Here is a 57,671-nt window from a genome sequence, read left to right as displayed (position 1 = left end):
CTCTAAGGCTAGCTTTAACACCATCTTCAACTTCTTTTAATAATAATGTTACTTCAACACCTTTAATTTGAAGCCCATAAGAAATTATATCTGATGTATCTCCTATATCAATTCCTAAATCTGCTGTAAAGTTTTTATCTATTTCTAATAATGCAACCTTTCCATTTAAAATAAGTTGCATATTACTCAATGCTTTTCCAATTAATTTGATTCTGCTAAAATCTTTATTATCAAAAAGACTTTGGTAAATAAAAGTATTATCTACACCTATTTTCTTTAATGTTGCAGATATCTTATGTGTTCTTTCTGTTACGTTAGAATGTCTATAAGCACCTGTATCTGTTACTATTGAAGTATACATACAAGTTCCTATATCTTTTATAACGCTATTTTCTTTTTCAAAACTTATTCCCATTAAATTTAATAACTCAAATACTATTTCTGCTGTTGCAGCTGCATTTGCGTCTATATAATTAATATCACCATATTTATCATTTGACAGATGATGATCTATATTTACTATTGTGCCAGTGAATTCTTTTAAATTTGCACTTACTCTCTCTAAATTTCCACAATCAAGCACTACTACAATATCAGTTTCATCTACAGGTTCTGTAATTTCCCCAGTAATTTCACCTGCTCCTTTTAAAAACTTTAAATTTTCTGATAAAGTATCCTTTGATATTATGTAACAATCCTTGTTTAAACTTTTTAAAGCGTTAAAAAGTGCAAGAACACTACCTACTGCATCACCATCAGGTGATACATGGTAGGTAATGCCTATTTTTTTGCTTTCTAATATAAATCTTGCAATTTGACTTAATGTCATATTACTTATCTTTTACCTTTTGAATTAATTCTTCAATATGCATTCCATAATTGATTGAATCATCAAGTTCAAATATTATTTGAGGATTATATCTTAAATTAATTCTTTGACCTATTTCTTTTCTAATATATCCACTAGCATTTTTTAGAGCAATAAATGTATTGTTCTTTTCTTCATCATCTTTTCCAAATATACTTACAAATACCTTTGCATATCTTAAATCTTTAGTTACTTTTACATCAGTAACTGATACCATTGCAGTAAGTCTTGGATCTTTTATTTCATTTCTTATTATAGTACTAATTTCTCTTTTTACTTCTTCGTTTATTCTTCCGCCTCTATAGTTAGCCATTTAAAACACCTCTTAAAGCTCTTTTCTTTTAATAGCTTCCATTGTAAATGATTCTATAATATCGCCTTCTTTAAGATCATTGAACTTTTCAACGCTTAAACCACACTCATATCCTTTAGCTACTTCTTTAGCATCATCCTTGAATCTCTTTAATGAAGCTAATGTTGATTCGAATATTACGATACCATCTCTAATTACTCTAACTTCAGAATTTCTTACAATTTTACCATCTATAACATAACAACCTGCTATAGTTCCTACATTTGAAATCTTATATGTCATTCTTACTTCAGCTTTACCATTTATAACTTCTTTATATTCAGGTTCAAGCATACCTATCATAGCAGATTTAACATCTTCAATTGCATCATATATTATTCTATATGTTTTTATTTCGATATTTTCTTTTTCTGATTGAACTGTTGCATTTGAATCTGGTCTTACATTGAATCCAATAACTAAAGCGTTTGAAGCTGCAGCAAGTGTAACATCTGTTTCTGTTATTGCCCCAACAGCACCATGTATTACTCTAACCTTTACATCATCAGTAGATAATTTTTCTAAAGATTGTCTTATAGCTTCTACAGAACCTTGAACATCAGCTTTAACAACTATAGCTAGTTCTTTAACTTTTCCTTCTTGGATTTGACTGTATAAATCTTCTAAAGATACTCTATTAGAAGCTTGGTGACTATCAGCCTTAATTTTTTGTTTTCTAACTTCAGCCATATTTCTTGCAGTCTTTTCATCTTTACAAACTATAAATCTATCTCCGGCAGCTGGAACTTCAGAAAGTCCTAATATTTCAACTGGAATAGATGGTCCAGCACTCTTTATTTTCTTTCCTCTGTCATCGAACATAGCTCTTATTCTACCGTAAGTAGAACCAACTAAGATAGAATCACCTACATTTAAAGTACCATTTTGAATAAGTAGTGATGCAACTGCCCCTCTACCCTTATCTAATTTAGCTTCAATTACAGTACCCTTAGCTTTTCTATTTGGATCAGCTTGTAATTCTTGCATTTCAGCTGTTAATAGTACCATTTCTAATAAGCTTTCTAAGTTTTCACCAGTCTTAGCTGAAACTGGAACACAAATAGTATCTCCACCCCAGTCTTCTGAAACTAATCCATGTTCAGTTAATTCTTGTTTAACTCTATCAACATTTGCTCCTGGTCTATCAATTTTGTTTATTGCAACAATCATAGGAACCTCTGCCGCTTTACAGTGGTTAATTGCTTCCTTTGTTTGTGGCATTATACCATCATCTGCAGCAACAACTAATATAACTATATCAGTAACTTGTGCTCCTCTAGCTCTCATTGCAGTGAAAGCTTCATGTCCTGGAGTATCTAAGAATGTAATCTTTTCTCCATTTAAAGAAACTGTATAAGCACCTATATGTTGAGTTATTCCACCAGCTTCACTAGCAGTAACCTTTGCATGTCTTATAGCATCTAAAAGTGATGTCTTACCATGGTCAACATGCCCCATAATTGTTACTATTGGAGGTCTCTTAACTAAGTTTTCTTCAACAATATCAGTTTCTTCTTCAAAAGCCTCTAATTCTGTTTCTTCTTGTTTCTTTTCAACTAGAACTTCATACTTTTCACAAAGTTTTTCAGCTGTAGCAAAGTCTATTTCTTGGTTAACACCAGCCATTACACCTAAGAATATTAAATTCTTAATAACATCATTTGTTGGCTTACCTAGCTTTTCACATAATTCCTTAACTGTTATTGTTTCACCAATCTCAATTACTCCACATGCAGCTTCAGCATTTTTTTCAGCTTCTTCTTGCTCTATCTCTTTTTTAGTCTTTTTCTTTTTTCTTACGCCTTTATTAAGTGATTCAGCAAGTTCTTCTTCATATTCATCAACTAAACTTTTCTTACCTTCACTATTGCTAGTATCACCTAATAGTTCTTTTATTAATGTTGCATCTTCATCTTCTATTACACTCATATGATTTTTGACTTCAACACCAAATTCTTCCATTAATAAATTTATTAAATCCTTTGAGCTAACGTTAAGCTCCTTTGCCAATTCATATACTCTAATCTTTGACAATAAAATCACCCCCGGTTAATTTCTTACTTCTTCATTTTGGTACAAGGATATTAACTTTTCAGCCATATTTTTATCTACTACAGCTAAAACTTTTAGTTCCTCTCTTCCAATTGGGTTACCTAGTTGTTCTTTCGAAAAGCCTTCTATAAGAGGAATTCCCTTTTCAGCACAATGATTCCTAAACTTCTTTTTAGTACTATTAGAAGCATCATCACTTAGTATTACAAGATAAAAACTACGTCTGTTACGTTGTTCATCACATTTGCTATACCCTTCTATTAAATTCCCTGATCTTTTAGCAAGACCTAAAAAATTAAAAAACTTATTCATTAACTATCTCTTCCCTTAATCTGTTGTATATTTCTTCATCTATTGCAACATCAAGGTTTCTACTTAATCTTTTTGCTTTAAATGCTTTTTCTAAACACTCAATATTTTTGCAAATATAAGCGCCTCTTCCTGCTTTTTTTCCTGTTAAATCAACAGAAACTTCACCTTCTTGGCTTTTTACAACTCTAATAAGCTCTTTCTTAGGCTTCATTTCCATACAACCTGTGCACATTCTTAAAGGTATTTTCTTTACTTTCATAAAAAAATCCCCCTTATTCCTCTATAGCTTCAGCTTGTGATTTACTCTTTATATCAATTTTCCAATTAGTTAGCTTAGCAGCTAATCTTACATTTTGACCTTCTTTACCTATTGCAAGTGATAATTGATTATCATCAACAACAACCTTAGCTGATTTTGAATCTTCATCAACTGTTACACTTAGTACCTTAGCAGGGCTTAAAGAACTTGCTATAAATTCTTCTGGGTTTTTACTCCATTTAATTATATCAATCTTTTCACCTTTAAGTTCGTTTACTATGTTTTGAACTCTTGCACCCTTAGGTCCAACACAAGCTCCCATAGGATCAACATTTTCATCATGAGATACTACTGCAATCTTACTTCTTGATCCTGCTTCTCTTGAGATGCTCTTTATTTCAACAACACCTTCATATATTTCTGGAACCTCTAATTCAAATAATCTTTTCACTAATCCTGGATGTGTTCTAGATACTATTATTTGAGCACCCTTAGAAGTATTTTTAACTTCTACTACATATAATTTAATTTTTTCATTAAATTTATACTTTTCTCTTGGAATTTGCTCATTTGGTCCAATTGCTGTTTCAAGTTTTCCAATATTAACAAAAACATTTCCTTTATCTTCTCTTAAAACTGTTCCAGTTATAATATCATATTCCTTTTCTTTATATTCATTATATATGATACTTCTTTCAGCTTCTCTTATTCTTTGAGTTACTACTCCCTTTGCAAGTTGTGCTGCAACTCTTCCAAAATTCTTTGGAGTAACTTCAAAATCTACTACATCATCTAAATCATAAGTAGGCTTTATTTCTTGAGCTTCTTCTAATCCTATTTCTGTAACATTATCAAAAACTTCTTCAACAACAACCTTTTGAGAATAAACGTGTATTTCTCCACTTTCTCTATCAATTGTTACTTTTACATTTTGTGCTGAAGATGTCGGACCAGCATAATTTTTCTTATATGCTGCAACTAACGCATCCTCAATTGTTGTAAATAATAAATCTTCACTAATACCTTTATCTTTTACTATTTCTTTAAGAGCACCTATAAACTCTTGGTTCATCTTAAATACCCTCCTTACTATATTTCCCCTTCAATATTTGCACTTTTAATTTTTTCTTTTGGTATACTTATTAAAGTGTCTGATTCAACTATTATATTTTCTTCATTAACTTCCTTTAAAATTCCTTTTATACTTTTCTTTCCATCAATAGCTTTTGCAAGCTTAACCATCACTTCTCTACCTACAAATCTCTTATAATGAGCTTCAGTAAATAGTGTTCTATTTAAACCTGGTGATGAAACTTCTAAGAAGTAAGCTTCTGCTATAGGATCTTTTTCATCCATAAGATCACTTACTCTTCTTGAAAGAGCTTCACAATCATTTAAAGTGATGCCGCCTTCTTTTTCTATATATATTCTTAAATAATACTCTCCATTTTCCTTAACATATTCAATATGATATATTTCATAGTTAAGTTCATCTGCTATTGGTTTAACCATTTCATAAATTTGAGTCACTAAGGCATCATTCTTCATAATTATCCTCCTTTGCAATATTCAATTTTTTTGGTAATTTAAAAAATAGATATGTAAAAACGCAACTAAAAAGTAGTTGCGTTCAAATAGAAAGAGCGGGAACAAGCCCCACTCTTCATTTTCTAGCTATTAGTAAATTACTTCTTAATACATCTTAGCATACTTTACTAATAAATACAAGGGGCTATAGCAACATTTAAGTTCCCCATTTAAAACTTGCCCTAATTTGTATTTTTTTATTCAATATAACTAAAAGGAATTATATTATTTATATAACTTTATAAGCTTATCAAAAGATTTTAAAGATTTTTCAATCTTATCATAAGATACACAATAAGATAATCTAAAATATCCTGGACATCCAAAGGTTTTTCCTGGTACTGCTAATATATTAAACCTTTTAGCATCTTCACAAAATTTAACATCATCTTCTATTGGTGATTTTGGAAAAAGATAAAACGCTCCATCTGGTTTCAAGCATTTAAACCCTATAGAAACTAAGTGATTGTACAGCAAATCTCTATTTTTCTTATAAATATTAACGTCAACTTCTAATTTCAAGCTTTCCTTTATAACTCTTTGGAAAAGTGAAGGTGCATTAACGAATCCTAAAATCCTATTTGCTATATTTAAAGCTGCTGTCATATCTTCAAAAGCATTCATTTTAGGATTAACTACAATATATCCTATTCTTTCACCTGGCAGTGATAATGATTTACTATAAGAATATCCTATAAATGAATTATTATAGTAATTTAATATACAAGGTACTTTAATATTATCATAAACAATTTCTCTATATGGTTCATCTGAAATTAAATAGATATCTTTATTAAATTCTAGTTCTTTTTCTCTTAATATATTAGATAATTCCTTTATTGTCTCTTCACTATATATAACTCCACTTGGATTATTCGGAGAATTAATAATTACAGCTTTAGTCTTATTTGATATTTTATTTTTTAATTCTTCTAAATTTAATTGAAAACTATTTGTATCTGCTGATACAACAGTTACTACTCCATCAAAGTTTTTAACATAATTAATATACTCTCCAAAGAAAGGAGCAAAAACAATAACCTCATCTTCTGGGTCTAAGATACTTTTTAAAATTATGTTTAACCCTCCAGCAGCACCACAAGTCATAACTATATTTTCATATTTTAATTTAAGATTATATTCTAATCCTAAATGATTAGCTATGGCTTCTCTAACATCTTCATATCCTGAATTATTCATATATCCATGAATAAAATTTGGCTTTTCTTCATTAATAATTTTATTTATTATCTTTTTAATCTCTTCAGGTGGTTCCACATTAGGATTGCCTATACTAAAATCAAAGACATTTTCTTCTCCATATATACTTGATAATCGCTTTCCTTCTTCAAACATTTCTCTAATAGTAGAACTATTTAAAACCATATCTCTCATCTTACTTGAAATCATTTTTTAGCCCCCTCATCTTAATAATTAATTACATTTATTTTTTATTACCCCAATAGCTACACCTAATATACTTACTTCTTTTCCTTCTAAATATATTTCACTATATTTAGGATTGGCTGGAACTAGCATAGGCTCTTTATTATTTAATTTTAAAGTTTTTAAAGTTGCTTCTCCATCTAAACTTGCAGCAACAATATCATTATTTAGTGCAGTATTTTGTTTCTTAATAACAACTAAATCACCATCATTTATATTCTTTTCAATCATACTATCACCTTTAACATGTAATATGAAAGTGTCTTTTCCTCGTTCTAACCAACTCTTAGGTAAATTAAACTTTTCTTCCACTCCATCATTAATTTCGATAGGATTACCTGCTGCTATATCACTATATACATCTACTTCCACTAATTCCTCTTCATTAAATACAGTATTATCCTCTAAGTAAATTTCTTTTCTAGAAGAGGAACTATCCATATTAAATTCAACAATATTTCTATATTTTAAATTAACATATTGAAATTTTTCCATATAGTTTTTTTCTTTAATTTTCTCTTCTTTAAATTCCTTTTTAAAAGAAAAGCTTCTTCCCTTAAAATCAGCTCCAAGAGTTTTTAATCTTCTCCCCTTTACTAACCAACACATTTTATCATTATAAAATTCATTATTTAAAATAAAAACAAATGATGAATATGCATTGTTAGAATATATACTTTTTACAAATTCAATTTCACCCTTAGTTAATACTTCTATCTCATCTAAAATTATGTGAGTGTACTTTTCTTTATAGTTTTGTCCACATTTTATTGCAAATGATACTTCATCATATGAATCATAATATCCATTATCTCTTAATATAGATGTATATAATTCCATAAGTGTATATATAGAATTTCTACTGTATGAATTTCTTATTAATCTATATTTTCTTCCTTTTCTTTCAACTTCATTATATTCTTCTCTTGTAAAATTACATGCTTTTATCCACATAATTTCATCATATAAATCCTCTATTTTAATTTTATTAATAACTTTAGATTTTTTTCCAAAACATAATACTTTATTATAAAACTCTTCTGTTTTTATGAACTTATATGCTTCATCAAAAGAAATAGCTTTTAAATTCAGCTTATTTTCCTCTATGTATCTTTTAGAAAAGTCCTTTATTAATACATTTATCAAATTAAACTTAACTCTTGATTTTTCCTCAGTAAATAGCGAATAAAATTCACTTACTTTACTTTTTTCTTTATATAAACTTTTACTTTTTTCTAACTTTTCATCATTTGAAGATAAATATAAAATCTTATCTTCATTATATATACAATAATTATTTTCTAAATTTATAACTCTATGCAAAGCTGCAACTGTCTTTCCTGTTAATGATTTTCCTTTCATCAATGAAAAGCCCATATTCTTGTTATTTATAAATCTATTTTGATTTTTTGTTAATTTCATAATTACACCTACCGTTATACCTTCTCATAAGTGAGGTTTTAAATTTCAATTTATTTAATGGAACTTACTCATTTCTTATTTATATAAATGAGTTTCATTGTATTATAAAGAAAAACCCCAAAGAAAAACATAACTTTGGAGTTATAAAATAATTTTATTCATTTATTGATAAAAAGTCAATTAATTCTATTTATTTATTACTTAAATATTCATCTATTGCAGCAGCTGCCTTTTTTCCTGCTCCCAGTGCTAAAATAACAGTTGCAGCACCTGTAACTGCATCTCCCCCTGCATAAACACCTTCTTTTGTTGTAAGACCTGTTTCTTCATCAGCAACTATACATTTCCACTTATTAATTTCTAACCCTTTAGTAGTTGATGAAATTAATGGATTTGGTGATGTTCCAAGAGACATTATTACAGTGTCTACATCCATAATAAATTCTGAGTTTTCTTTAACTACTGGTCTTCTTCTTCCGGAAGCATCTGGTTCTCCAAGTTCCATTTTAACACACTTCATTCCTGTCACCCATCCATTTTCATCTGTTAAAATTTCTGTAGGATTAGTTAATACATCAAATATTACGCCTTCTTCTTTTGCATGATGAACCTCTTCAAGTCTTGCTGGCAATTCTGATTCACTTCTTCTATATACAATATGAGTTTCTGCCCCAAGTCTTAATGCTGTTCTAGCTGCATCCATGGCAACATTTCCTCCACCAACTACAGCTACCTTCTTTCCAACTTTAACTGGTGTATGATATTCCTCTTTAAATGCTTTCATTAAATTTACTCTTGTCAAAAATTCATTAGCTGAAAATACTCCATTAGAATTCTCACCAGGAATTCCCATAAATTTTGGCAATCCTGCACCTGATCCTATAAATACAGCATCAAAACCTTCATCTTCAATTAATGAATCTATTGTAACTGTTCTTCCAACAACTACGTTAGTTTCAATTTTAACACCTAGTTTCTTAATATTTTCTATTTCAGACTTTACTACCTCTTCCTTTGGTAATCTAAACTCAGGTATACCATAAACTAATACTCCACCAGCTTCATGTAAAGCCTCAAATATAGTAACATCGTAGCCCTTCTTAGCTAAATCCCCTGCGCAAGTAAGTCCTGCTGGTCCTGAGCCTATTACAGCTACTTTTTTACCTTTTGATTCTTCTTTATCACAAAGATCAATATTATTCTTTCTTGCCCAGTCAGCTGTGAATTTTTCTAGTTTACCGATAGCAACTGCTTCACCTTTTATTCCTAATACACACTTTCCTTCACATTGAGATTCTTGTGGACATACTCTTCCACAAACAGCTGGTAATGCACTATATTTTGCAATCTCTTTTGCAGCTCCTTCAAAATCGCCCTCTTTAACATGAGATATAAATCCAGGAATATCTATTGATACCGGACATCCACTTACACATTTTGGATTTTTACATCCTAAACATCTACTTGCCTCATTTAAAGCTCCTTCTTCATCATATCCTAAACAAACTTCGTCAAAATTTTTAGCTCTTACACTAGGTTCTTGTTCCCTTACAGGTGTTCTTTTCATTCTATCTACAACTTTATTCATTACTTATGTCCTCCGCATCCGCAACCTTCTCTATGATGTGTGTCGCCTTCTTCTAATTTAAGCATAGCTCTTCCCTCTTCACTTTTATAAAGAGATTGTCTTCTCATACTTTCATCAAAATTTACAAGATGTCCATCAAATTCTGGGCCATCAACGCACGCAAATTTAACTTCATCTCCAACTGTTACTCTACAAGCACCGCACATACCTGTACCATCAACCATAATAGGATTTAAACTTACTGTAGTTTTTATTCCAAGATCCTTAGTAAGTATTGACATAAATTTCATCATTATCATTGGTCCTATAACAACTGCATGATCATACTTCTTTCCTTGATTATTTACTAAGTCCAATAAACAATCTGTAACTCTACCATTAAATCCATAAGAACCATCATCAGTAGATATATATAAATTTTTAGCTACTTTTTTCATCTCTTCTTCTAATATTATTAATTCCTTATTTCTTGCTCCAATAATAACATCAACATCAATATTATTATTATAGAACCACTTTACTTGCGGATAAACTGGTGCTGCACCTACTCCTCCAGCTACAAATAAAATTTTCTTATTTTTAAGTTCATTTAAATCTTCATGAATAAATTCACTTGGTTGCCCTAACGGACCAACAAAATCTTGTATATATTCACCAACTTCGAACTTAGCTAACTCTTTTGTTGCATATCCAACTGTTTGAAAAACTATTGTAACAGTCCCCTCTTCTCTATCATAATCTGCAATAGTTAAAGGAATTCTCTCCCCCTTATCATCATTCTTTATAATAATGAATTGTCCAGGTTGAGCAGATTTAGCAACTCTCGGAGCTTCAATATCCATTAAATATATGTTCTCTGTTAATAATCTTTTACCTGTTATCTTATACACTTTAATACCCCCATAATTTTCTTACGTTATAATTTTATAAACAAACTTTTAATTTAGAATATTCTTTATAAGTTTAGGAATGCACTTTTAAATTTCTTTTCTTAAAAATGCATTCTTAAATTAATAAACTACTTATTAGAAATCTACTCTATTTCCATAGAATGTACATGAAAGAAGCTTTTCCATAGTCTCATCATCAATTGTTCTTGGATTAGAACCAGTACATGCATCTAATACAGCATTATGAGCTATATGTTTAACATTAGCTAAGAAATCTTCTTCAGTTACTCCATACTCTTTCATTGATAATGGTATATTTAAAGCTTCATTAAATTCATTTACTTTTCTTATTAATGAATCTGTTAACTCTGAATCTGTATTTCCTTCTAACTTTAACACTCTTGCTATATCAGCGTATCTATTCTCACATTCTAACCTATTATATTGAATTACATAAGGTAAGAATATTGCATTAGCACATCCATGCGGAATATGGAATACAGCTCCAACTTTATGAGCCATTGAATGTACTATACCTAATAAAGCATTGCTAAATGCCATACCTGCTAAACATTGTGCTTCATGCATTAAATTTCTAGCTTGTACATTTCCTTTAAAAGACCTAACTAAATATTCATTAACCATTTCAATAGCCTTTAAAGCTAATGGATCAGAAAAATTTGATCTTAATGAAGCTGTATATGCTTCTATTGCATGTGTTAAGGCATCCATTCCAGTATGAGCAACAAGCTTAGCTGGCATTGTTTGTGCTAATTCAGGATCAACTATTGCAATGTCTGGAGTTATATTAAAATCAGCTAAAGGATACTTAATCTTAGCTTTATAATCAGTAATTACAGAAAAGGCAGTTACCTCTGTAGCTGTTCCTGAAGTAGATGGTATCGCAACAAATTTGGCTTTTTGTCTTAATTCAGGTAAACCAAAAGGTACAACAGCTTGTTCAAAAGTAAAATCAGGATATTCATAAAAAATCCACATTGCTTTTGCTGCATCTATTGGTGAACCACCTCCCATAGCTACTATCCAATCAGGTTCAAACTCTCTCATTACAGCTGCTCCACTCATAACAGTTTCAACTGATGGGTCCGGTTCTACCCCTTCTATTAATTTAACTTCTATTCCAGCTTCTTTTAAATAACTTTCTACTTTATCTAAAAAACCATATCTTTTCATTGAGCCTCCGCCAACTACTACTACTGCTCTTTTTCCTTTTAAAGTTTTTAATACTTCTAAAGAACCCTCACCATGATAAATATCTCTTGGTAATGTAAATCTTGCCATATTTTCTTCCTCCTCAAATATTTTATCAATACATCTTTATATACCCTTTAAATATATTACTAATAAGTAATATATTTAAATTATATCATATTTTTTCCAACTTAACATGTGTTTTTATATATAAAAAGATACCTAAAGACAACTTTCACAAAAAGCCAACCTTTAGGTATCTTTTTTTACATTTTATTTATTTTCTTCTTTATATTTTTTAGAATTCTCATCAAGAGCTTTTATTATTTCATCAACCTTTTGCCAATTTGCAAGGGATGCTCCAGCCGCTAGCATATGGCCTCCTCCTCCAAAAGTAGATGCAATATCATTAACTCTAGGTCCATTAGATCTAAATTCACAGAAAATTGAACCGTCTTCTTTTTCCACAAAGAAATTCCAATTGTTTATTCCTTCAGTATCTTGAAGTGCATTTACCATTCTTGCAGCGTTTATTGGTTGTAAACCATATTTTTTAGCTATTTCATTTTTTACTTTTAAATATGCCACTCCATTTTCAGTAGTTTCATAGTTGCTATAAATATATCCTAAGAATTTTAGTTCTGTTTCTTCTCTTCTATACATATTTGCATAAATTTCTTTTGTTTCTAAATCAAATGTAATTTTAGATAACTTTTCAAATAAATTAGTTGGGTTATCTATATATAGAAATCTTCCAGTATCCCCTATTATCCCTGTAAATAAAGCACGTCTTCCCTTTTTATCTATTTTCAACTTATCTTCATGAGCTAAATATAAATCTAAAATCATTTCACTACATGAAGAATAATTTGTATCTACCCATGTTAAATCTTCAAATGGAGCATCAAAAGGCTTATGATGGTCAATTTTTATTATATAGCCACAATCATTAAATGTTTGATTATCAACTCTTTCTTTATTGGCAACATCTACAATAATAGCTAAAGAATCTTTATTTAATTTTATTTCTTTATCCATAGTATTTATATACTCTAATTTTTTTGAATGTTCACCTAATAAAACCACCCTCTTATTTGGATATGTATTTTCTATTATACTTTTTAAAGCAGTTTGTGAACTATAAGAATCTGGATCTGGGAAAACATGACGATATATTGCTATAGTATCATACTCTTCAATTTTATTTATTATACTTCTAATTAATTCTTCCTTCATTTTTAATACCTCCTAAAAACAAACTTTTATATTTAAATATTTAATAAAAAAATCCCCCACTTAGCTATGCTAAGCAGGGCATAATAAAACTATACATTTTTTATGTATTATTGGCGGCTTATTGAAGTTTCAACTTGTGAATTCATTTCTTTTAACATAGCGTCAACATCATCTGAAGTTCCAGTAACATAAGATGCATATTTTTCTTCTGCAACTGTTCTTGCTGATTGAGCATTGTTTATTGCAGGAGTAAAGTAAGCAAAGCTTAATGATTCCTTAGCTACTTCGTAAATCTTTCCATATAAAGAATTACTATCTGCTAATACTTCTTGAACTAAAGTAGAATCTTGAGCTGACTTTCTAACTGGTAAATATCCAGTAGCTGTTGCAAACTTAGCTGTATTTTCAGTGTTTGTTGCAAATTTAATGAATTCATATGCAGCATATTGAGCTTCTGCAGAAACATCTGTAGTTACAAATAAAGAAGCACCTTGTTGAATAACTGCTTTATTTTTTCCTTCAAAATGAGGAACTTCTGCTACAACAACTTCAAAAGCATCATTAGTGTTTATATGAGCGAATCCAGCTGAAGAACCTTGATAAGCTAAAAGCTTTTGATTTGAGAAAGGTCCTGATAAGAATTTATCTTCACCAGGTACTCTAAATGCGCCACTTTGAGTTTCTTTTCTAAAGAACTGCATAAACTCTTTAGACCAATCATTAACAACGTTAATCTTTCCATCTAATTGAACAAAATCTTTTCCATCTTCTTTTAAAGTAGAAATAAATGCATTTGAACTTGAATCAAATCCGAATCCAGGTATTCCTAATTCTGATTGACATTTTTCTGATATTTCTGCTAATTTTTCAAATGTTAAATCTTTTAAATCATCAACAGTATATCCTAATTGCTCTAATAAGTTTTTATTTACATATAAAACTTCTGTAGATTTAGTTAATGGAAGACCATATATTTTATTTTCTCCCCATTGTGATAATTCATTAATAAAATCTGGAACGAAATCATTTTTAATGTCATCTTCCATTCCTACTGTTTCATCAGTAACATATGGTGTTAAATCTGCTACCTTATTATCATTAATAAGTCCTGTAGCCGCATCAGGATAAACATTAACTATAGCTGGTAAAGTATTTGATTGAGATGCAGCTATAACTTTTTTGTTTAAATCAGTAATGCTACCTTGAGCTGAAGCTTTAACTGTTATTCCTTGATTATTGGAATTATTAAAGTCATCAACTATACCTTGTAACACTTCTGCTTGTTTTCCAGTCATATAATGCCACATTTCAATAGTTATTGGTTGTTGTAATTCTGTAACGACATTTTCGTTTGATGAATCACTTTTTGAACAGCCTGTTAATGCTGTAACTGCAACTACTGCAGTCATTAAAGATGCTAATAATCTTCTTTTCATTTTTTTCACCTCTAAAACCTAATTTATATATTTAAGAAAAGATGATTAAAAGATAAAGTATTAAAATTTTATATATACATAATTAAAGCATTTATAATAACTTTCATATAAATAATTAAAGCATTAATATTTCAACTTTTAATTCAAACTTTTCACATATATCTAACTTTTATACTACCCTTTTATTCCTCCAATAGATATACCATTCATAATCTTCTTGTGTAAGAACATATAAACTACAACTATTGGCATTGTAATTATTGTAGATGCTGCCATTAATAACTCATATCTGTTTCCTACATCTGATTGGAATGCAGTTAATCCATTTGCAAGCAATCTCATATTATCACTATTTGTAACAAGCAATGGCCATAAGAATGCATTCCATGAATTTATTCCTACTAAGATACAAATTGTAATAATTGATGGCTTAGCCATAGGTACAACTATTTTCCATAAGAACTTCCAATCACTTGCACCGTCTATTTTTGCAGCATAATATAATTGTTTTGGAATCTTTAAGAAAAACTCTCTAAGCATATAAATATACAATACATTTGCCATATAAGGTACAAATAATGCTGAATAACTATCAATTAAATTTAGTGCTGAAATTGTTTTAAAATTAGTTACTATTAATACTTCCCCTGGTATCATCATTGATGCTAAGAAAATAGCAAATATTAAATCCCTGCCCTTAAATTCAAGATGAGAAAAAGCAAATGCTGATAATATTGAAATTACAACTGTACTAACAATACTTAAAGCAGTAACTATTAATGTATTTATAAAATATCTTCCAAAAGGAGCCATTGCTAATGCAGTACTAAAGTTACTCCACATAAATTTTTCTGGAACCATTGTTGGTGGTGTTTGAATAACTTCAAAACTTGACTTTAAAGAAGACGCTATCATCCAATAAAATGGAAAAAGCGTTACAATAGCAAAGACAACTAATAAGAAGTATTTAATGAATGCTTTAAAATTATTTTTATTTTTCATATTTACACCTCTTAGTAATGAATCTTATTACGAGCAACTGTTTTTTGTACTAAAGTAACAGTTAATATTATAATTAATAGAACTACTGAAGCAGCAAATGCTAATGGGAAATCTTGATCCCCATAGAATCTATCAATTATATATCTAACAACAGTTGAAACTGCACCATCTAATGTACGTCCTCCAAATAGAACATAAACTTCTGTGTAAACTTTAAAAGAAGCTATTAAACTAATAACATATGTATAAGCAATCATAGGAGAAACTAATTTTACAGTTATCTTTCTAAATATAGTTCCACTTGTTGCTTGGTCGATTTTCGCAGCTTGGTAATATTGTGGATTTATTGATGCAATACCTGTAGTTAATATTAAGGTATTAAAAGCTAAACTCTTCCATACTGCAAATATTATTAATGCTATCATTGCATATTTAGGATCATTAAGCCAATTTATTGGGTTTATCCCTATCTTCTCTAATAGGAAATTAATAATTCCATATTCAGAGTTGAATAGCCAAGACCATACTATACCTATAGCAACTAATGAAGTTACATAAGGTAAAAAGTAAATACTTTGGAATATTCCTCTTACTTTTTCATTTTTTATATTAGCTAAAGCATTAGCTATTAATAAAGATATAAATACTGATAAAGCTGGAACTATAGCAGCATAAATTACAGTATTAATTAAAGATTGTATAAATCTTTTATCTTGGAATAAATATTTATATGATCCAAATCCAAAAACAAATCCGCTAGCTTTAGTTTCATCGAAACTAAAAATTATTGTATTAAGTATAGGATAAAATACAAAGACAGCAAGTATTATAAGTGCAGGTAGTAAATATATATATCCTTTAAATTTATTTTTCTTCTTTAGCATTTTGTTATGAACTCCTCACTTTCAGAATCAAATACATAACTCTTACCTGTCTTTGGTTTAATTATTAATTCAGCACCTTCGTCAATAAAGAACTCTTTGTCAACTAACATTTTATATATAGAACCATTATGGTCTAATGTTAACAGTCTTTCTCTACCTAATATTTCTACTGTAACAACTTTAGTTTTTAATCCCTTGTCTGCTACTTCAAAATCTTCTGCTCTTACTCCTAAAATAACTTTTGACTTATCTTTAGGTAAATTTTCTATTGTTAATGAATCAACACTAGAAACTCCTGCTTTACACTCTAAATCGATAAAGTTCATTTCTGGACTTCCTATAAAAGATGCAACAAATTTATTTACCGGATTCATATATATATCACTTGGTGATGAAACTTGTTGAATTGCACCATCCTTCATCAGTACAATTTCATCTGAAATAGACATAGCCTCTTCTTGGTCATGAGTTACGAATATAGCTGTAACCCCTGTTTCCTTTTGAATTCTTCTAATTTCTTGTCTTGTTTCAACTCTTAACTTTGTATCTAAGTTTGATAAAGGTTCATCAAGAAGTAAAATATCAGGTTTCTTTGCTAATGCTCTTGCAATAGCTACTCTTTGTTGTTGTCCTCCTGATAATTGAGATGGCTTTTTATCTAATTGACTTTCAATTTTTACAATTTTAGCAACCTCTATAGCTCTCTTTTCAGCTTCAGCTTTATCCCACTTTAAGTTTTTTAAAGGAAATAATATATTTTCCTTTACAGTCATATGTGGATATAATGCATAGTTTTGGAATACTAACCCTATTCCTAATTCTTCTGGCTCTAATCCAGTTACATCTCTATCTCCAAAATAAATCTTCCCACTATGTGGTTTATGAATTCCTGAGATAGTAAATAATGTTGTTGATTTTCCAGATCCTGAAGGCCCTAATAATGAAACTAACTTTCCTTTTGGAATTTGTAATGTAACTTCATTAAGCGCCTTAAAGTCTCCAAATTTTACAACTAGTTTGTCTAGTCTTATTCCCATTGATATTCACCTCATGTTTTTTAACAAGTCTACTATTAAATACGAAAACCTCTAGATTTTCACGCTATTACAGAATACGACAATTTATTTGTATTGTCAACAATTTTCCTTCTTCTCCTTTTTACACTTTAAATTTTTTATTAAAAAAATTATTTTTATTCATTTTTGAGAATTTTAATTTCATTTATACATATGTTTTTTTATTTTTTAACACTATAAACTTTTTCTGTAAGTTTTTATCAAAGTAAAATTCACCATTTAAATCTATTCCTAGGATTAATTTTTATATTCACTTTTAGACTGTCTACTATAAAAATTTCTATACTATTTATACTTTCCTAAATTGTTTTTTTTTATGTTTATCATTTTATATCTGTTGTTATTTTTATGCTTTTCTTCATAGATGATCATATAAATATTCTACTGCCTATCTCTTAATCTCTTTTTTATATCTCTATAATAATATATATATAAGTTTCTAATCTCATAAATATTTTCTAATATAGCATCACAAGTAATAAAGGTTATAATAGCTAGTTTGTCCCAATTATCCATATAAAAATTCCTTTCTACTTCATTAACATTATATTATATGAAATTATCAATAATATTGTTATTAATCTTATGTTAACTATTAAATTTTATTTATAAATTTCTTGCATAATCTAACATTCTTAAATATTATATTTATGTAAAGATATATAAGGAGGCATATATGTTACCATTATTAATTATTTTTTCATATCTTATGGGCTCAATTCCTAGTGGATATATTTTAGTAAAAAAGAAACTTAATAAAGATGTAAGAGAATATGGAAGTGGAAATATTGGTGCTACTAACGTCAAAAGAGTTGCTGGTGAAAAACTTTCAAAACTAACAGCAATTTGTGATATGTTAAAAGCAATTATTCCAGTATTACTAACACGTATTTTGATCTGGAATGATATACTAAAAACTAATGCAAGTTTGAGTTTATCCTTAGTAGCTATTGCTGCCATATTAGGACATAATTACACTATATTTTTAAAATTTAAAGGCGGTAAGGGTGTTGCTACCTCTGCAGCTGCTTTTATGATAGTTGTTCCTATACCATTTTTAATTACAGCTCTAGTTTTCTTTGGATTAAAATTAGTAACAAAGATTGTTTCAGTACGTTCTTTAGCAGCAGGCACTACATTATTTCTATCAACACTTTTATTAGGATATAATAAATACTATGTATATGCAACGCTTTTTGCTTGTCTTTTAGTATTTTGGAGACACAAAAGTAATATCGCCAGATTAATTAAAGGTGAAGAAAAATAATCTTTAACTAAACACTGATAAAATATAATTCAGTGTTTTTTTATTTAGGAGGTTTTATGAAATTTATATTCGCTTATATATTATTTATCAATTCACTTCTTTTTATTCTTATGTGGTTAGATAAACGTAAAGCAAAATTAAATCATTGGAGAATAAGTGAAAAAACTCTTTTTTTATTTGCTATAATAGGTGGAAGTATGGGTGGAATAATTGGAATGTATACTTTTAGACATAAAACAAAGCACTTAAAATTCAAGTTAGGATTTCCAGTTATTTTTTTATTGCAATTAATATCTATAATTATTATTTTTAAATTATAATTTTTTATTATCGACTAATATATATACTTTAATAAAAATACTGCATCAAAATATTTATTAATATTAAATATTTTTTTATTGTGCTTTCAAAAAAATAAAAGACGTTGCATTTTTTATTGCAACGCCCCATAATCACTTTTAGCTACTTAGTAACTATATGATTACATTAATATTATATACTACTATTTACTTTTTATTCATTACTTATTAATGTAAAATAAATTGTACAACCTTTTAATTTATATTATAATTATTCTAAAAATAAATTATATTAATATTTTTTGCTTTGGGGGTAATTACATGAACTTTTTAAAAGGTAGCTATGGATTTGATTTATTATCAATAATATTAGTTCTAATATCTTGTATATTTAATATTTTTGATTATACTAGAATTTTAGGTACACTTATTTTAATTTATGCTGTATATAGAGCATTTTCCAAAAAAATATATAAAAGGAAAAGTGAATATAATGTTTTCTATACATATACAAATAAGTTTTTAAAGAAATTTGGTAAATCTATTCCTTATGATTTACCTATATATGATTTAAATAATTTATCTTATATATTTGAAAACATTAAATTTAAATATACTCAGCATCGTAAATATAAAATTACTAAATGCCCTAACTGTAAACAAAAACTTAGACTTCCAAGAGGTAAAGGCAACATAGTTGTTACATGTAAAAAATGTTCAACTAAATTTGACTTTAGAACATAATAATTAATAACTATAAATAATTATTTTATTATGTGGAATATTATTAATATTCATAATATTGCTATTTTATTGGAGGTAATAACATATGAAAAAAAACTTATTTATTATTCCATTAATATTTGTTACTTTATCTTGTAGTTCTTTAAACTTATATACAGAGAATATTAAGAATATTAATAAAATCAATATTACATCAACACCAAAAAGAATACCAATTAAATGGTGGCAAAACTAAAATAAAAAGGGTCTTTATGACCCTTTTTATTTTATATGTTAATTAATAGGTTTTTGCCCTTTTGCTATTAAATTTAAAAATATTATTGTACACTTTTCTCTTTCAGAACTATCACTACAAATTCTCATAATTTTAGCTAACCTTGGATTAGTTCTGCTAATCATTCTAATTATCTCTGGTGGTAATTTATTATCTCCAAGAATATTTTTTATCCCAACTAAGTCACTGTGGACAGTTACTGCTTCAAAATCTAATTTTTCGAATCCTGTATATTTTAATATTTTAATAAGTTTACGTCCAATTTCTCTATTCCAACCAACCCTTTTTTCTATTTGACTAATAAATCCTCTACCACTTTTAAATAGCATATCTGGATCACTTACTCCGTACATTCCTCTATCAGAATCTATTATTGCAACTATCCCTCCTGGTTTTAATAATCTATATATCTCACGAGTTGCTTCAATAGGGCTTTCTAGGTGTTGAAATACGAATCTACAAACTATAAAATCATAACTATTTTCTTTAAGTCCACTATTTTTTATAGAACCAAACTTAAACTTTAGTCTATTTCCCTCATATTCACTTAAACGCTCTTTAGATATATTAAATAATCTCCTATCAACTTCTAAGGCAGTTACTGAGCTATGTGGTAAATTTTCTAATAATAATTGAGTATATACTCCTGTACCTGAACCGACATCTAATATTCTCATTCCATCTTTAAGGCCTAACCATTTCAATGTTCTAAATTCCTTTTCCCATCCTAATTTAGCCTGAATTTCAAGTCTATTTACTTCATTATTAAATCCAACAATATCATAAATTGAATTATAGCTCACCTTAATCTCCTTTAATACTTACTTAGATATATTTTATGTTACTTTTATAATAATTGTTCGTATGTTTATTTTATTTATAATATAAATTTAAGTAAAAGTGGAAATGTTATTAAAGAAAATAAAGTTGTAATAAAGATAATAACAGCGGAGTATTCCTTCTCCTTATCATACTTTTCTGCTAAGATTGATGTCATTGCAGCTGCTGGCATTGCTGTAATAATTATTAGTGTTTTAATTACTATAGAATTATCATTTATTATTTTTGAAATAATAATCAAAATAACTGGTAATACTATTAATTTTAAAATACTACTATAGTATATGGTATAGTCCTTTAAATAATTAAATATATTACTACTTCCTAATATAACTCCTATTATTATCATTGATAATGGTGAAGTTATCTCTCCTACTAAATCCAAAGTTGAATATAACGCTTCTGGAATACTAATATTAAAAACCATTATTATTAATCCAATTATAACTGCTATAATAGATGGATTAAAAAAAACCTTTTTAAAATCTTTTTTTTCTATATTTCCATTGAACAATATAATTCCATAAGTCCATAATGCTATTGTAAAAAACATATTAAAAATAGATGCATATATAACGCCTTCTGAACCAAAAATACTATAAATTATTGGGAATCCTATAAAGCCACAATTTGAAAAAACATTTGCAAATTGCATTATAACTTTCTTATCTGATTTAATTGGTAACAATACAATATAAGAAACTAATATTGTAATTATTAATACTGAAGGACTATAAATAAAAGATTTTATAATATTATTTTTTAAATTTTCATCCATATCAAATATAAATGATGAAATAACTAAGCAAGGCAAAGTAATTTCTAACAATATATTAGTTAATCCTTTATTTATGTCTGACGTTATTATTTTTCTTTTGCTTCCATATACCCCTATAATCATTATTAGAAATAAAGATATTACCTTATTTGTTATTACTCTTAACTCCATAATTACCCTCCCTATTTTTTCCATTTACTTAATTATACACCATATTAAAAAAAGAACTAACTACTAATAGTTAGTCCTTTTAAAAGTCTACTTTAAAATAATGATAATTGGTTTGTTTCTGACATACCTTCTAAACAACCATGATTACTTAAAGTCTCAATTACAGTTTTTGATACTTTTGATCTCAGTCTTAAATCTTCCTTTGAAATAAATTCTCCATCTTTTCTCGCTTCTGCAATTGATTTAGCTGCATTTACTCCCACTCCCTGTAATGAACTTAAAGGTGGTCTTAATGCATTATCTACTATTAAGAATTTAGTTGCATCTGATTTATATAAATCTACTTTAAGCATTTTAAATCCTCTTTTATACATTTCAAAAGAAAGTTCTAAAACAGTAATTAACCCTTTATCTTTTACGGTAGCTTGATTACCAAGAGCATATAACTCTTGAAGTTTTGCATGAACTGCAGTTTCTCCTCTACAAATTAAATCTGCATCAAAGTCATCAGCACCTCTTACTGTAAAGTAAGTTGCATAATATGCAAGTGGATAATATACCTTGTAATAGGCAACTCTAACAGCCATCATAACATAAGCAACGGCATGCCCCTTAGGGAACATATACTTGATTCTCTTACAACTTTCTATATACCAATCTTCAACATTATTTTCTTTCATTGTCTTCTCAAAATCTTCTGTTAAGCCCTTACCTTTTCTTACACTTTCCATTATTGTAAATGCTGTTTTGGGTTCAACACCCTTATACATAAGGTAAACCATAATATCGTCTCTTGTTGCAATACAATCTCTTAAGGTAGTATATCCTTCCTTAATAAAATATTGAGCATTATTAAGCCAAACGTCAGTACCATGAGAAAGTCCTGATATTCTAACTAAGTCTGAAAAAGTTTGTGGTTGTGTATCTACAAGCATTTGACGAACGAATTTCGTTCCAAACTCTGGCAAACCATAAGAACCAACTTCACATTCTAGTTCTTCCTTTGTAACACCTAAAGCTTCTGGCGATGTAAATAAAGACAGTACCTTTTTATCATTAAGAGGTATAGTTTTTGGATCTAAACCTGTTATATCTTGAAGCATTCTAAGTACTGTGGGATCGTCGTGACCAAGTATATCAAGCTTTAATAGTCTTCCTGAAATAGAATGGTAATCAAAATGTGTAGTTGTTACATCTGATGTTGAATCATCTGCTGGTCTTTGGATTGGTGTAAAATTATAAACATCTGTATAATTAGGTACAACCATAATTCCACCTGGATGCTGCCCAGTTGTTCTTTTAATACCTGTACATCCAATAGTTAATCTTTCAATCTCTGCTTGTGATGTAATTATCCCTTTTTGATCTAAATATTTCTTAACAAATCCATAAGCCGTTTTTTCTGCAACCGTACCTATTGTTCCTGCTTTAAATACGTAACCTTTTCCGAATAAAACTTCTGTATATTTATGAATATCACCTTGGTTATCTCCAGAGAAGTTTAAATCTATATCCGGTTCCTTATCTCCCTCAAATCCTAAGAAAGTTTCGAAAGGGATATCATGGCCATCTTTTATATAAGGCACACCACAATCTGGACAATCCTTATCTTCTAAATCGGCTCCTGAACTTACTGAACCATCTAAGAAGAAATGTGATTTTTTACATTTAGGACATACATAATGTGGAGGCAATCCATTAACCTCTGTTATATCTGACATGGTTGCAACGAAAGATGAACCAACTGATCCTCTTGAACCTACTAAATATCCATCTGAATAAGATTTTGCAACTAGCTTTTGTGCAATTAGATAAAGTACAGCATACCCATTATTTATAATAGAATTTAACTCTTTATCTAATCTCTTTTGTACTACCTCAGGAAGTGGATCTCCATATATAGAATGAACCTTATTCATTGTCATATTTCTAATATCATCATCTGCACCCTCAATTTTAGGTGGGTAAGTTTCATCAGGAATAGGTTTTAAATTTTCTTCTACAGAATCTGCTATTGCTTGTGGGTTTTTAATAACTACTTCTTTAGCAATATCATTTCCTAAATAAGCAAACTCCTTTAACATCTCTTCTGTAGTTCTTAAATAAAGCGGTGGTTGATTATCTGCATCGCCAAATCCTTGTCCAGCCATAATTATTCTTCTAAATGCCTCATCATGTGGATCTAGAAAATGAACATCACAAGTTGCTACAGTAGGTTTATTAATTTCCTTTGCTAAGTCATAAATTTTTCTATTAATATCCTTAAGTTCATCTTCATCCTTTACTGAACCTTTTTCAATCATATATGCATTATTAGCAATAGGTTGAATTTCTACATAATCATAAAAACTCATTATCTCTTTTATTTCTTCATCACTTTTACCACCAACTACAGACCTATAAATTTCTCCTGCTTCACAAGCTCCTCCAATTATAAGCCCTTCTCTCATTTCCATAAGTCTAGATTTTTTAGTTCTTGGCCTTCTAAAGAAATTATCTATATGTGCTTCTGATACAAGCTTATATAAATTTCTAATTCCAGCTTGTGTTTTTGCTAAAATTATTATGTGATAAGTTGGTAATTTTTTAATATCAACTTTTTCTAAAAATACTTTATTTAATTCTTTTAAAGTTTCTACTTCTAATTCTTCTTTAATTTTTTTAAAACATTCAACTAAAATATCAGCTGTTGCTTTAGCATCATCTACAGCCCTATGATGGCTTTCTAACTTAACACCTAAGTGTTTTGCAACAATATTTAATTTCACAGATTTCAATTCAGGATACAGGAATCTACACACTGGAACTGTATCTACTATAGTTGGTTCAAATGCTAATCCTAAATCATTACAATTTTTAGATATAAAACTACAGTCAAAACTTGCATTATGAGCAACTACAACTGAATCTCCTATAAATTCTAAAAATCTAGGTAATACATCTTCTATAGATTGTGCATCTTTCACCATATCATCATTAATTCCTGTAAGCTCAGTTATCTTATATGGTATCGGCCTTCTTGGATTTACAAATTCACTAAAGTTATCTACAATAACTCCATTTTGAATTTTAACTGCTCCTATTTCAATTATCTTATCATTTTTAGATGAAAATCCTGTTGTTTCTAAGTCAAATACAACATAAGTATCATCTAAGTTTTGCCCTTTTTCATTTAAAGCTAATGGCACGCCATCATCTACTAAATATCCCTCTACTCCATAAATAACTTTTATTTTATTCTTTTTAGCTGCAATTTGCGCATCTGGGAATGCTTGAACTCCACCATGATCTGTAATAGCTATAGCTGGATGACCCCACTTTGCTGCTCTCTCTACAATTTTCGAAACTGGTGTAACACCATCCATTGCACTCATTGTAGTATGGCAGTGAAGCTCAACTCTTTTTTCTTCAGCTCCATCCATCTTTTCCATCTTTTTCATCTTTAAGATATCTCTACCCATAATAACTACTTCTCTTTGATAAGTATCATATACGGCTTCACCTCTAACCTTACAGTAAAGACCCTTTTTAACATTATCAAGAACCTCATCTTTTTCCTGAGGTTTTAAGAAGCATTTAACTGTTATAGAGCTAGTATAATCAGTAATATAGAATGTTAAAATTATCTTGCCTGTTTTAGTTTCCATAGTATCAACTTTAAATACATCTCCTAAAACCGCAACATATCCTGATCTTTCATTTATTTCATTTATTGGAGTAGCTTCAATTGAAATATTTCTACCATAAATAGCATTTTCAGCCTTTGGTTCTCTCTTATAACTATTTTCTCTCTTTTCATATTGTTTCTTTTCAACTGGCTTTTTCTCTACTGGCTTACTTACAGCACTTGGAGCTTTGCTCATTTCTTGAACTCTAGCCTGCATAGCTTTATTTAATAGTTCTTTTTCTTCCTTTTCCCTTGCTGCATAATCTATTACTACTTCCATGGCTGGATCATACTTTATTTCAAATCTACAAGATATACCGAACATAGCTTTAACTGTATCTTCTAAATTCTTTTCGCCACCTTTACCTCTTAGATGTTCTGTTAATTTATCATATCCATTAAATATAGATACTTTATTTTCATTAACTTCTTTTCTACAATTCAATAAAAGACTTTTGCATAATGGTGTCTTTTTAATTGTTTCAGAAATACATTCAATCCAATGATTTTGTATTACCTCTTCTAATGTAATATCTGAAGCGTCTCTATAAAAAACTATTTCTACAGTAATTCTTATCATTAAAGTTTTACAAATAATTTTTTTAATTAGCTCCTCTTCTTCATGAGCCAATTTTTCTTTTCCTCTTAAAACAACCTTTAAAATCATACTTTTTCTTAAAAGTTGGAACTTTATAATTTTAAGTTCTTTATCTTCTAAACTTTCATATTTATTTATCTCAAGGGTTAGCTTCTTTATAATATCGTCACTCAATTTTGTACCCCCATCCATTAAAATTTTCAACTACACCATTATAGCATAAATTTATTTTTCTGAAACACTATTAATAGATTGTAAATCATTGAAAAAAATAAATATATTAATTTAAAATTTATAAGCTAATAATAACACTATTAGCTTATAAATAAAGGTTTTACTTTAAATATTAATAAGTTTCTTTAAGTAAAACTAAGACTTTTTATTAGTCTATCTTCCCCTATTATTGTATTTTCAAAAATATTTCTTGCATTATCTTCATATAATTTTGGTTCCAACATAGCTGGAGTAAAATGAGTTAACAATAGTTCTTTACAATTACTATAACTAGCAAGCCTTGCAGCTTCAGCAAATGTCATATGCTTATTTTTAATAGCCTTTTCTATATCATCATTATTTCCATATGTACCTTCACAAATAAATAAATCACTTTCCTTTATAAAATTAATCATTTGATCTTGTGGCCTACTATCTGTAATTAAACTTAATTTTATTCCTTTTCGTTCATCTCCAAGGACCATTTCTTTTTTATATTCTTTACCTTCATATATTATGATATCTTCACTTCCCTTTTGTAACTTATTCCACAAAACTTTAGGAACATTATTCTCTTCAGCCTTTTCTAATGAAAACTTTCTATCACGCTTAAAATAAAAGCTAAATCCTAAACATGGAGATGAGTGATCTACCTCTAAAGTACTTAATCTTATTTGTCCACTTTCATTTACCACTTCCAGTCTTTCTTTACTTACATTTAAATTTACTTCTTTTGGATTCTCAATTATATCAACCTCATATGGTAAATATTGTGCAATAACTCTTAAGCCATTTATTACTTCTGTAATTCCTTCCGGCCCTATTATTGTTAAGGGCTCTATTCTACCACTATTACCTATAGTAGATAAAAGTCCTGGAAGTCCAACAATATGATCTCCGTGACAATGAGTTATACAAATAACATCTATAGACTTAAATCCCCAACCTACCATTCTCATCGAAACTTGAGTTCCTTCTCCACAATCTACAAGTATTTTTCTTCCCTTAAAATTTAAAAGGCTAGAAGATAGATTTCTAAAGGGCATTGGCATTCCACCTCCACAACCTAATAAACATAAATCAACCATTACTATCACCAACTTTCTACTTTACTTCATAAATTATAAGTTCATTTTAAATGTACACTGAGGATAGTTCTTACATCCCTTAAACCTTCCATACCTCCCTCTCTTTTTCTTTAACTTACCTCCACATCTTGGACATCTATTTCGCTTTAAGCTCTTTTCTACATTCTTTATATTTCTATTTACATTTTTTATATGACTTTTTCTTTCCTTAAAAGAATCAACATTTAATTCCTTTAGCCTTTCATAGATATAATTTACTTCCTCTTGTGTAAATTGTTTATTTTTATATTTTTTTATTATTTTATTTACTCTATTACAGTATGTAACTATAGTTTCAGTATTTACTTTTAATTTAGCTCTTTTAGTAAATAAAATAATGGAATTTATATTTTTATACTTAATACTTGGAATAATATCTTTTATTACTTTTATATGTCCATTATTTTGTTTTATAGGATTTCGTAATGTCTCTTTATTATTAAATAGTATTTGATACCAATTATCATCATATTCATTTCCTTTAATTATTCCCTTATAATTCTTTGTTTCTATTACAAATATACCATATCTAGATATTACTATATGATCTATTTGAGTGCTTCCTTTAATTGTTTTTAATAATAAATTATTTATTACTTTATATTTTCTTTTATTTAACTTATTTAATTTTTTACTTACATACCATTCTCCTAAATACCCCTTTATTCGTATTTCATATCTTCTTAATAAAAATATTAAGATTATTATAGTCACTAATATTGCTATCATATTCATTTTCATTATTATCCTTGTTTACTCTAAAATTTTTAAAAGTGTGTTGTAAATACAAAAAGAAATATCCAAAATAAAGGATACTTCTTTTTAATATTATTAATATCTTTTTTTATTTTTTTCCTTAACATATTTTCTAGCATTTTTTATTCCACCAGCACTAGAAAACATATCTTTAACCTTTTCTTTCTCTAATCTTTTAGAATTTAAGTTAGCATACTTTAATTCTTTTTGAATTTTTCTATAGCTTTCTAATCTATTTTTATCTAATTTACCTTCTTCTATAGCTCTTTTTACAGCACATCCTGGTTCACTTTCATGTTTACAATCAGAAAACTTACACATTAAAGCTAATTCTTCTATATCAGAAAAAGATTTATCAGTATCACCAGTAATAAGTTGTAACTCTCTCATACCTGGAGTATCTATAACTACACCACCCTGTGGTAATACTAAAAGTTGTCTATGTGTTGTGGTATGTCTTCCCTTATCATCATTTCTCAATCCATTAGTAAGAAGCACATCTTCCCCTATTAGCTTATTTATAAGAGTAGATTTTCCTATTCCTGATGAACCTATAAATGCTACAGTTTTATCATTTCCTATATAGTTTTTAATTTCTTCGTAGCCTTCACCAGTTATTGAGCTAGTTACTAAAACATCTATACCTATTGCTATATTTTCAACTTCTAACTGCTTTTCTAAAAGATTATCACAAAGATCACACTTTGTTAATACTATTACTGGAGTAGCCATGCTATCCCATGCAACTGATATATATCTTTCTAATCTACGAATATTAAAATCGTTATTAAGTGCCATACATATAAAGATAATATCTACATTAGCAGCTACTACTTGAATATCTCTTCTATTTCCAGCAACTTTTCTTTCAAAAGCACTTTTTCTTCTTAAGACATGATGAATTATAACATTTCCATTTGAATTATTTAATCTATCAACCATAACCCAGTCACCAACAGCCGGAAAACTTTCTGTACCTATAGCTTCATGTTTAAACTTACCTGAAACCTCTGCTAAACATTCCCCTTCTTCAGTAATAACATTATATTTATCCTTATGCTGAACAGATACCCTTGCTAAATATAAGTTTTCATCATACATAGAAGCTTCATTTTCGAATCTTTTACTTAATCCAATTTTATATAAATTTGTTTTATTCAATTTTATTCCTCCAAAATTCACTTTAAATTTACTTTCTAAATAAACCTTTAGTGAGGAGGTATTAATTTTTAATTACATAGTTTGTAAGGTTATTTAATACCTACCTCACTATTTACTACTATATCTATTTTAAAGTTTATATTTTTCATCATAAAACATCACTCCTTATAATTTTTCACTTAAAATAATTTAAGGTATAGGAATTTTATTCCTATACCTAGTTTATCATTGTTTATTATTTATATCCACACTATTTTTAAATTTATACTCTTTGACTATTCCTCATAAATTTTATTTTTCTTTATGACTTTGCTTTTTCTTAATCCATTCTTCATATAGTATTCCATAAAATAGCTCATCATGCCATTCATCTTTAAACCCTGTAAACTTTCTATTTTTTATAATATGACCCTCTCTTCTCATTCCTAGATTCTCCATAACACGATATGAGCCATAATTTTCAGCATCACAAGTTGCATATAATCTATGTAACTTTAAATCTTCAAATGCAAACCTAAGTAATTCCTTCCCTGCTTCTGTCATATACCCCTGTTTCCAATAATCTTTATGAAGTACCCATCCTAACATCCCTTCATATAATTCATTATTTAAATAAATACCACATCCTCCTATAACCTTTCCATTTTCCTTTAAGGTAATAGCAAAATCATATTGTGTACGTGGATTTTTATCTATATTAGATATACAATCATCTAGAAATTCAATAGTATCCTCTTCACTATTAGGCCCCCATATCATATACTTTATATTTTCTAAATTACTTGCATATGCATGTACATCTTCAAAATCTGCATGACTAAATTCTCTTAATATTAATCTTTTAGTTTCAAACTTCTTATTCTTTTCCATATAACACCTCTCCTTAAAATAATGATTCCTATTAAAATTTACTTTTCATAAGTAATAATATGCTCAATTTCATTTTTTATATTTTTTAATTTTTCTCTAAAAAATGTTGGATATGCTTTATATTGTTTTAATTTATCTATAGGTAACCAATACATATTTTCTTTGACACCTTGAGTATAACTATTACTATTTAGTTCTTGTGTTCCTCTAGGCTTCATTAAGAAATAAAAAGCTATCTCATGACATTCCTTACCTTCTAAAATACCATCTCCATGAAAGAAGTTTTCATGTATAAAAGCTAATCTGTCAACTTCATATTCCACACCAGTTTCTTCTAAAACTTCACGCTTTACAGCTTCTTCTGCAGATTCTCCAATATGAACTCCTCCACCAACAGAATAATAATAGTTTTCTCTTTCATTTCCAGCAAAAAGAACATGATCTTTTTCTATAATAATTGCTGCTGCACGATATCTAAACCATTTATTTTCCTTAATAAATCCACAATCATAGTTCATTTATACCTACCCCCTTTTTAATCTCATACACTAAATATTATACCAAATTTGAAATACAAAAAATGTGTTACTAAACAATTAAATAAGTTCTTTAGTAACACATTTCATTATTTATATTTCTGATTCTAATAAATTTTTAAATACTTTATTATGCTCTATATCTTTACTTAAGCTTTGGATAACTCTTAAAATTAAATCTTCATTTATTTCTTTATTATTTAAAGCTATTCCCATTGTATAAGCTTTTATTATTCTATAACTATTAATTAATATATTTATACTTAAATTTAAACTTTCTCCCTTATTAAATGGAATTAAATCTTTAAATATTTGATTTACTAAATAGTTTTCTAAAATATAAGAATATTTGTCCATCAACTTTAATATACTTTTTTCATCGTTTATGTACTTTGCAATATCATTTACCTTTAAAATTTCTTTTTTATATTCTTCAACACATTCTTTTAATCTAACACTTCTTATATTTTTTACTAACTTTTCATCTATAAGACTTAAATAAAATTCATTACTTTCATTTAAATCTAAAGTTTTTAAAGAATCAAATTCAATATTTCCTTCACTATATTCTTCTAAAAGCTCCTCTATTACTTCAAAATCTTTTTCATTATGATACTCTTCAATTTTAGTATAAAAAGCCTTTAATATACCTAATCTTTCTTCAATAGAAAAACTTCTATTTTGCATTATATTTATAGAATTTACTCTTATATCCCAAAAATACTGAAGTAAGCTATCACTTCCTTCAAAGGCTTCAGTATCAATTATTCTTCTTATTTCAATAGCACTTTCATCTATTTCTTCTTCACTCTCAACAAACTGCATTTTATCTTTATTTAAAAATGCTTTGCTACAAATTTCTGGACAAGATGCTAACCCTGATTTTTCATATACATTATCTACAATATTGTATATTCTTGGAAACCTTTTGCATGTTATACACAGATTTTCTTCTCCAACTCCTCCATGTATATCACAAAGCAAATTACCATTTAAAAATGGACATTTATTATGTTCTTTTAAAATCATAAAACCTTTATGTAAATAGTCATCACTATTTTTATTTTCTCTAAACTTACCTTTTACTAATTTTTTAAGTTCTCCAGTAGAATTAGTATATTTTTCATATGTATCTTCATCTATATTTATATCCCAACCTGCACAACATGTATCTATACAAGCTGAACCAATACATTTAAAAGTTAACATATATTTTGGCATAAACATATTTGCTTTCATTTTTTTGCTCCAATCACTATAGTAAGTATTATATATTTTTATTTCTTTTCTATAATACATTAAAATTTAATAATATGTAAATATAATTACTTTGTTAGCTATTTTAATTCTAACTATAAGTTTTATGTAAAGATTCATATCTATATAATTTAAATAAAATACAATTGAGATAAAATTCCCAATTGTATTTTTAATTCTAATTATCTTCTTATTTTCTATTTATCTCTACTATTATTTCTTTTACTCTTCTCTCTTCTATTGGAATTTTCTCAATTTTTATTACCTTAGAAATTGTCTTTTTCCATAATCCAAATAAAAAATTAAGCGGAGTAAACATAACCAATAATACTCTTAATATTGGTGTAGAAAACATTGCAAATTTTTCAGGACTTTCCTTTGATAAGCTTTTAGGAGATATTTCCCCAAATATTAATACAACTATAGTCATAACGATTGTTGATATTGTTACATCTGCATCTCCATAATATTTAGTGAAGATTATAGTGGCTATAGATGCCGATGCTATATTCACAATATTATTACCTATTAATATTGTGGAAAGAATTCTATCAGAGTTATTAGATAACTTTAATGCATTTTCTGCTTTTTTACTTACATTAGCTACGAGATTTTTTAATTTAAACTTATTTAAACTTGAAAAAGCTGTCTCAGTATCTGAAAAATAAGCAGACATACAAATAAGAATAGCAATAACAACAATCAATATCAGGGCATTATCATCCATTTAAATCATCACTCCATTTTTTAAATATTTTAGTTTACTAACAATATATGTTGAATAAATTAAAATATTATATAAAATAACTCTAAATATAATAAAAAGCCTCCGAAATTAATCTAATATTTGTATTAATCCCGGAGGTCCTTACACCTTTTATAAATTCTCTATTTCTTTCATTAACTCTTCAATAAGATCTTCTTCTTTAACCTTTTTTATTATTTCGCCCTTTTTGAAGATTAATCCCTCACCTTTTCCACCTGCAATACCAATATCTGCTTCTCTTGCTTCTCCAGGACCATTTACAACGCATCCCATTACTGCAACTTTAATATTTTTATTACAGTTCTCAAGTTTCTTTTCAACTTCTTCAGCAATCTTTATAAGGTTAATTTGAGTTCTTCCACAAGTTGGACAAGACACAAATGTCATTCCTTGCTTTCTTAAACCTAAAGCAACTAACATTTCCTTTGCCACCTTAATTTCCTCTATTGGATCGCTTGTTAATGATACTCTTATAGTATCTCCAATTCCTTCAGCTAATAAAGTTCCTATTCCAAGTGTTGATTTTATAGTTCCTCTAAAGACAGTACCTGATTCAGTAACTCCTAAGTGAAGAGGATAATTACATTTAGTACTCATTAATCTGTAAGCTTCTATCATCATTGGTACATCTGAAGATTTAATTGAAATAACTATATCATGAAAATCTAATTCTTCTAAGATTTTAACATGTCTTAATGCTGATTCAACAAGTCCCTTAGCCGTTGGTTTTCCATCTCTCTCTAATATATCTTTTTCTAAAGAACCAGAATTAACTCCTATTCTTATTGGAATATTCTTAGCCTTACAAGCTTCTGTAACAGCCTTTACTCTCTCTACATTTCCAATATTACCTGGATTAATTCTAATTGCACTAATTCCATTTTCAACACATTTCAATGCTAATCTATAATCAAAATGTATATCTGCAACTACAGGCATTGGCGAACCCGCACAAATATCCTTTATTGCTTCAGCTGCTTCCATATCAGGAACAGCACATCTTATTATTTCACAACCTGCTACATGAAGAGCTCTTATTTGGTCTAATGTAGCTTCTACATTTCTTGTATCTGTATTTGTCATAGATTGAATAGAAACTTGTGAATCACCACCAACATAAACAGATCCAACCTTAACTTTTCTAGTAAGTTTTCTTTCCATTTTTCCACTCCTATAAACTAATAGGGAACAATATATCCTTTAACGTTACTACTATCATAAATCCTATTAACACCATAAATCCTACATAATTTACTGCACCAACTATTTTATCTGGAACCTTTCTTCTAGTTATAAGTTCAATTAATAAGATAACTGTCCAGCCTCCATCTAAAGCTGGGAAAGGTAGTAAATTAAATACTGCTAAGTTAATGCTAAGAAAACCTAGAAAATAGGTTAATGATAATAAACCATTTTTAGCAACTTGTGTTGACATTTTTATTATTGTAACTGGTCCACCAACATCAGTCTTAAAGTTTACTTTTCCAGTAACCATCATTACTAAACTCTTATAAGTTTGAGTTACTAATGAAATAGTTTCATTAAATGATTCTTTAATTGACTGAATTATTGTTGGATTTTCAACAGGTGTATAATAAAATCCTATTTGATATATTTGGCTCCCATTTTCTTTGACTAATCTTGGGGTAACAGTAATATTTTCTTTCTTTCCATTTCTATTTACCACTAAATCTACAGAATCACCTTTTGCCATTTGAATTCCCATTGAAATATCAGTAGTAGTAAATACTTTTGATCCATCTATACTTAATATTCTATCTCCAACCTCTAATCCTGCTTCTACAGCTGCAGAGTTGTCAACTAATTTACTTATTACTGGATCTTTGTACCCTCTATTACTTATTATAATTGTAAATGCAATAATTGCAAATATAACGTTCATTGTTACACCAGCTATTATAACACTAATTCTTCTTAATGGTGATTTACTAGAAAAACTTCTCTCATCATCACTAGCTTCTTCCTCACCAAGCATTTTTACATATCCTCCAATAGGAAATAACCTTAAAGAATATTGTGTTTCACTTCCTTTTTTAGAAAGTATTTCTGGTCCCATACCAATTGAAAACTCTTCTACTTTTATTCCATTAACCTTAGCCATAATAAAGTGTCCTAATTCATGAACAATTACTAATAAACTAAAACCTAATATTGCCATTATAATATACACTTACTTCACTCCTAACTCCCATTTCATTCTTATATACTCTCTAACCTTTTTGTCTAACTCTATAATATTATCTAAAGTTAATTCATCATAATAATTTTCTTTAAATACATCCATACATTCTTCTATTATTTCTGCAATTTGTAAGAACTTTATTTTTTCTTTCAATAATAAGGATACAGCTTCTTCATTTGCACCATTTAATATAGTAGGAGCTAATCCACCGATTTTACCTGCTTCATATGCAAATCTTAAACATTTAAATGTTTCTAAATCTGGCTTTTCAAAAGTTAATGCTCCTAGCTCGTAAAAGTTAACTGGCTTTGCTATCATTTCTTTTCTTTCTGGATAATTCAATGCATATTGAATTGGTAATCTCATATCTGGTGATCCTAGTTGTGCAATAACACTAGCATCTTTATATTCAACCATAGAATGAATTATACTTTGTGGATGAACAATAACTTCAATATTATCATAATCGCAATCAAATAAGAAATGAGCTTCTATAACTTCTAATCCCTTATTCATTAATGTAGCTGAATCTATAGAAATTTTTTGTCCCATGTTCCACTTTGGATGTTTAAGTGCTTCTTTAACTGTTACATCTTTTAAATCTTCAGTAGTCTTTCCTCTAAATGGCCCTCCAGATGCAGTTAATAGTATCTTATTTATATCTTTATTTTTATATCCACTTAAACTTTGAAATATTGCACTATGTTCTGAATCCACAGGTAATATTTTTACGTTATTTTCCCTTGCTTTATTCATAACAAGTTCTCCGGCAACAACTAATGTTTCCTTATTAGCTAAAGCTATATCCTTTTTTGCCTCTATTGCTGCCATTGTAGGTTTTAACCCTATCATACCTACTATAGATGTTACTACAGTATCAATTTCTTCTAAAGTTGCAACTTTAATTAATCCATCTATACCATCAAAAACTTGTATATTAGGATATTCCTTAATACAAAACTCTTCAATAAATTTAGCTGAATCTCTATCCATCATTGCTACATATTTAGGTTCAAATTCCCTTATTATTTCTTTAACCTTATCAACTGAAAAATTAGCAGTGATTCCAATAAGATTAATTTTCTCATTTGAATTTCTTATTACATCTAGAGTTTGAGTTCCTATAGAACCTGTTGCCCCTAAAATTGAAATATTTTTCATTAAATACCTCCTATAATGTTCCTTCATATATTATATCTTTTGCAATTAAACAGTATATGGGCCCTATTAGTAATCCTATTATTCCAAATACTTCTGCGCCTATATACATTGAAAGCATTACTACTAATGGATGGATATCTAATTTAGAACTAAGAAACTTAAGTTCTAATACTTCTCTTACTACTTGCAATAATAAATATAGTGCTATTAATCCAACTACTAGTAAGTATTCCTTCATTATTATATTGTATATTATAATTGGAATAAATACAATTATAGTTCCTACATATGGTAATATATCTAATATACCACATACAAATCCCAAAAATATAGCACTAGGAACTCTTAAAATTTTAAATCCTACAATAGTAATAATCATACATATGATTACTAATTTTAATTCAATTTTTACTACTTCTCTCAAATTATTCTTTTTCACCCTTATAATATCTACAATATCATAAGGTAATAAACAATTTAATAATCTTAAAAATAATTTTTTATCAATTAAAATAAAATACACACATATATTTGCAATTATGTAAGACAAAATACTTTGTCCTGTTACTGCTAAACCACTTTTAAAAGTTAAAGAAGTTAAACTATGTGAATTATTCCTTATAATTTTTTCTACATCAATGTTAAATACCTTACTAACATTTTCTATAAACTCTTTTATTTTATCTATATTATCTAAATAAAAACTTTGCAATAAGTCTATTATAGAATTACCAAAATAAAATATAAAACAAAATAATAGTACATTTATTATTAAAATAGTTAAAGCTCCAGCAATTTCTTTTTTGTTTATTACTTTTTTTATAATATCATATACTGGTGTTGATATAACTATCAAAACTAAAGTGGTAATAAAAGGTTTAAAATAATTTTTTATTATAAATGTTATAATTATAAATATTAATAATAAAAATAACAAATTAACTAACGTCCTATATTGATAATGTTTTTTGTAACCATTATATAATCTCATTTTTCCTCCTAATTTAAATTAATCTTATAACATATTACATTATTAATTTATTAATACATAATTTAATTTAGACTATATTTCAATTACAAAATACAAAAGGATACAATAGTTAAACCATTGTATCCTAATCTTATTAAATTCCTACTATAAATGTTAAATAGTAAAAAACAACTACTGCATTAAATAAAATAGAATCAAATCTATCTAATATACCACCATGTCCTGGAATAAGATTGCTATAGTCCTTTAGGCCAACAAATCTTTTAATAGATGATGCAACTAAATCTCCAAATTGCCCCATGATTCCACATAGTGCTCCTACTAAGAAGAAATGAATTATAGCTACTTGTGGAACATATGCACTAACTACTATACCAAATAGTCCACATCCAAGAGTAGCACCTAAAAACCCACCAATTGATCCCTCAATTGTTTTCTTAGGACTTACCTTTGGACAAAGCTTATGTTTACCAAAGAATCTACCAAAATAGTATGCTACTGTATCAGAAAGCCATGATCCAATAAATATTAACCATACTAAAAACTGTCCACCAACTTTTTCATTAACTAATGGAATAAAGCTGAATAATATTACAACATAGATAAATCCTAAGAAAGTTATAGCTATATCTACAAATGAATATTTTAAATCAATTATAGGTATTATTAATCCTATTACCATGGCTATAACTAAAATATACATCATTTTTTCAAAATCATTATTAAGTAAATAATAAATAACTAATAATATATAACTAATTATTGGAATACTCTTAATTTCTTTTGTTTTTAAAGCATGATAAAACTCATATAATCCACATACTGATAATGCTATAGTAAATAACTTTAATGGTAATCCACCTAAAAGTACAAAAATTAATAATGGAGCAAGTACAAGTGCTCCTAAATATCTACTATTTAATTTCAATCCTTTACCCTCCTCTAACTAAACTCCACCATATCTTCTATCTCTATTTTGATAATCATAAATTGCCTTTTGTAAATCTTTTTCACTAAAATCTGGCCAATTCACATTTGAATACCAAAATTCTGAATATGCACATTGCCATAATAAAAAATTACTTATTCTTTGCTCACCTGAAGGTCTTATTATTAAATCTGGATCTGGGCAATCATTGGTATATAAATAATCTGAAAATCTTTCTTTTGTAATATCTTCTTTATTTATCTTCCCATTTTCAATATCAGTAACTATATTTTTTACAGCTCTTACTATTTCATCTCTTCCTCCATAATTAAAGGCAACGTTTAATACTAATCCTGTATTATTTTTTGTTAACTCTATAGAGTCTTCAATTTCTTTTCTACATTCATCTTGAAGTTGACTTATATCACCTAAAACTCGTAATATAACTCCATTTTTATGTAACTCCCCAACTTCACTTTTTAAATACTGAACTAATAATTTCATTAAAGCATTAACTTCATCTTTTGGTCTTTTCCAATTTTCAGTTGAAAATGCATATAAGGTAATAAATTTTATTCCTAATCTATCAGCTTCTTTTACTATTCTTCTGATAGTTTCAACTCCAGCTTTATGGCCCATAGTTCTAGGCATGTTTCTTTTCTTTGCCCATCTTCCGTTTCCATCCATAATTATGGCTACATGTTGAGGAATATTTTTCTCATCTATCTCTATATTTAATTCTTCATTATTTTTACTAGCTTTAAAAAAATTAAACATTTCCTTTCTTGCCTCCAATTTACTTTATATAAAACCCTTATCCTATTTCTTAATTATTTTAAATTTACAATTAAGAAAAGAACCTGCTAAATAGCAGGTTCTAAATTGACATAATCTCTTTTTCCTTAGCTACAATAAGTGAATCTATTTCTTTAACAAATTGATCTGTTTTCTTTTGAACAGCTTCTTCACCCTTTTTAACTTCATCTTCTGAAATATGTCCATCCTTTTTTAATGCCTTAATCTTTTCATTAGCATCTCTTCTTATAGATCTAATTGCTACTTTAGCATCTTCACCTAACTTTTTAACATTCTTAACAAGATTTTTTCTTGTTTCTTCTGTTAATTCAGGAACTAATAATCTAATTATAGATCCATCATTAGAAGGGTTAATTCCTAAGTCAGATTTTAAAATTGCCTTTTCTATATCTTTTAATAATGACTTATCCCAAGGAGTTATAACTAACATTCTTGGCTCTGGAGCAGATATATTCCCAACTTGTTCTATTGGGCATAATCCACCATATGCTTCTACTTGTATTCTATCAAGCATCTTTGGGTTAGCTCTACCAGCTTTTAATGTTGTTAAATCTGAAGTTAAAACAGAAATCGTTTTTTGCATTTTTGATTCTGCTATGCTTAATAATTCTTTTATCATATAATCCTCCCTATTATTTAGATACTATTGTACCTATTTTTTCTCCTTCCATTACCTTTTTGATATTACCTTCTTCACTAATACCAAAAACTAATATTGGAATATTATTGTCCATACATAATGTAGTTGCTGTTGTATCCATTACTTGTAATCCTTGTTCAATTACTTCCATATATGTTAGTTTATCATATTTTTTAGCATCTGCAAACTTATTTGGATCTTTATCGTATACACCATCAACATTTTTAGCAAGTAAAATTACATCTGCTTCTATTTCGGCTGCTCTTAAGGCTGCAGCTGTATCAGTTGAGAAATACGGATTTCCTGAACCTGCCCCAAAAATTACAACTCTTCCCTTTTCTAAATGTCTAACAGCTCTTCTTCTTATAAAAGGCTCAGCTATTTCTTTCATTTCTATAGCAGTTTGTACTCTTGTTTTAACTCCTATACCTTCTAAAGCATCTTGAAGTGCTAATGCATTTATACAAGTAGCTAACATTCCCATATGGTCTGCTGTAGTTCTGTCCATACCTTCACCAGTTCTACCTCTCCATATGTTTCCGCCACCTACAACTAAACCAACTTCAACATTCATATCTACTAAAGTCTTAACTTCTCTTGCAATTCTTCCTACTACATCAAAATCAAACCCAAATCCATTTGTTCCTGATAAAGCCTCGCCTGATATTTTTAACATTACTCTCTTATATTTAATATTTGTCATTGTAATCCCTCCTGCTATATATGTACTCTTTTCCTTAAAAAAAGAGAACACAAAAGTGTTCTCTTGATATTACATACCCATAGTCTTAGCAACTTCTGCAGCGAAGTCTTCTTCAACTTTTTCGATACCTTCTCCTCTTTCGAATCTAGCGTATCTTGTAACAGTTATTGGAGAACCAACTTCTTTAGATTTTTCTTCTAAGAATTTAGATATTGACTTATCTCCATCTTTAACCCATGCTTGATCTAAAAGACAAACTTCTTTGTAGTACTTTTGAATTCTTCCCATTACCATTTTTTCAACGATATTTTCTGGTTTTCCTTCATTTAATGCTTGAACTCTGTAGATTTCTTTTTCTTTTTCTAAAGCTTCGTTATCTACTTGCTCTCTGCTTAAGAATAAAGGATTTGCAGCAGCAACTTGCATACAAACTTCCTTAGCAACTTCTTCTAATACAGCAACATCTGTAGATTCACTAGCAACTTCAACCATAACTCCGATTCTTCCGCCACCGTGGATGTAGCTAGCTATAGCTCCGTTTTCTATGTTGAATTTAACAAATCTTCTTACTGTCATGTTTTCGCCTAATTTTGCTATTAAAGCTGTTAAAGCTTCAGTTACAGTAGATTCACCATCAAATTTTTCAGCAACTAATTCTTCAACAGTTGTAGCTGAAGTGTTAGCAGCCATTTCTGCAACTTTTGTTGCGAATGAAACGAATTCTTCGTTAGCAGCAACGAAGTCAGTTTCACAGTTAACTTCTACCATAGCAGCAGTTTTCTTGTCAGCTGAAACGAAAGTCTTAACTATACCTTCAGCAGCAACTCTACCAGCTTTCTTAGCAGCAGCAGCTAATCCCTTTTCTCTTAAAAATTCAACAGCTTTTTCTATGTTTCCTTCTGTTTCAACTAAAGCCTTTTTGCAGTCCATCATTCCTGCACCAGTCATTTCTCTTAATTCTTTAACTGATTTAGCAGTTATCATTATTAAATTCCTCCTTAACATTAAATGTAAACCATATTTTAGGTTAAAAGGTAAATGAAGTTTCCCTCACCTACCTCTTAAAATTATTATTCAGCTAATTGTTCGCCTTGTCTTCCTTCGATGATTCCGTCAGCTAATTTAGCAGTTATTAATTTAACAGCTCTGATAGCATCGTCATTTCCTGGAATTACGTAATCAACTTCTTCTGGATCACAGTTAGTATCAACTATAGCTACTACTGGAATTCCTAATATCTTAGCTTCTGATATAGCGTTCTTTTCTTTTCTTGGGTCAACTACAAACATAGCTCCGATGTTGTTAACATCTAAGTTAGTGATACCACCAAGGTTAGTTTGTAATTTTTCCATTTCACCTTTTAATTTGATTACTTCTTTCTTAGGTAAAACATCAAATGTTCCATCTTGTTCCATTTGTTGTAATTCTTCTAATCTCTTAATTCTAGTTTTGATAGTTTTGAAGTTAGTTAACATACCACCTAACCATCTGTTGTTTACGAAGTGCATGTTTGATCTTATAGCTTCTTCTTGAATAGCTTCTTGAGCTTGTTTCTTAGTTCCAACGAAAAGGATGTCTTTTCCTTCAGTTGATACTTCTCTGATGAAGTTGTAAGCTTCTTCTACCTTCTTAACTGTCTTTTGAAGATCTATTATATATATTCCGTTTCTTTCTGTGAATATATATGGAGCCATCTTAGGGTTCCATCTTCTTGTTTGGTGTCCGAAGTGTACACCTGCTTCTAATAATTGTTTCATTGATATTACTGACATTTTGTTACCTCCTGGTTTTTTCCTCCACAACCTTCATTCCTATAAAGCTACCCAAATTTAGGCACCAACTTTATAAATTGGGTTGTGTGCGTATTTATTTACCTAGGTTAGTATATCATAAGCTTTATATCCTAGCAACATATTTTTTGCATATTTTATCTTTCACGTCATAAAACCATAAATTTATTATATTGTTTGCATAAAAAACTCATTAAACACTAACACTTTTACATAATTTAAAATATCCACTATATATTATATCCTAATTTTAAAATATAAAACTAAATTTAATTATGTATCTTCTTTATATTTATTAACTTTTATTTTATATAATAAAAGTTAATAAATATGTAATATTATACTGAAAAAAAATAAGCTATACCTTTGTATAGCTTATTTTTTATCTTATTTTCTTTAACTCTTCTATTAATTTTTCATTTAATATTTTAATATGAGTTCCTTTCATCCCTAAAGATCTTGATTCAATTACACCAGCACTTTCAAATTTTCTTAAAGCATTTACAATAACACTTCTTGTTATTCCTACTTTATCTGCAATTTTAGATGCAACTAATAGTCCTTCATTACCTTCTAACTCATTAAATATATGTTCTATCGCTTCTAATTCTGAATAAGATAAAGTTCCAATAGCTAATTGAACTACAGCTTTCTTTCTAGCTTCTTCTTCTAATTCATCTTGTTTAGCTCTTAACATTTCCATACCTACTATAGTTGTACTATGTTCTGCTAATACTAAATCTTCATCTGTAAACTCTTCTCCAAATCTAGCTAAAAGTAATGTTCCCATTCTTTCACGATTCCCTACTATTGGCACTATAGTAGATATTTTATTAGAAACTTCACAAGCACCTTCTCCTTTAAACACACAATTACCATTGCTCTTAGAATTTGCTAAAGTTTCTGTAATTTTTAACAGACTTTCATTATATGATAATGGAAATCTACATTCTTCTAAAACATATTTTTTCATTATTCCACACTCAAAATCTGTTGAAAAAGTATGTCCTAAAACTTTTCCTTTTCTACTAATTATATATACATTACATGCCAATACTTCACTTAAAAGCTTGCATATATCATCAAACACTACAGGATCTGCTCCACCCTTTTGTAGTATTTTATTTAATCTTCTAGTTTTATTTAATAATGATGACAACTAAATACTCCCCCCATCATAACCTTTATCACTGCATTGTTAATTTTCAAAATTATCACAATTTTGAAATATTACTTCTTAATCTTATACTATCATATAAGATTTTTTTTTACAACAATTTTTACATTCATTCGACAAAGGTCATGACAAATATTTATTTACTTATCATCTTTCTTTTCATTATCCTCTTCTAAAGGCATTGTATTTCCACATTCAGTATTTGAACATATAGCATATTTACCCTTAGTTTTTGAATATTTAATAGTCATATAACTACCACATTTTGAGCAAGGTTCTTTTATTGGTTCATTCCAACTTACAAAGTCGCAATTTGGATAATTAGAGCATCCAAAGAATTTTTTCCCTTTTTTACTTCTCTTTGCTAGTATTTTTCCACCACATTTTGGACATGGAACCTCTAATTCTTCAACTATTGGTTTAGCATTATGACATTCAGGATATCCTGGACACGCTAAAAAAGTGCCATATCTTCCACGTTTTATAACCATCATTCTTCCACATTTATCACACGGAACATCACTTACTTTATCTTCAATTACAACTTTTGAAATTTCTTTTTCTGCTTTATCTATAGCTACTTTAAGAGGCGCAAAGAATTCTCCTACTACTTCCTTCCATTCTTCACTACCCTCTTCAATGTAATCAAGCTTTCTTTCCATATCTGCCGTAAAATCTACATCAACTATTTGCTTAAAGTAATCTGACATTATATTATTTACTATAAAACCTAATTCAGTTGGTATTAAATTTTTCTTTTCCCTTGATACATAATCTCTACTTAATAATGTAGATATAGTTGGAACATAGGTACTTGGTCTTCCTATTCCCTTTTCTTCTAGCAATTTTACAAATGATGCTTCTGTATATCTTGCTGGTGGTTGAGTAAAATGTTGCTTACCTTCTACAGATGCTGGTAATAATATTTCACCTTCCTCCAATACTGGTAATGATACATCATTTTCATCATCTTCTGTTGTATAATCATATACCTTCATAAAACCATCAAATTTAATAGTTGAACCAGAAGCCTTAAATGAATATGCTCCATTTACTATATCAATACTATTTGTATTTAATGAACATGAAGTCATCTGACTTGCAATAAATCTCTTCCATATTAAACTATATAACTTATATTGTTCTGCTGATAAACTTGCTTTTGCTATCTCTGGAGTTATTTCTATATGAGAAGGTCTTATAGCTTCATGAGCATCTTGAATATTTTTCTTTCCTTTATATACTCTAGGCTTTTCTGGAATATATTCATTTCCATAATTCTCTTTTATAAAGTCAATAGCTTTTCCTTGTGCCTCTTCTGATATTCTTACAGAGTCAGTTCTCATATAAGTTATTAACCCTACTGTACCATATCCTTTTACATCAACACCTTCATAAAGAGCTTGTGCTATAGACATAGTTCTTTTAGTCATAAAGTTAAGCTTTTTAGAAGCTTCTTGTTGTAAAGTACTTGTTGTAAATGGTGGTAAAGGATTCTTTAATCTATTACCCTTTTTGACTTTATCTATTCTATACTCATTTTTTTCTAATTCTCTTATTATTTTTTGCGCTTCTTCTTCAGTTGTTATTTCTATTTTTTTATTTTCATACTTTGTTAATTTTATTGGGAATTTTTTTCGTTCCTTTTTTAAAACGCAATCTACTGTCCAGTATTCCTTTGGTTCAAAAGCTTTAATTTCTTCCTCTTTATCACAAATAAGTTTTAATGCAGCTGATTGAACTCTTCCTGCACTTAGTCCCCATTTAACATTTTTCCAAAGTATAGGGCTTATCTCATAACCAACAAGTCTATCTAATACTCTTCTTGCTTGTTGAGCATCAACTAAATTTAAATTTATTTTTCTTGCTTCTTTTATTGATTCCTTTACAGCACTTTTAGTTATTTCATTAAATACTATTCTGCATGTATCATCTTCTGAAATTTTTAGTATATTTGCTAAATGCCATGATATTGCTTCTCCCTCTCTATCGGGGTCGGTTGCAAGATAAATTTTATCTGCTTTTTTAGCAGCTTTTTTTAATTTAGCTATTAATTCTCCCTTTCCTCTAATAGTTATATATTTTGGATTAAAGTTATCTTCTATATCAACACCTAATTTACTTTTAGGTAAATCTCTAACATGACCCATTGAGGCTTCAACCGTATAATTTTTTCCTAAATATTTACTAATTGTCTTTGCTTTTGCAGGTGACTCTACAATAACAAGATTCTGACCCATACCATCAACTCCTATTTATCTCTTAGGAGCTTTTACCCCCCTAAAACTCTAACTAATCTTTACGTAATAATTGCCTGGTAGGCAAATAATTTCATTTTCATTTTGCATTTCAAATAATAACTCAAACAAAGCTATCCTGTCAATATTTAGACTTCCAATTATTTTATCTATATGTATAGGTTCTCTACCTATTACATCCAACAAGCATTTTTTAATACTATTTTTAGCATTATTTTTATTATCTTTTTTAATTATATTAAGAAATTCATACAAATCATCTTTCTCTAAAAAGGGTCTTGCTCCTTGATGAATTAATAAATTACATCCTTTACTAGTTTCATTAAAAATTGGTCCTGGAACAACCATAACTTCTCTAGATTGATTTAATGCATAATCAACAGTTATTAAGGACCCACTCCTATTAGATGCTTCTATAACAATTACGCCATTGCTTAACCCACTTATTATTCTATTTCGCTGTGGGAAATTGTATGAAATTGGTTTTGTACTTGGTAAAAATTCTGATATTAATAAACCCTTTTCAGAAATTTCATCATATAAATATTTATTAAATCTTGGATATACAATATCTATACCACAGCCTAAAACACCTATTGTTTTTCCGTTTTTTCTTAAAATTTCTCTATGTGCTATTGAATCTATTCCTGCAGCTACCCCACTTACAACACCATATGAAATATTATATAGTTCAGATGCTATAAACTTAGTAACTTGCTCTCCATAGTTAGTATTTTTTCTAGCCCCAACAATAGCAACCATATTATAATCAAATAATGATATGTCTCCTTTATAAAACAGAACATATGGTGGATTGGTAATATTCTTTAATTTTTGTGGATACAAACTAGATGAATATGTTACATACTTTATGTGGTTTTTAAATAAATATTCCTGTAATTTCTCTTCTTCAATATTATTTTTAACACTTAATCGCATTATAAAGTTTTTATGCAATAATTTTTCTTTAATTATATTATCAATATTATTATAAATATTTTCTTCATTATTATACTTTTCTATTAATTTTATCTTAGCTGAATCTGATATCTTTAATAATATAAACCATATTTTATACTTATCCATATTTTGAATCCTTCCTATATTATTTCTCCAAAAATATTTTTTCTAAATCCTATAGCTTCAATAATATGATAGTCCATAACTTCAATACTACAATCTAAATCTGCTATGGTTCTAGCTACTTTTATTATTTTAGTATAGCCTCTAAGTGTTATATCATATCTACGATAATATTCCTCTAAAACCTTTTTGGCATTTTTATTAATATTGCATAAATTTAAAACATCCTTACCTACAATCTCTGAATTATATTTATATTTTGTTCCCTTAAATCTTTCTTTTTGAATTTCTCTTGCTAAAATTACATTATGTCGCATATTGTCAGAATTGATTTTGTCTTTTTCTCCAACAATTTCAGTTAATTTTATTCTTGGAACAAAATTTAATATATCAATTCTATCTAAAAGAGCTCTAGACATTTTATTTATATACCTCTTCTTTTCTATCTCAGTACATGTACATGTTGATCCCATATCATAATCAAGCATTTTTCCACAAGGACATGGATTAAAAGTTCCAACCAATATAAAATTACTTGGCAATGTATAACTTTCCTTTAATCTTGAAATATTTATTACTTTATCTTCTAAAGGCTGCCTTAAAAGTTCTAATACTTCTTTTTTAAATTCTAATATTTCATCTAGAAATAAAATTCCATTATGAGCTAAAGTTATTTCACCAGCTTTTACATCTTTCCCTCCACCAATCAATGCTGTTTTAGTTATGGTATTATGTGGTGATCTAAAAGGTCTTGATATATCATATCCCTCACTCCATAATCCTGATATACTATATATTTTTGCTACCTCTTGTTGTTCCTCTATGCTCATAGGCGGTAATATAGATGGCAAAGCTTTTGCTAGCATTGTTTTGCCTGATCCTGGAGAGCCAAATAACATTATATTATGATTACCAGCCGCTACAATTTCCATAGCCTTTTTCGATGTATATTGTCCCATTATATCTTCAAACCTATTTAAAAAAGGCTTTTTATTTTCTCTATTTTTTCCTCCATTATAGGGAAGTAAATCTTCATTTTGTATATATGATATTACTTGATTTAATGTCTTAAAAGGAAAAAAGTTTCCTAAAACGAAATTTCTCATTTCTTTTAAATTTTCAAGCGGAAAAATGAAATTCTGCTTTTTATTATTATCACCTGCAAAAATAATTGGTACTGCTCCTTTAACTCCCTTTAATTCACCATTTAAGGAAAGTTCTCCAAAAATTATATAGTCATCTAATGACTTTTCTTCAATTTGTCCTGATACCATTAATATTCCAAGAGCTATTGGTAAATCTAAAAGACTCCCTATTTTTTTCACATCAGCTGGAGCTAAATTTATAGTAATTCTTCCTAATGGAAATTCATATCCACTATTTACTATTGCTAATCTTACTCTTTCTTTAGATTCTTTAATTGATGTATCTGGTAATCCAACAATGGAGAAACTTGGAATTCCCTTAGTTATATCAACTTCAACACTAATCAATACACCATCTAACCCTCTATGTGTAGCACTAATTATTTTCAAAGCCATATTTAAATCAATCCCTTCTTTCCATATTTACTTTCTTCATTATTGACATAGATTTACACATTTAACCTAATTTGAATAAAAAAAATATTAAAGTTAATCCTTATGTATAGAGGTGAGAATATGAAAAAGTATAACAAAGTAATTGGAAGTTATGGTGAAAATATAGCTAGTGATTTTCTTATTAATAATGGATACAATATATTAGATATGAATTATAGAAATAGATATGGGGAAATAGATATAATATGTAGAAAAAATGGTCTTATAATTTTCTGTGAAGTAAAAAGTAGGTATACAAACTCCTTTGGAAATCCAATAGAATCTGTTACCTACTATAAACAAAAACAAATCATAAAATTATCTCAAATTTATTTATTATATAAAAAATATCACAACTATAATGTTCGCTATGATATTATTGAAGTTATTTTTAATAACAAAAATGCATCTTTTAAATTGAATCATATAAAAGATGCATTTAGATCATATTAATTAATTTTTTTATTTATAAGCTTCATAATTATAAACTTAAATTATTATAACTATTAATTATCAGATAAAATATTAGTTAAGAATGACATTCTATGTATTTCTGTAGGACCATAATCCTTTATTCCCTCTATATGTTTTGTAGTTCCATAACCAACATTTTCTTCAAAAGCATAATAGGGATATTTTTCAGCATATTCTTTCATTAAATTATCTCTATAAACTTTAGCTACTATAGATGCTGCTGCAATACATGCTGACTTTGTATCTCCTTTAATTACAGATTTATTAGGAATTTGTATTCCTTTTACTGTATATCCATCAGATAATACTAAATCAGGTTTTACTTTTAAACTATTACAAGCTTCTAGGAAAACTTCATTATTACAAACACCTATCCCTCTTTCATCAATCTCTTTAGAATCACGAGATGCTATGTAATATGCCAATGCTTTTTCTTTTATTATAGATGCTAACTCTTCTCTTTTTCTTTCATTTAACTTTTTCGAATCGTTAATCCATAAAATTAATTCTTCATCTATAACATTTAAATCTAGTACTACTGCACATGATACTATAGGGCCTGCTAGAGGTCCCCTTCCTACTTCATCTACTCCTGCAATAATATTATAACCTTCAAATGATTTATCAAAGTTATACATATCTCTAACTCTTTTAATCTCATTTTTTATTTTATCTTTAGATTTTTGAAGCTTATCACCTAAGCCATTAATATTTTTTCTTTTATCACTTTTTAATATATTTATAATATCAATTAACTCTTTAGAATTATAAAGTTCATTTATGTTTATTTTATCTACTTTTTCTTTAACACATTTAAAACTTAAACTGCTAATATCTGTAGTTAATATATCCATTATCTTTTTTCCTTTTTCTTTTCGTTTCTCTTTTCTTTTCTTATTCTTCTTTTTCTTTCTTTTTCTGTTTCTTCCTTAACTATAACTTCCTCTTCTTCAAAAACATCATCTGGACGTTCTAAAGAAATTTTTCCAAGTTTTCCACCTCTAAATTCATCAATAAGCATAACAGCAATTCTATTATAATTAATTTCATTACGAGCCATTATACATCCTCTTTTTCTAGCAATAGCATCTAGGTTATCTAACGGATTCTCTTGTATCTCTTCAATTCCAAATCTTTCTATTAATCTGTCTGGATAATATTCCTGAAGTCTTTCAACAAGCTTATATGCTAATTCTTCTATATCCATTATTTCATCCTTAATAGCACCTGTAAATGCTAGGTTTAAAGCTGTTCTCTCATCTTCAAATTTAGGCCATAGTACACCTGGAGTATCTAACATTTCCATATCAAATGATGTCTTTATCCATTGCTTACTCTTTGTAACACCAGCTCTGTCTCCAGTTTTAGCTATATTATTTCTTGCCATCTTATTTATAAATGTAGATTTACCGCAGTTTGGAACACCAACTACCATAACTCTCATCATGAACTTAACTAATCCTTTAGCCTTAGCTCTATCATGTTTTTCTTTTAATAGCTCTAAAAGTGCAGGCTTTATTTGTTGTAATCCTTGACCTCTTAAACAATTAACTTCTAAAACCTTAACATTTTCACTTGATAGTTCATTTATCCATTCTTTAGTTACCTTAGCTTCTGTTAAATCACTTTTATTTAATAAAATTAATCTTGGCTTACCTGCACAAAGTTTATCTATATCTGGATTTGCAGAACTTCTAGGAATTCTAGCATCTCTAATTTCTATTACAGCATCAACAAGTTTTAAATTATCTTGTATTTCCCTTTTCGTTTTTTTCATATGCCCTGGGAACCAATTTATAGTAGCCATAATTCATCCTCCTTTTTAATATATATTATTTATTCTTAACAATTATTTTTATATAAAACAACTTTCATTGGATTAGCTAAATTAAAATTTAGAATCTTACTTATATTATTGCAAACAAAAAGGGACTTAATACTAAGTCCCTTAATATCTTTATTAACTTTAAATTATCTAGTTAATAATTCCTTAACTTTAGCAGCCTTACCTACTCTATCTCTTAAGTAGAATAACTTAGCTCTTCTTACTTTACCTCTTCTTGTAACTTCCATCTTTTCGATGATTGGTGAGTTAACTGGGAAAGTTCTTTCAACTCCAACACCGTAAGCAACTCTTCTTACTGTGAAAGTTTCTCTTAAACCACCGTTTTGTCTCTTAATAACAGTACCTTCGAACATTTGTATTCTTTCTCTGTTACCTTCTTTAACTTTAACGTGTAATTTAACGTTATCCCCAACATTGAAGTTTGGTAAATCGTTTCTCATTTGTTCTGCTTCTATAGCTCTTAATATTTCGTTCATCGTGCATTCCCTCCTAAATTGATAATTGACGCTCTTAACAAATACTTTGACAGCGGAACGCCCGTACTAGCACAAAAGTTATTTTAACATAAGTTTTTTTATATTTCAAGTTATTATTTTTTGCTATTTAATAATTTTTTATCCTCTTTTGTAAGTATTATATCTTTATATAAATCAGGTCTTCTTTCTTTGGTTATCTCTAGAGATTGTAACCTTCTCCATTTTCTTATATTCTCATGATGTCCAGATAATAATACTGCTGGTACACTTTCTCCTTCGAAAATTTCAGGTCTTGTATACTGTGGATATTCAAGTAATCCATCAGAAAATGATTCATCCTCATGGCTCTCAGATTTATTTAATACACCTGGCACTAACCTTAAAATAGAATCAATAACAGGAATAGCTGCCATTTCTCCACCAGTTAATACAAAATCCCCTAAGGAAATTTCCATATCAACTTCTTTAAAAGCTCTTTCATCTATACCTTCATAGTGTCCACAAAGAAAAATTAAGTTTTCTTCCTTTGATAACTCTTCTGCCATTTTTTGATTGAAAGTTTTACCCTTAGGTCCTAAAAAAATTACTTTCCCATTGTTTTTTTCTTTCGATGCTCTTATAGAGTCCACAACTGGCTGTGCTGCCATTACCATACCAGCGCCTCCACCATAAGGATAATCATCAACCTTTTTATGTTTATTCAGAGTATAATCTCTTATATTTAAAGTATCAATTGTTATTAATCCCTTTTCTTGAGCTTTTCCTATTATACTATGATTAAAAATATCAAACATCTCTGGGAATAGAGTTAGAATACTAATCTTCATCCATCCATTCTCCTACTGGTCTTATTGTAATTTTTCTTTCATCTATATTAATATCCACTACTATACTTTTTAATACAGGTATTAATAATTCCTTTGGCTTTCTTATCCAATATACATCATTATTCTTAGTTTGTATAACATCATATATTCTTCCAAGTTCTTTTCCTTCTGTATCAAAAACTGTACATTCTCTTAAGTCTGCTAAAAAATAACAGTCTTCTTCAAGTTCAACTGCATTTTCTCTTTCTACTTCCATAAATTTTTCCTTAAGTCTTTCAGCATCTTCTATTCTATCTACACCTTCAAGTTTAACTATGATTCTATCCTTTTGATATTTACATCTTTCTATTTTAACTTCTTTACCTTCAATTAAAACATGCTCTAAATCATCAAATCTTCTCATATCATCTGTTAATGGAATAACTTTAACTTCACCTTTTAAACCATGAGTATTTACTATTTTACCAACTTTTAAATTTTTACTCACTAAATTCACCTCTTATGTTAGTTTAATTTTTTTCCTATATTATTTATATCAAACTTTTTATCTTTTAGCAAAATAATTATTACTTACCTCCAGTCCAATTCCAATATATGTATGAACCCCGGAGGTACGCCGTTTTTTTGTCGAATAAAAAAAGAGTTAGGAAAATCCTAACTCTTTACATCGATAATTTCAACTACTACTTTTTGATTTTCGTTTAGTGCTGCGGCTTTTACTACGGTTCTAATAGCTTTCGCTACTCTACCTTGTTTACCGATTACCTTACCCATATCTTCAGGAGCAACCCTTAATTCAAGAATTAAGTCTTGCTCTCCTTGAATTTCATTTACATGAACTTCATTTGGATTATCCACTAGGGATTTAGCAATTATTTCAACTAAATCTTTCATAAGAGTCTGCAAATACTATGTACTAATTGTATATGTATTTTGCAGAGTTCACCTCCCAAAAATTACTTGTTAAGTCCTACTGTGTTGAATAGTCTCTTAACTACGTCTGTAGGTTGTGCACCATTGTTTATCCACTTTGTAGCTTTTTCTTCATCGATTTTGATTTCAGCTGGTTCAGTTATTGGATTGTAGTACCCGATTTCTTCGATGAATCTTCCATCTCTTGGGCTTCTAGAATCAGCAACAACAACTCTGTAGAAAGGAGCTTTCTTAGCACCCATTCTTCTTAATCTGATTTTTACTGCCATTAATTTCACCTCCTTTAAAGGGTTATATATATAAACTCTTAAAAAGGTAATTTACCAAATAAACCTTTTTTGGACTTCTTAGTCAATGACTTCATTTGCTTCATTTGCTTTCTCATCATTTCATGTCCTTTTATGAGTTTGTTAACTTCCTGTAATGATGTACCAGAACCGTTAGCTATTCTCTTCTTTCTTGAAGAAGATCCAACTATAAGTTTTGGATTTTTTCTTTCCTTAGGAGTCATTGAATGAATTATTGCCTTTACTCTTGCTAATTGCTTTTCACCAGCATCAAAGTCAATTTCCTTCATCTCCTTAGGTATTCCTGGTATCATATCCATGATCTTACTTAATGATCCTAACTTTTTCATTTGCTCCATAGCTGTTAAGTAATCATCATAAGTAAAGTCATTTTCCATCATCTTTTGACCTAACTCTTTAGCTTCTTTTTCATCAATTGCTTCTTGAGCTTTTTCGATTAATGAAAGTACATCACCCATTCCTAGAATTCTACTAGCCATTCTATCTGGATGGAATACTTCAAAATCATTCATCTTTTCCCCAACACCAATAAATTTAATTGGTTTTTGAGTCATATGCCTAATTGATAAAGCAGCTCCACCTCTTGTATCTCCATCAAGCTTTGTTAATATAACTCCTGAGATATCAAGTGCTTCGTTAAAGGTTTCTGCAACATTCACAGCATCTTGTCCTGTCATTGAGTCAACAACAAGTAAGATTTCTGAAGGATTAACTTCAGCCTTTACATCTTTAAGTTCAGTCATTAGTTCTTCATCTATATGAAGTCTACCAGCTGTATCTATAATTACAACATTATTTCCGTTTTCCCTACCGTATTTTATACCTTCTTTGGCAATTTGTACAGGGCTAATTTTATCACCCATTTGGAAAACTGGAATGTCAATTTGCTTTCCTACAACCTCTAATTGTTTAATTGCTGCTGGTCTATATATATCGCAGGCAACTAATAAAGGTTTCTTATTTTTATCTTTTCTTAATTGTAGTGCAAGTTTACCAGCCATTGTGGTTTTACCAGCCCCTTGAAGTCCAACTAACATAATAACAGTTGGTCCAACACTAGCGAAGTTAATTTTACTTTCACTACCTCCCATAAGATCTGTAAGTTCATCATTAACAATCTTGATGACTTGCTGAGCAGGTGTTAAGCTTTCTAAAACTTCACTACCAACACATTTTTCACTAACGTTTTTAACAAAAGTTTTTACAACTTTAAAGTTAACGTCAGCTTCTAATAACGCAAGCTTTACTTCTCTCATGGCTTCTTTAATATCTTTCTCGCCTAATTTACCTTTGCCTCTAAGTTTTTTAAACGTCTCTTGTAACTTATCAGCTAAACCTTCAAAAGCCATGTTAACCCTCCTATGCCTATAAATTTTCTAGAGTTTCTTTGTAATTTTTGTAGTCTTCATCCATCAAAGAATACTTTTCATTAACTTCATTCAAGAATTTCGAAATCTTCTTTTCTTTTTCTAAAGACTTTTTAAGTAAATTTAATTTACTTTCATAGGCTAGAAATTGTTTGTAGCATCTTTTTATTAGGTCATGAATCGCTTGGCGACTCGTATTGTTTAATTCAGCAATCTCAGCTAAGGATAAATCCTCATTGTAATATAGCTCCATGATACTTTTTTGCTTTTCCGTAAGCAATGGACCATAATAATCCATTAATAAGGAAATCTCAACTCTATCTTCCATGCATATCACCTTACCCACATCTGAGATTTTAACAGAATAATAATTAGGTGTCAAGTATTTTTACTTAACACTTTTAAATTATTTTTTCATTCCTAATTTAAGCGCTAAACTCTTACTATACCTACTAATTTTAATCATACCATATTGGTATCTATAGTTATTTTAATGACTAATATAAATTTTAGCAACAAATTTTTAATTACTAATTATAAATTTTATAAGTTATATATAATTACAATTTATTATTTTAAAGTTAATAGTTAAGAATTAACTTGAACTTATATCTAGCTACAAAATATAACTTTTGTAAATAATAACAATTTTCTTCTTAACTACTAACTAATAAATACTAATTAAAATAATGCTTCTACAAAGCTTTCTGCATCAAATTCTTGTAGGTCTTCAATTCCTTCTCCTACCCCTATATATTTAACAGGGATTTTAAGAGTATTTTTTATAGAGATTACAACTCCACCTTTAGCAGTTCCATCAAGCTTAGTTAAAACTATTCCATCTATAGGGCACACCTCCATAAATTGCTTAGCTTGAATTACTGCATTTTGTCCTGTAGTTCCATCTAGTACCAATAAAGTTTGCTTATTAGCATCACTAAGTTCTCTATCTATTACTCTATTTATTTTTCCTAATTCATCCATTAAATTTTTCTTATTGTGTAATCTTCCTGCTGTATCACAAATAAGTAAATCTACACCTCTTGACTTAGAAGCATTAATTGCATCAAACACAACCGCTGCTGGATCTGATCCTTCCTCATGTTTAACAATATCAACTTTTGCTCTTTGACTCCAAACAAGCAACTGATCTATAGCACCTGCTCTAAATGTGTCAGCAGCTGCTAATAAAACTTTTTTACCTTTTTCCTTATTCATTGCTGCTAATTTACCTATACTTGTAGTTTTCCCAACACCATTTACACCTATTACTAAAATAACTTCTTTTCCACTTTTCTCTTCAGAACTTTCTTCAGTATCATCTATCATCATTTCAGCAATTACACTTTTTAAAGCCGGTCTAACTAATTCAACATCATTGATTTTTTCTTTTCTAATCTTATCTTTTAATCTTTCAATGATTTCCATAGTAGTATCCATACCTATATCTGCCATAATAAGTATTTCTTCTAACTCTTCGTATAAATCTTCATCAATTGTTACCGCTAAATTTAAAGCCTCATTTATTTTGTCTGTTAATGCATTTCTTGTTTTTGTTAATCCACTCTTAAGATTATTAAATAATTTACCAAACATATTACTACCTCCTAATTCTCTGACAAGTCTACTGATACTACTTTAGATATACCCTTTTCTTCCATGGTTATACCATACATTACATCACTAGCTTCCATTGTTCCTTTTCTATGTGTTATTACTATAAATTGAATGTTTTCCGAAAAAGCTTTTAAAAACTCTGCATACCTATAAACATTAGCATCATCTAAAGCCGCCTCTATTTCATCAAGTATACAGAATGGGGTTGGCTTCATTTTTAATATTGCAAATAATAAAGCAATTGCAGATAAAACTTTCTCTCCCCCAGACATTAAGTTTATATTTTGAAGTTTCTTACCTGGTGGCTCAACATTTATTATTATATTAGAATTTAAAATATCATCCCCACCTAAAATAAGTTCTGCATTACCACCTTTAAATAACTCTCTAAAGGTCTCTCCAAAATTTTCATTTAATATTTTAAAATTTTCTTTAAATAACTCTTGCATCTGAATAGTCATTTCATTTATAACTTCTATAAGCTCTTCCTTTGCCTTTTGTAAATCTAGCTCTTGTGATGACATAAACTCATACTTTTCACATACTTCGTCATATTCTACTATAGCTGATAAATTGACTGTTCCTAAAGCTGCTATCTTTGATTTCAATATAGAAATTTCATCTTTAAGCATATTCGTATTTTCAACACTAACAGCTATCTCTTTTGCTTCGGCAAGAGTTAAATTTAATTCACTATTCAATCTATTATAAAGAGCTTCTTGCTCACTTTCTATTTTAGCATGTTGTATAGCTCTTTTGTTTAATTCATTTTCTTCTACTCTTATTACTTCTATTATTTCACTAGTTATACTTTCCTTAGCCTTATAGCTTTCTTTAAGTTCAACCTTAATAATTTCATCTTCTCTAAAGGAATTTTCTAATTCTAAAACTCTTTGTTCTATTTCTTTTAATATATTTTCTTTATTTTTAACATTTTCAGATAAAGAATTAATATTGTTATGTTTAACAGAAATCTCCTCTTGCAATTGATTTATCTTATTTTCTTTTTCTCTTATCTCGAAATTCTTAGAAGATAATTGCATTCTTTGGCCTTGAAGACTTTCCTCTAAAGTTGCACTATTAACTTTTAAATTAACTAACTTTTCTTTTAAAGAATCTCTTTCATTATTATTATTAACGAGTTCTTCCTCAATTAATTTAACCTTTTCTTTTCTTTCGGCACTTTTAAGGTCTAACTTATTAAGTTCTTCTTTTTTATTTTCTAGCCTTTCTATTAACAAGTTAATTATATTATTATTCTCTTCTTTTCTTCTCTTAGAGCTTTCAATATTTTTATTTAATTTATCTCCATCATTTATAAGGTTTTTTATTTCACCTTCTAATACTGTTAACTCTATATTTTTGCTATGAACTTCTTCTCTTTTATTTAATATCTCTTCATCTAAGTTCTTTATTTTTAGCTTTATTTCATTAAACTTATAGACCTCATTATCATACTGTTCTTTTAGCCTTAATATATTTTGAGCTAACTCTTCAATTTCTCTTTTTCTACCTAAAAGATTCGCATTTTTACCTTGTATACTACC

General features: G+C 28.6%; 57 protein-coding genes (2 of these 57 cut by a window edge). 5 read left to right on the top strand and 52 right to left on the bottom strand.

The window, feature by feature from the left end; all coding sequences use genetic code 11:
* The 17 genes from Q0G30_RS02000 to Q0G30_RS01920 form a co-directional block, all read right to left on the bottom strand.
* Nucleotides 1–829: the 5' portion of a bifunctional oligoribonuclease/PAP phosphatase NrnA gene (locus Q0G30_RS02000; protein WP_294385814.1), read on the bottom strand. 143 nt of this gene lie to the left of the window's left edge; only the first 829 of its 972 coding nucleotides appear in the window; the start codon lies at nucleotides 827–829; its stop codon lies off the left edge, out of view.
* Nucleotide 830: 1 nt separating this feature from the next.
* The gene (gene rbfA / locus Q0G30_RS01995; RefSeq protein WP_294385811.1) at nucleotides 831–1,181 is read right to left on the bottom strand and encodes a 30S ribosome-binding factor RbfA; all 351 of its coding nucleotides are present in this window, start codon (nucleotides 1,179–1,181) and stop codon (nucleotides 831–833) included.
* A gap of 12 nt (nucleotides 1,182–1,193) precedes the next feature.
* Entirely contained in the window at nucleotides 1,194–3,254 is a 2,061-nt protein-coding gene (infB, locus tag Q0G30_RS01990; RefSeq protein WP_294385808.1) for a translation initiation factor IF-2, read from the bottom strand.
* Nucleotides 3,255–3,269: 15 nt separating this feature from the next.
* A complete protein-coding gene (locus tag Q0G30_RS01985) occupies nucleotides 3,270–3,584 on the bottom strand; it encodes a ribosomal L7Ae/L30e/S12e/Gadd45 family protein (protein WP_294385804.1) in 315 nt (104 codons plus the stop codon).
* Nucleotides 3,577–3,843, bottom strand: coding sequence for a YlxR family protein (locus tag Q0G30_RS01980; RefSeq protein ID WP_291676805.1), 267 nt, complete (start codon nucleotides 3,841–3,843; stop codon nucleotides 3,577–3,579). Before Q0G30_RS01980 ends, Q0G30_RS01985 begins: the two co-directional genes overlap by 8 nt.
* Before the next feature lie 13 nt (nucleotides 3,844–3,856).
* Nucleotides 3,857–4,915, bottom strand: a complete 1,059-nt coding sequence (nusA, locus tag Q0G30_RS01975; protein WP_294385801.1) for a transcription termination factor NusA — start codon at nucleotides 4,913–4,915, stop codon at nucleotides 3,857–3,859.
* 17 nt (nucleotides 4,916–4,932) lie between these two features.
* Nucleotides 4,933–5,391 (bottom strand): ribosome maturation factor RimP, encoded by a 459-nt coding sequence (gene rimP, locus Q0G30_RS01970; protein ID WP_294385798.1) that lies wholly within the window; start codon nucleotides 5,389–5,391, stop codon nucleotides 4,933–4,935.
* A 264-nt stretch (nucleotides 5,392–5,655) separates the two neighbouring features.
* Nucleotides 5,656–6,840 (bottom strand): pyridoxal phosphate-dependent aminotransferase, encoded by a 1,185-nt coding sequence (locus Q0G30_RS01965; protein WP_294385795.1) that lies wholly within the window; start codon nucleotides 6,838–6,840, stop codon nucleotides 5,656–5,658.
* A gap of 24 nt (nucleotides 6,841–6,864) precedes the next feature.
* Nucleotides 6,865–8,298: a transcriptional repressor LexA gene (gene lexA / locus Q0G30_RS01960; protein ID WP_294385793.1), complete on the bottom strand. Its 1,434-nt coding sequence runs from the start codon at nucleotides 8,296–8,298 to the stop codon at nucleotides 6,865–6,867.
* A 190-nt stretch (nucleotides 8,299–8,488) separates the two neighbouring features.
* The gene (gene gltA / locus Q0G30_RS01955) at nucleotides 8,489–9,886 is read right to left on the bottom strand and encodes an NADPH-dependent glutamate synthase (protein ID WP_294385791.1); all 1,398 of its coding nucleotides are present in this window, start codon (nucleotides 9,884–9,886) and stop codon (nucleotides 8,489–8,491) included.
* On the bottom strand, nucleotides 9,886–10,776 hold the full coding sequence (locus Q0G30_RS01950; RefSeq protein WP_294385787.1) for a sulfide/dihydroorotate dehydrogenase-like FAD/NAD-binding protein: 891 nt from the start codon (nucleotides 10,774–10,776) through the stop codon (nucleotides 9,886–9,888). The genes gltA and Q0G30_RS01950 overlap by 1 nt, the downstream gene beginning before the upstream one ends.
* 135 nt (nucleotides 10,777–10,911) lie before the next feature.
* Nucleotides 10,912–12,078, bottom strand: a complete 1,167-nt coding sequence (locus tag Q0G30_RS01945; RefSeq protein WP_294385784.1) for an iron-containing alcohol dehydrogenase — start codon at nucleotides 12,076–12,078, stop codon at nucleotides 10,912–10,914.
* Between the two features lie 183 nt (nucleotides 12,079–12,261).
* Nucleotides 12,262–13,224, bottom strand: coding sequence for a bifunctional oligoribonuclease/PAP phosphatase NrnA (locus Q0G30_RS01940; RefSeq protein ID WP_294385781.1), 963 nt, complete (start codon nucleotides 13,222–13,224; stop codon nucleotides 12,262–12,264).
* Nucleotides 13,225–13,331: 107 nt separating this feature from the next.
* Complete coding sequence (locus tag Q0G30_RS01935) at nucleotides 13,332–14,660, bottom strand: extracellular solute-binding protein (RefSeq protein ID WP_294385778.1); 1,329 nt, start codon at nucleotides 14,658–14,660, stop codon at nucleotides 13,332–13,334.
* Between the two features lie 174 nt (nucleotides 14,661–14,834).
* Complete coding sequence (locus Q0G30_RS01930) at nucleotides 14,835–15,662, bottom strand: carbohydrate ABC transporter permease (RefSeq protein WP_294385775.1); 828 nt, start codon at nucleotides 15,660–15,662, stop codon at nucleotides 14,835–14,837.
* 11 nt (nucleotides 15,663–15,673) lie between these two features.
* Nucleotides 15,674–16,546 carry a sugar ABC transporter permease gene (locus tag Q0G30_RS01925; RefSeq protein WP_294385772.1) on the bottom strand — a complete coding sequence of 291 codons (873 nt, stop codon included), beginning with the start codon at nucleotides 16,544–16,546 and terminating at the stop codon, nucleotides 15,674–15,676.
* A complete protein-coding gene (locus Q0G30_RS01920) occupies nucleotides 16,540–17,583 on the bottom strand; it encodes an ABC transporter ATP-binding protein (RefSeq protein ID WP_294385769.1) in 1,044 nt (347 codons plus the stop codon). The genes Q0G30_RS01925 and Q0G30_RS01920 overlap by 7 nt, the downstream gene beginning before the upstream one ends.
* A gap of 715 nt (nucleotides 17,584–18,298) precedes the next feature.
* Here Q0G30_RS01920 and plsY point away from each other — a divergent pair.
* The 4 genes from plsY to Q0G30_RS01900 all read left to right on the top strand — a co-directional run bounded on the left by plsY (nucleotide 18,299) and on the right by Q0G30_RS01900 (nucleotide 20,167).
* Nucleotides 18,299–18,889, top strand: coding sequence for a glycerol-3-phosphate 1-O-acyltransferase PlsY (gene plsY, locus Q0G30_RS01915; protein ID WP_294385766.1), 591 nt, complete (start codon nucleotides 18,299–18,301; stop codon nucleotides 18,887–18,889).
* 56 nt (nucleotides 18,890–18,945) lie between these two features.
* On the top strand, nucleotides 18,946–19,209 hold the full coding sequence (locus tag Q0G30_RS01910) for a DUF1294 domain-containing protein (protein ID WP_294385763.1): 264 nt from the start codon (nucleotides 18,946–18,948) through the stop codon (nucleotides 19,207–19,209).
* A 300-nt stretch (nucleotides 19,210–19,509) separates the two neighbouring features.
* Nucleotides 19,510–19,932: a hypothetical protein gene (locus Q0G30_RS01905; protein ID WP_294385761.1), complete on the top strand. Its 423-nt coding sequence runs from the start codon at nucleotides 19,510–19,512 to the stop codon at nucleotides 19,930–19,932.
* Nucleotides 19,933–20,017: 85 nt separating this feature from the next.
* The gene (locus tag Q0G30_RS01900) at nucleotides 20,018–20,167 is read left to right on the top strand and encodes a hypothetical protein (RefSeq protein ID WP_294385756.1); all 150 of its coding nucleotides are present in this window, start codon (nucleotides 20,018–20,020) and stop codon (nucleotides 20,165–20,167) included.
* Between the two features lie 38 nt (nucleotides 20,168–20,205).
* Here Q0G30_RS01900 and Q0G30_RS01895 read toward each other — a convergent pair whose 3' ends face one another.
* The 24 genes from Q0G30_RS01895 to Q0G30_RS01780 form a co-directional block, all read right to left on the bottom strand.
* Nucleotides 20,206–21,009, bottom strand: coding sequence for a class I SAM-dependent methyltransferase (locus Q0G30_RS01895; RefSeq protein WP_294385755.1), 804 nt, complete (start codon nucleotides 21,007–21,009; stop codon nucleotides 20,206–20,208).
* Between the two features lie 74 nt (nucleotides 21,010–21,083).
* On the bottom strand, nucleotides 21,084–21,995 hold the full coding sequence (locus Q0G30_RS01890; protein ID WP_294385752.1) for an AEC family transporter: 912 nt from the start codon (nucleotides 21,993–21,995) through the stop codon (nucleotides 21,084–21,086).
* A gap of 92 nt (nucleotides 21,996–22,087) precedes the next feature.
* Nucleotides 22,088–26,434, bottom strand: a complete 4,347-nt coding sequence (locus Q0G30_RS01885; protein WP_294385750.1) for a PolC-type DNA polymerase III — start codon at nucleotides 26,432–26,434, stop codon at nucleotides 22,088–22,090.
* A gap of 185 nt (nucleotides 26,435–26,619) precedes the next feature.
* Nucleotides 26,620–27,561, bottom strand: coding sequence for a ribonuclease Z (locus Q0G30_RS01880; protein WP_294385748.1), 942 nt, complete (start codon nucleotides 27,559–27,561; stop codon nucleotides 26,620–26,622).
* A gap of 33 nt (nucleotides 27,562–27,594) precedes the next feature.
* The gene (locus Q0G30_RS01875; protein ID WP_294385746.1) at nucleotides 27,595–28,335 is read right to left on the bottom strand and encodes an NERD domain-containing protein; all 741 of its coding nucleotides are present in this window, start codon (nucleotides 28,333–28,335) and stop codon (nucleotides 27,595–27,597) included.
* 96 nt (nucleotides 28,336–28,431) lie between these two features.
* Nucleotides 28,432–29,517, bottom strand: coding sequence for a ribosome small subunit-dependent GTPase A (gene rsgA / locus Q0G30_RS01870; RefSeq protein WP_294385743.1), 1,086 nt, complete (start codon nucleotides 29,515–29,517; stop codon nucleotides 28,432–28,434).
* A gap of 291 nt (nucleotides 29,518–29,808) precedes the next feature.
* Entirely contained in the window at nucleotides 29,809–30,387 is a 579-nt protein-coding gene (locus Q0G30_RS01865; RefSeq protein WP_294385741.1) for a GNAT family N-acetyltransferase, read from the bottom strand.
* A gap of 38 nt (nucleotides 30,388–30,425) precedes the next feature.
* Entirely contained in the window at nucleotides 30,426–30,905 is a 480-nt protein-coding gene (locus Q0G30_RS01860) for an NUDIX domain-containing protein (RefSeq protein ID WP_294385739.1), read from the bottom strand.
* A gap of 111 nt (nucleotides 30,906–31,016) precedes the next feature.
* Nucleotides 31,017–32,162: a flagellin lysine-N-methylase gene (fliB, locus tag Q0G30_RS01855; protein ID WP_294385737.1), complete on the bottom strand. Its 1,146-nt coding sequence runs from the start codon at nucleotides 32,160–32,162 to the stop codon at nucleotides 31,017–31,019.
* 208 nt (nucleotides 32,163–32,370) lie between these two features.
* Nucleotides 32,371–32,907: a CNNM domain-containing protein gene (locus Q0G30_RS01850; RefSeq protein WP_294385734.1), complete on the bottom strand. Its 537-nt coding sequence runs from the start codon at nucleotides 32,905–32,907 to the stop codon at nucleotides 32,371–32,373.
* Nucleotides 32,908–33,057: 150 nt separating this feature from the next.
* Nucleotides 33,058–34,107, bottom strand: a complete 1,050-nt coding sequence (gene ispG, locus Q0G30_RS01845; RefSeq protein WP_294385731.1) for a flavodoxin-dependent (E)-4-hydroxy-3-methylbut-2-enyl-diphosphate synthase — start codon at nucleotides 34,105–34,107, stop codon at nucleotides 33,058–33,060.
* Nucleotides 34,108–34,117: 10 nt separating this feature from the next.
* Complete coding sequence (gene rseP, locus Q0G30_RS01840; protein WP_294385728.1) at nucleotides 34,118–35,137, bottom strand: RIP metalloprotease RseP; 1,020 nt, start codon at nucleotides 35,135–35,137, stop codon at nucleotides 34,118–34,120.
* Nucleotides 35,138–36,310 carry a 1-deoxy-D-xylulose-5-phosphate reductoisomerase gene (locus Q0G30_RS01835; protein ID WP_294385723.1) on the bottom strand — a complete coding sequence of 391 codons (1,173 nt, stop codon included), beginning with the start codon at nucleotides 36,308–36,310 and terminating at the stop codon, nucleotides 35,138–35,140. It lies immediately after the preceding gene.
* A 10-nt stretch (nucleotides 36,311–36,320) separates the two neighbouring features.
* Nucleotides 36,321–37,301, bottom strand: a complete 981-nt coding sequence (locus Q0G30_RS01830; RefSeq protein ID WP_294385721.1) for an AI-2E family transporter — start codon at nucleotides 37,299–37,301, stop codon at nucleotides 36,321–36,323.
* 133 nt (nucleotides 37,302–37,434) lie between these two features.
* On the bottom strand, nucleotides 37,435–38,229 hold the full coding sequence (locus tag Q0G30_RS01825; protein WP_294385719.1) for a phosphatidate cytidylyltransferase: 795 nt from the start codon (nucleotides 38,227–38,229) through the stop codon (nucleotides 37,435–37,437).
* A gap of 18 nt (nucleotides 38,230–38,247) precedes the next feature.
* Complete coding sequence (locus Q0G30_RS01820) at nucleotides 38,248–39,006, bottom strand: isoprenyl transferase (protein ID WP_294385717.1); 759 nt, start codon at nucleotides 39,004–39,006, stop codon at nucleotides 38,248–38,250.
* Between the two features lie 100 nt (nucleotides 39,007–39,106).
* Nucleotides 39,107–39,664: a ribosome recycling factor gene (gene frr, locus Q0G30_RS01815; protein ID WP_294385714.1), complete on the bottom strand. Its 558-nt coding sequence runs from the start codon at nucleotides 39,662–39,664 to the stop codon at nucleotides 39,107–39,109.
* A gap of 13 nt (nucleotides 39,665–39,677) precedes the next feature.
* Nucleotides 39,678–40,388, bottom strand: coding sequence for a UMP kinase (pyrH, locus tag Q0G30_RS01810; protein ID WP_294385712.1), 711 nt, complete (start codon nucleotides 40,386–40,388; stop codon nucleotides 39,678–39,680).
* 69 nt (nucleotides 40,389–40,457) lie between these two features.
* Nucleotides 40,458–41,372: a translation elongation factor Ts gene (gene tsf, locus Q0G30_RS01805; protein WP_294385709.1), complete on the bottom strand. Its 915-nt coding sequence runs from the start codon at nucleotides 41,370–41,372 to the stop codon at nucleotides 40,458–40,460.
* Nucleotides 41,373–41,458: 86 nt separating this feature from the next.
* Nucleotides 41,459–42,160 (bottom strand): 30S ribosomal protein S2, encoded by a 702-nt coding sequence (gene rpsB, locus Q0G30_RS01800; RefSeq protein WP_195468441.1) that lies wholly within the window; start codon nucleotides 42,158–42,160, stop codon nucleotides 41,459–41,461.
* A 400-nt stretch (nucleotides 42,161–42,560) separates the two neighbouring features.
* Nucleotides 42,561–43,337, bottom strand: coding sequence for a GTP-sensing pleiotropic transcriptional regulator CodY (gene codY / locus Q0G30_RS01795; protein WP_294385706.1), 777 nt, complete (start codon nucleotides 43,335–43,337; stop codon nucleotides 42,561–42,563).
* A gap of 158 nt (nucleotides 43,338–43,495) precedes the next feature.
* On the bottom strand, nucleotides 43,496–45,595 hold the full coding sequence (topA, locus tag Q0G30_RS01790) for a type I DNA topoisomerase (RefSeq protein ID WP_294385703.1): 2,100 nt from the start codon (nucleotides 45,593–45,595) through the stop codon (nucleotides 43,496–43,498).
* A gap of 48 nt (nucleotides 45,596–45,643) precedes the next feature.
* The gene (dprA, locus tag Q0G30_RS01785; protein WP_294385700.1) at nucleotides 45,644–46,699 is read right to left on the bottom strand and encodes a DNA-processing protein DprA; all 1,056 of its coding nucleotides are present in this window, start codon (nucleotides 46,697–46,699) and stop codon (nucleotides 45,644–45,646) included.
* 14 nt (nucleotides 46,700–46,713) lie between these two features.
* Nucleotides 46,714–48,237: a YifB family Mg chelatase-like AAA ATPase gene (locus tag Q0G30_RS01780; protein WP_294385698.1), complete on the bottom strand. Its 1,524-nt coding sequence runs from the start codon at nucleotides 48,235–48,237 to the stop codon at nucleotides 46,714–46,716.
* A 120-nt stretch (nucleotides 48,238–48,357) separates the two neighbouring features.
* Here Q0G30_RS01780 and Q0G30_RS01775 point away from each other — a divergent pair, with 120 nt between their 5' ends.
* Nucleotides 48,358–48,729, top strand: a complete 372-nt coding sequence (locus tag Q0G30_RS01775) for a YraN family protein (protein ID WP_294385696.1) — start codon at nucleotides 48,358–48,360, stop codon at nucleotides 48,727–48,729.
* A 53-nt stretch (nucleotides 48,730–48,782) separates the two neighbouring features.
* Here Q0G30_RS01775 and Q0G30_RS01770 read toward each other — a convergent pair whose 3' ends face one another.
* The 11 genes from Q0G30_RS01770 to smc all read right to left on the bottom strand — a co-directional run.
* Nucleotides 48,783–49,604: a ribonuclease HII gene (locus Q0G30_RS01770; protein WP_294385695.1), complete on the bottom strand. Its 822-nt coding sequence runs from the start codon at nucleotides 49,602–49,604 to the stop codon at nucleotides 48,783–48,785.
* Nucleotides 49,604–50,557, bottom strand: coding sequence for a ribosome biogenesis GTPase YlqF (gene ylqF / locus Q0G30_RS01765; protein WP_294385693.1), 954 nt, complete (start codon nucleotides 50,555–50,557; stop codon nucleotides 49,604–49,606). Before ylqF ends, Q0G30_RS01770 begins: the two co-directional genes overlap by 1 nt.
* Before the next feature lie 164 nt (nucleotides 50,558–50,721).
* The gene (gene rplS / locus Q0G30_RS01760) at nucleotides 50,722–51,072 is read right to left on the bottom strand and encodes a 50S ribosomal protein L19 (protein ID WP_133014192.1); all 351 of its coding nucleotides are present in this window, start codon (nucleotides 51,070–51,072) and stop codon (nucleotides 50,722–50,724) included.
* A 113-nt stretch (nucleotides 51,073–51,185) separates the two neighbouring features.
* Nucleotides 51,186–51,899, bottom strand: a complete 714-nt coding sequence (gene trmD / locus Q0G30_RS01755) for a tRNA (guanosine(37)-N1)-methyltransferase TrmD (RefSeq protein ID WP_294385689.1) — start codon at nucleotides 51,897–51,899, stop codon at nucleotides 51,186–51,188.
* Nucleotides 51,889–52,386, bottom strand: a complete 498-nt coding sequence (gene rimM, locus Q0G30_RS01750; protein WP_294385687.1) for a ribosome maturation factor RimM — start codon at nucleotides 52,384–52,386, stop codon at nucleotides 51,889–51,891. The genes trmD and rimM overlap by 11 nt, the downstream gene beginning before the upstream one ends.
* Nucleotides 52,387–52,553: 167 nt before the next feature.
* Nucleotides 52,554–52,793: a KH domain-containing protein gene (locus Q0G30_RS01745; RefSeq protein ID WP_195468451.1), complete on the bottom strand. Its 240-nt coding sequence runs from the start codon at nucleotides 52,791–52,793 to the stop codon at nucleotides 52,554–52,556.
* A 62-nt stretch (nucleotides 52,794–52,855) separates the two neighbouring features.
* Nucleotides 52,856–53,101: a 30S ribosomal protein S16 gene (gene rpsP, locus Q0G30_RS01740; protein ID WP_042396852.1), complete on the bottom strand. Its 246-nt coding sequence runs from the start codon at nucleotides 53,099–53,101 to the stop codon at nucleotides 52,856–52,858.
* 38 nt (nucleotides 53,102–53,139) lie between these two features.
* The gene (ffh, locus tag Q0G30_RS01735) at nucleotides 53,140–54,489 is read right to left on the bottom strand and encodes a signal recognition particle protein (RefSeq protein ID WP_294385683.1); all 1,350 of its coding nucleotides are present in this window, start codon (nucleotides 54,487–54,489) and stop codon (nucleotides 53,140–53,142) included.
* A 16-nt stretch (nucleotides 54,490–54,505) separates the two neighbouring features.
* Complete coding sequence (locus tag Q0G30_RS01730) at nucleotides 54,506–54,835, bottom strand: putative DNA-binding protein (RefSeq protein ID WP_294385681.1); 330 nt, start codon at nucleotides 54,833–54,835, stop codon at nucleotides 54,506–54,508.
* 353 nt (nucleotides 54,836–55,188) lie between these two features.
* Nucleotides 55,189–56,103, bottom strand: coding sequence for a signal recognition particle-docking protein FtsY (gene ftsY, locus Q0G30_RS01725; protein WP_294385679.1), 915 nt, complete (start codon nucleotides 56,101–56,103; stop codon nucleotides 55,189–55,191).
* 11 nt (nucleotides 56,104–56,114) lie between these two features.
* A protein-coding gene (gene smc, locus Q0G30_RS01720) for a chromosome segregation protein SMC (RefSeq protein ID WP_294385678.1) crosses the window boundary here: on the bottom strand, nucleotides 56,115–57,671 show its end. Its footprint extends 2,001 nt past the window's final position; the window shows 1,557 of its 3,558 coding nt (coding positions 2,002–3,558); its start codon lies beyond the right edge, outside the window; its stop codon occupies nucleotides 56,115–56,117.

The organism is uncultured Clostridium sp. (genome assembly GCF_934754925.1).
In the GTDB taxonomy this organism is placed as follows: Bacteria; Bacillota; Clostridia; order Clostridiales; family Clostridiaceae; genus Clostridium.
Note: the sequence above shows the minus strand (reverse complement) of the source record. Positions and strands in the feature narration are given on the sequence as shown.

Bases quoted from the DNA above. Each gene is read 5' to 3' on its own strand.
- rbfA (WP_294385811.1), bottom strand. From the start codon at position 1,181: ATGGCTAACTATAGAGGCGGAAGAATAAACGAAGAAGTAAAAAGAGAA.
- Q0G30_RS01985 (WP_294385804.1), bottom strand. From the start codon at position 3,584: ATGAATAAGTTTTTTAATTTTTTAGGTCTTGCTAAAAGATCAGGGAAT.
- Q0G30_RS01980 (WP_291676805.1), bottom strand. From the start codon at position 3,843: ATGAAAGTAAAGAAAATACCTTTAAGAATGTGCACAGGTTGTATGGAA.
- nusA (WP_294385801.1), bottom strand. From the start codon at position 4,915: ATGAACCAAGAGTTTATAGGTGCTCTTAAAGAAATAGTAAAAGATAAA.
- rimP (WP_294385798.1), bottom strand. From the start codon at position 5,391: ATGAAGAATGATGCCTTAGTGACTCAAATTTATGAAATGGTTAAACCA.
- Q0G30_RS01965 (WP_294385795.1), bottom strand. From the start codon at position 6,840: ATGATTTCAAGTAAGATGAGAGATATGGTTTTAAATAGTTCTACTATT.
- lexA (WP_294385793.1), bottom strand. From the start codon at position 8,298: ATGAAATTAACAAAAAATCAAAATAGATTTATAAATAACAAGAATATG.
- gltA (WP_294385791.1), bottom strand. From the start codon at position 9,886: ATGAATAAAGTTGTAGATAGAATGAAAAGAACACCTGTAAGGGAACAA.
- Q0G30_RS01945 (WP_294385784.1), bottom strand. From the start codon at position 12,078: ATGGCAAGATTTACATTACCAAGAGATATTTATCATGGTGAGGGTTCT.
- Q0G30_RS01940 (WP_294385781.1), bottom strand. From the start codon at position 13,224: ATGAAGGAAGAATTAATTAGAAGTATAATAAATAAAATTGAAGAGTAT.
- Q0G30_RS01935 (WP_294385778.1), bottom strand. From the start codon at position 14,660: ATGAAAAGAAGATTATTAGCATCTTTAATGACTGCAGTAGTTGCAGTT.
- Q0G30_RS01930 (WP_294385775.1), bottom strand. From the start codon at position 15,662: ATGAAAAATAAAAATAATTTTAAAGCATTCATTAAATACTTCTTATTA.
- Q0G30_RS01925 (WP_294385772.1), bottom strand. From the start codon at position 16,546: ATGCTAAAGAAGAAAAATAAATTTAAAGGATATATATATTTACTACCT.
- Q0G30_RS01920 (WP_294385769.1), bottom strand. From the start codon at position 17,583: ATGGGAATAAGACTAGACAAACTAGTTGTAAAATTTGGAGACTTTAAG.
- plsY (WP_294385766.1), top strand. From the start codon at position 18,299: ATGTTACCATTATTAATTATTTTTTCATATCTTATGGGCTCAATTCCT.
- Q0G30_RS01910 (WP_294385763.1), top strand. From the start codon at position 18,946: ATGAAATTTATATTCGCTTATATATTATTTATCAATTCACTTCTTTTT.
- Q0G30_RS01905 (WP_294385761.1), top strand. From the start codon at position 19,510: ATGAACTTTTTAAAAGGTAGCTATGGATTTGATTTATTATCAATAATA.
- Q0G30_RS01900 (WP_294385756.1), top strand. From the start codon at position 20,018: ATGAAAAAAAACTTATTTATTATTCCATTAATATTTGTTACTTTATCT.
- Q0G30_RS01890 (WP_294385752.1), bottom strand. From the start codon at position 21,995: ATGGAGTTAAGAGTAATAACAAATAAGGTAATATCTTTATTTCTAATA.
- Q0G30_RS01880 (WP_294385748.1), bottom strand. From the start codon at position 27,561: ATGGTTGATTTATGTTTATTAGGTTGTGGAGGTGGAATGCCAATGCCC.
- Q0G30_RS01875 (WP_294385746.1), bottom strand. From the start codon at position 28,335: ATGAATATGATAGCAATATTAGTGACTATAATAATCTTAATATTTTTA.
- Q0G30_RS01865 (WP_294385741.1), bottom strand. From the start codon at position 30,387: ATGGAAAAGAATAAGAAGTTTGAAACTAAAAGATTAATATTAAGAGAA.
- Q0G30_RS01860 (WP_294385739.1), bottom strand. From the start codon at position 30,905: ATGAACTATGATTGTGGATTTATTAAGGAAAATAAATGGTTTAGATAT.
- fliB (WP_294385737.1), bottom strand. From the start codon at position 32,162: ATGAAAGCAAATATGTTTATGCCAAAATATATGTTAACTTTTAAATGT.
- Q0G30_RS01850 (WP_294385734.1), bottom strand. From the start codon at position 32,907: ATGGATGATAATGCCCTGATATTGATTGTTGTTATTGCTATTCTTATT.
- ispG (WP_294385731.1), bottom strand. From the start codon at position 34,107: ATGGAAAGAAAACTTACTAGAAAAGTTAAGGTTGGATCTGTTTATGTT.
- Q0G30_RS01835 (WP_294385723.1), bottom strand. From the start codon at position 36,310: ATGAAAAATATTTCAATTTTAGGGGCAACAGGTTCTATAGGAACTCAA.
- Q0G30_RS01830 (WP_294385721.1), bottom strand. From the start codon at position 37,301: ATGAGATTATATAATGGTTACAAAAAACATTATCAATATAGGACGTTA.
- Q0G30_RS01820 (WP_294385717.1), bottom strand. From the start codon at position 39,006: ATGTTTAATTTTTTTAAAGCTAGTAAAAATAATGAAGAATTAAATATA.
- frr (WP_294385714.1), bottom strand. From the start codon at position 39,664: ATGATAAAAGAATTATTAAGCATAGCAGAATCAAAAATGCAAAAAACG.
- pyrH (WP_294385712.1), bottom strand. From the start codon at position 40,388: ATGACAAATATTAAATATAAGAGAGTAATGTTAAAAATATCAGGCGAG.
- tsf (WP_294385709.1), bottom strand. From the start codon at position 41,372: ATGATAACTGCTAAATCAGTTAAAGAATTAAGAGAAATGACTGGTGCA.
- rpsB (WP_195468441.1), bottom strand. From the start codon at position 42,160: ATGTCAGTAATATCAATGAAACAATTATTAGAAGCAGGTGTACACTTC.
- topA (WP_294385703.1), bottom strand. From the start codon at position 45,595: ATGGGTCAGAATCTTGTTATTGTAGAGTCACCTGCAAAAGCAAAGACA.
- dprA (WP_294385700.1), bottom strand. From the start codon at position 46,699: ATGGATAAGTATAAAATATGGTTTATATTATTAAAGATATCAGATTCA.
- Q0G30_RS01780 (WP_294385698.1), bottom strand. From the start codon at position 48,237: ATGGCTTTGAAAATAATTAGTGCTACACATAGAGGGTTAGATGGTGTA.
- Q0G30_RS01775 (WP_294385696.1), top strand. From the start codon at position 48,358: ATGAAAAAGTATAACAAAGTAATTGGAAGTTATGGTGAAAATATAGCT.
- Q0G30_RS01770 (WP_294385695.1), bottom strand. From the start codon at position 49,604: ATGGATATATTAACTACAGATATTAGCAGTTTAAGTTTTAAATGTGTT.
- ylqF (WP_294385693.1), bottom strand. From the start codon at position 50,557: ATGGCTACTATAAATTGGTTCCCAGGGCATATGAAAAAAACGAAAAGG.
- rplS (WP_133014192.1), bottom strand. From the start codon at position 51,072: ATGAACGAAATATTAAGAGCTATAGAAGCAGAACAAATGAGAAACGAT.
- trmD (WP_294385689.1), bottom strand. From the start codon at position 51,899: ATGAAGATTAGTATTCTAACTCTATTCCCAGAGATGTTTGATATTTTT.
- Q0G30_RS01745 (WP_195468451.1), bottom strand. From the start codon at position 52,793: ATGAAAGATTTAGTTGAAATAATTGCTAAATCCCTAGTGGATAATCCA.
- rpsP (WP_042396852.1), bottom strand. From the start codon at position 53,101: ATGGCAGTAAAAATCAGATTAAGAAGAATGGGTGCTAAGAAAGCTCCT.
- ffh (WP_294385683.1), bottom strand. From the start codon at position 54,489: ATGGCTTTTGAAGGTTTAGCTGATAAGTTACAAGAGACGTTTAAAAAA.
- Q0G30_RS01730 (WP_294385681.1), bottom strand. From the start codon at position 54,835: ATGGAAGATAGAGTTGAGATTTCCTTATTAATGGATTATTATGGTCCA.
- ftsY (WP_294385679.1), bottom strand. From the start codon at position 56,103: ATGTTTGGTAAATTATTTAATAATCTTAAGAGTGGATTAACAAAAACA.